Here is a 57,671-nt window from a genome sequence, read left to right as displayed (position 1 = left end):
GTAAACGCCTATGGATTTGCCCAAGCTGGCGTGAAGTTCCCGATCCAAGCGCAGTGAACGTGATCTTAGATCCGGGCCTTGCCTTCGGCACAGGCACTCACCCAACGACAGCACTGTGTTTAGAGTGGTTAGATAGCTTAGATCTCAGCAACGAAGAAGTGATCGACTTTGGCTGCGGCTCAGGCATTCTCGCCGTGGCGGCGCTGAAACTGGGCGCAAAAAAGGTCACAGGTATCGATATCGACTATCAAGCCATCGAAGCCTCTAAAGCCAATGCCGAGCGTAATGATGTTGCCGACCAATTAGCACTTTATCTGCCAGAAGATCAACCCGCCGATCTTAAGGCCGATGTGTTAGTTGCCAATATTCTCGCAGGCCCACTGCGTGAACTTGCCCCCCTTATCGCCGAGCGCGTCAAATCTGGCGGTAAATTAGCCCTCTCAGGACTGCTTAAAGAGCAAGCGCAAGAAATCTCTGACTTCTATAGCCAATGGTTCGACATGGACGAAGCGGCTCACAAAGAAGATTGGAGCCGCTTGACAGGTAAGCGCAAATAACGCTAAAGGGTGGCGCAACATGCGCCACCACTGGCTTAGGCTTATTTTGTCGATGACTTCTCAAGGCTAAAAAGTCAAGAAAAAAAATTGCTCCTAGGTCATTTATTGACCTTTTCACGGCCAATAAAAAGGGCTACTATAGCGCCCCTTTGAAGAGCTAAGGTGAAACAGTAAATGCAGATTGGACCCTATCAACTGAAGAATCAGCTGATCGTGGCACCAATGGCAGGTGTCACCGATCAAGCTTTCCGTAATCTCTGTCTTCGTTATGGTGCAGCCTTAGCGGTGTCGGAGATGCTTTCATCGAATCCTGAAGTTTGGGACACAGATAAGAGCCGCCAGCGTATGACGCATTCCGGCGAGGAAGGTATTCGCTCAGTGCAAATTGCAGGTGCAGATCCAGAGTTAATGGCGCAGGCCGCCCAGTTCAACGTCGAACAAGGTGCCCACATCATTGATATCAACATGGGATGCCCGGCAAAAAAAGTGAATAAAAAGCTGGCAGGTTCTGCCCTAATGCAAAATCCACCCTTAGTGAAAGAAATTTTACAAGCCGTGGTCGCTGCAGTAGAGGTGCCTGTCACGTTAAAGATTCGCACAGGTTGGGAGCCTGAACACAGGAACGGTGTTCAAATCGCCCAGATTGCTGAGGATTGTGGTATCGCCTCGCTCGCCGTTCACGGCCGCACGAGACAATGCATGTACAGAGGCGACGCCGAGTACGACACCATCAAAGCAATTAAACAGAATGTCTCGATTCCTGTTGTCGCGAATGGGGATATCGACAGTCCGGAGAAAGCCCGCTTCGTGCTGGACTATACCGGTGTCGATGCTCTGATGATAGGACGGGGTGCTCAAGGACGGCCTTGGATTTTCAGAGAAATCCAGCACTACTTGGATACGGGTAATAAGCTAGCGCCCATTGAGGTGGCTGAACAGCGTCAAGTGATGCTGGAACACCTCACCAAACTTTATGATTTGTATGGTGAATATAAGGGTATCCGCTTCGCCAGAAAGCATATTGGATGGTACCTAGACCAAGAGGATCAGCGCCAGTTCCGGGCTGACTTTAATCAGCTGGAAACCGCTGCAGAACAGTATTCCCTGGTGGAATATTATTTTGATGAATTAGTACAGAATTAATAAAGAGCAGAATAGAATGTTTGATCAGACAACTAACACAGAAGTTCACCAGCTTACCGTTGGCAAAATCGAAACCGCAAACGGCACTATCAAGCCCCAGTTATTACGTGACGCTGTTAAGCGTGCCGTAACTAACTTCTTCGCACAGTTGGACGGTCAGGAAGCACAAGAAGTGTATGAAATGGTGCTAAGTGAAGTTGAAGCACCTCTGCTTGACATCATCATGCAACACACTCGCGGCAACCAAACCCGCGCAGCAAACATGCTAGGTATCAACCGTGGTACTCTGCGTAAAAAATTAAAGAAATACGGCATGAACTAATCCGCAAGGATTAAGCTGTTGTATTAAAAAGGCGAGTCAGCAATGACTCGCCTTTTTGCTTTCTTAGCGACAATTCCCCGCCACAGCAAAGTAATAGAACCGCGCTGACCTTTAAGGCAACTTTGCCTACTCACTTAGAGATATTTCACAACATAAAATGTGATATGCCCGACTAATTTAGTCAGGATTTATTGCGCGAATATAAAGCTGCAAATATTATGCATGTAAAATTATTCTCGCTTTGGAGTGTTGCTATGTTATCTGCCCATCTCTCATCCGAAAACCCAGTTGAAGCACAGTCAGCCTCAATCACCCCATGGCTTGAACGCAAAGTGGGGGAATTGGTCGCAGAGGATTTTCGCCGCGCCCACGTGTTTAGCCAATTTGGTATCGATTTCTGCTGCGGGGGTGGTCGAGCACTCGTTAATGCCTGCGAGCGAGCAGAGGCCAATCCTGAGCAAGTCGTCGCCGCACTGGAGGCCGTTTCCCACTCGGGAGCCAAAGAAGATGAACTCAATCAATTGCCACTCGACCAGTTGATCGATTACATCGAGCGCACCCATCATCAATATGTTCGCGCTAAGGCGCCGTTATTGCTCGAATATTCAGAGAAAATGGTACGCGCCCATGGTGAGCATTATGCGGAGATCATTCCCTTCGCTGGCTGGGTGCGCGCCTTAATTGAAGACTTAATGCCGCATTTGATGAAGGAAGAAAATATCCTCTTCCCCGCGATCCGCGCCATGAGCCGAGGTGAGCAAGTGCAAGGTTGTTTTGGGCACATAGGCAACCCCATCAATGCGATGCAATACGAGCACGAAGAAGCTGGGCAAATTTTGCAAAAGCTACACGAGTTAACCAATGATTTTACGCCGCCGGAATACGCCTGCACCACATGGCGCGTTTGTTACGCGACTCTGGTCGAATTTGAGGCAGACTTGCACCGACACATCCATTTAGAGAACAACATTCTCTTCCCTAAGGCGCTACAACTCGCCTAGTACAGACTGCTGATTCACAACAAAGGCCAGCACAACTGCTGGCCTTTGTTATTTTGGCGTGTTACAAAAAGTGGTGTGCTACGCAAGGAGCCGCCGCCATGACATACCCAACATTCGCACTCGATGATATTGGTTCACTGCATGAGTCCGCCCAAGTGGAGTTCAAACTCGCGCGGGGCCGCGATGGTCAAGGTCAGCTCCCCGAAGATATTTGGGCGACCTATAGCTCCTTCGCTAACACCTTAGGTGGCGAGATTATCCTCGGGGTACGTGAAGAACATGGTCATTTCACCATTGAAGGCATTCCTAATCCCCTGCCCGTGTTGCAGGAGTTTTGGGAAATCCTCGATGATCCAAGCCGCACCAGCCATAATATTCTGGCGATTTCCGATGTGCAGCTGATTGAAATCATGAATAAAAAGCTGATAAGAATTCGTGTACCACTCGCGCCAGAGCATCTTAAGCCCGTGTTTATCGGCACCGATGCTTATACGGGGACTTATTTTCGCGTGGGGGATGCCGACATGCACGCCAGCCGAAGACAGGTCACGCAAATGCTGCGCCGCGCCCATCATTGCACTAAGCAACTCAAGGCGCGTTAAGCCATTAAAAGCCAGCGAGTAAATATCCGCCCATAGCCGCAATCGCCACGCCCGATACCCGCATTAAGCGGCGCTGGCCCGTCAGGCGCTGCATGCCTAATCCTAACATGACCCCACCAAGATGAATGACCGCAGTGCCAAACAAGAAACCGAAGGCATAGAGTATGGGACTGGCGAGTTCGGGCATTTCCATCCCATGGGCATGGCCGTGGAAAATCGCAAACACGCCCACAAAGGCCATGGCAAACAACAGCGGAAGTTGGCGGTCAAAAGCTATCGCTAGCCCAAGCAATAAGACAGATAGCGCAATGCCAATTTCGACAAAGGGCACCGGAATCGCATACAGGCCTAAAATGCCACCGACCAACATAAAACACACAAAGGCTAAAGGCACAGTCCAAATGGCGCGGCCGCCCAATTGCGTACTGAGCATGCCCACACTCAACATGGCAAGGAGATGGTCAAAGCCTAAAACGGGATGGTTAAAGCCCGCCATAAAACCACCACCGGAGTGGATTTCGTGCGCCGAGGCAGGGGCAATAAAAGATAGACTCAAGAGCAGCAACAAACTTAAACGCACCATACAAATTCCTTGTTAGTGATGGCGTAACAACCGAGTGAAATGATTGTGAACACTCTACGGCAAAGCCGTGAAGCAATCTTTGATCCTTATCACCTTAAGCTATCGCTTAATTCAGCGGATAACTTAGCTCAACTTTCCTTAAACCAAATTATGGCAGTAACATCTCCAGCAGAGCATCGAGGGTCGCAATTTCCATATGGGGTAATAGGGCTGCTATCGGCAGCGACGCCACGCGGCCAAAACTCGGGTTGAGCCAGACCGACTGGCAGCCCGCTAAGCGCGCACCGCGAACATCGGCATTCATACTATCACCCACGTGCAGCAGTTCGTCTAAGCCGATATCCAGCCTTTCACAAGCCTGTGAAAACATATCTTTAGCGGGTTTCATCCGTACACCACTACCAGGATGCAGCACAAATTCGAACACCTCACTCAAGCCAATGCGCTGTGCGTCCACATTGCCATTGGTGATACCAATCAACCGAAAATGGGCCGATAAGCGCGCGAGCAGCGCCAAGACTTCGTCTGAAACCTGAAAATGGCTGCGATGGAAATAGAAACAATCCAACCCTTCCTGCGCACCCCGTTTTGCCTCCGACTCGCTATAACCGAGCAGCGAAAGACCTTTATGCAGAGTCGCAATTCGCGCCGCCGAGGTATCATGGGCTAAGGCAGGATTTTGCTGTAGCAACTGTAACTTGAGCAGTCGCCATTGCTGCGGTTGCCAAGCTTGAGTCAGCGGAAAAGCCTGATGCAAAAACTGCGTTAGCTCGGCTTCGGCATTCAGAATATGAGGCTCGTTATCGTATAAGGTATCGTCAAGATCGAAGCTGATCGCACGAATATTCTGGGGTCTAAGATAACAACGCATTATTTATCCTGTTGTTTTTTCGCTCTAGGATGGGCGTTATCATACACCTTAGCTAAGTGTTGGAAATCTAAACTGGTATAAATTTGCGTGGTCGACAGGTTTTCGTGACCTAATAATTCCTGCACCGCCCGCAAATCGGCACTGGATTCCAGCATGTGCGTCGCAAAGGAATGGCGTAACTTATGGGGATGCACCCGCATAGAAAGCGCCTGCTCCTGACCCCATTTGCTCATGCGCGCCTGAATACTGCGATGGGACAAACGCTTGCCCTTCTCCGTGACAAACAATGCATTATCTTCACAGGAAATTTGTTTGCGGCACTTAAGCCAAGCACTGATGGCCTCTATGGCGTAACGCCCAACGGGGACTATGCGCTCTTTGTTGCCTTTGCCCAAAACGCGCACTTCATGCTGATCGTATTGCACACTGGATAAGTCCAGCGCCGCCAGTTCAGCCAAGCGCAATCCGCTGGAGTAGAACAGCTCCATAATGGCTTTATCACGCAGGGTCAGCGGATCATTACCCTCAATCGCGAGCAGATGCGAGATAGAATCGACGTCGATATTCTTAGGTAACGGTTTGGCTTGTTTGGGCGCGCTCAGCCCCTTGGCAGGATTAAGTTCAATCACGCCTGAGCGCAATAAAAACTCTCCCCACTGTTTGATGGCCGACAACCACAATGATAGCGAGCGTGGGCTCAAGCCCTTGCGATGCAGCTTAGCAAGCACTTGTTGCCAATGCTCACGGCCCACATTGAGCAAATCAACACCCTCGGGCAATAACTCGCTTCCCCGCTGCAACTCGTACATATAATTGCGAACCGTATGCGCCGATAACTGGCGCTCTGACTGCATATAGGTTTCAAACTGCTGCAAATAGGACTGACACTGCGGGGTCATCTCCAGCTCCTCATCATTAGGCAATTGAGGCAAGGCGAACCATCTACCTTAAAGCTTGGCCAGCATATGTGCGAGTAATCGGCGTAATTGTTCGAGCAACATATTATCCATATCGGGATGGAAATGCGCCGCATCTTGGCTGGCGACGGCAAAAATCATCGGGATTTCATCGGCTAACTTCACTAACGCGACTGAGCCCACTTCGCTACCAAACAGGCGTTTCGCTTCCTGCTGAGTTAAGCGGCCAAAGTAGTAATCCTTACGCAGACGCTGAGCCCAAATCGCTTGCATCTCCACATCGGCATCTAACACGCTGATCAGACGCACATGGGTAAAATTAAACTGCGTCTTTAAACTATCGGCCAGCACTTCTTTAAGCGCTTCTAAATTAACGCAATTAAGTAATTTAAAAGACAGCTCGGTATTAAACAGGAATATCTTTTCATTGCGCGCCGCCATCGCCAGCAGACTGGTAATTTCTTCTTCGAGTTGCCCAACCCGTTGGCGCAGTAACTCTTGACGACGCTCGACCAAGGAAATCGCGCCGCGCTCCGAATGGGGCAAACGCATCGCCAATAACAGCTCGGGATAACGATTAAAAAAGTCCGGGTTATCGAGTAGGTACTCGCGAATAATCAACTCATCAAAAGGAAGATCGGTCTGCGGCATCAAAGGCTCGGTCATAACTGAATTTGTCCATCGTAAACGTGCTGCGCAGGTCCCGTCATCCACAGGGGTTTGCCTTCGCCTTCCCAATTGATGGTTAAGGTGCCCCCCGGTAAGTCGACACGTACCTGTTGGTCAAGTTTGCCTTGGATCTGCCCTACCACCACGGCGGCACAAGCGCCAGTACCACAGGCTAAGGTCTCGGCCGCACCACGTTCATAAACTCTAAGCTTGATATGGCCCGAGTTAACTACCTGCATAAAGCCGACGTTTACTCCGCGCGGGAAGCGCTCATGCTTAGTGAGCAGCGCGCCAATTTCGGCGACATTGGCGTTGGCAACATCTTCCACATCGAGCACGCAATGGGGATTGCCCATAGAGGCCGCGCCACATAAAAAGGTTTGTTGCGGCGTCTGCAACAGATAGGTTTTTTCGGCCTTTTTGGCTTTGAAAGGAATTTGGCTTGGGTCGAGCACGGGCACGCCCATGTTCACAGTGACAGTACCGTCACGTTCGAGGCGAAGAGTCATCTTACCCGCAGAGGTGCTCACGCGAATTTTATTCTTATTCGTCAGCCCTTTATTACGAACAAAGCGCGCAAAACAACGGGCGCCATTGCCGCAGTTTTCGACCTCACCACCGTCGGCATTAAAGATACGATAGTGAAAATCCAAATCGGGATCATAGGGCGGCTCAACCAGTAAAAGTTGGTCGAAACCTATGCCAAAGTTACGGTCGGCTAAACGGCGGATCTGCTCAGGCGAAAAGAACACGTTCTGCGTGACACCATCGACCACCATAAAATCGTTGCCCAGTCCGTGCATCTTAGTGAATTGGATCAAGATACTTATCCTTTAAGCCTAGGCGCCGCCATCAACTAGCCAAGCGCCTGAATCAATATAATTTTCTAGTTTACGGCAGGAGTTGCTCACCTTGCCAGAGCTGCGCTAATTTTTCTCGCTCACGCACCAGATAAGCCTTGTCACCATCGACCATCACCTCGGCCGCACGCGGACGAGTGTTATAGTTAGAAGCCATGGCAAAACCGTAGGCACCGCTCGAGCGCACAACCAGTAAATCCCCCGCCGCAATCGCGAGTGCTCTGTCTTTACCTAAAAAGTCACCGGTTTCGCACACTGGCCCTACGATATCAAATACTTGCGCTTGTTCATCCCTTGGATTTACCGGAATGATATTTTGCCAAGCGCTATAGAGTGCAGGACGAATTAAGTCGTTCATCGCGCCGTCGACAATCGCAAAACGTTTATCGCTGTTTTCTTTAAGGTACAGCACCTGAGTGACGAAAATCCCCGCGTTAGCGGCGATGGCACGACCCGGCTCGAAAATTAACTTGAGCTTGCGATCACCTAAACGCGCGAGCAGTGCAGCAGCGTAAACATCGGGATGCGGCGGGGTTTCATCATCATAGGTCACCCCTAAACCGCCACCCACATCGAAGTGTTCAATCACAATGCCTTGATCGGCCAGACGGTCGATAAGGGCTAACATTCTGTCCATCGCATCGAGGAAAGGCTGGATCTCGGTCAGCTGTGAACCAATATGGCAATCTACCCCTTTTACCTGTAAATGTGGCAGCGCATGGGCACGGGCGAATACGACTTCGGCCTCATCCATGGCGATACCAAATTTGTTCTCTTTAAGGCCCGTCGAGATATAAGGATGCGTACCGGCATCGACATCGGGATTCACCCGCAGTGACACTGGGGCAACTTTACCTAAGCGGCCTGCAACGTCATTAAGTTGTTCAAGCTCGGCGCTCGATTCGACGTTAAAGCAATAAATACCGAGGTTAAGTGCCTGTTCCATTTCGGCAACGGTTTTACCCACGCCCGAAAACACCACTTTGGCAGGATCGCCACCGGCTTCAATCACCCGTGCTAACTCACCGCCCGAGACAATATCAAAACCACTGCCTAAACGAGCCAAGACGTTCAGTACGGCTAAGTTTGAGTTGGCTTTCACCGCGTAACACACTAAATGTGGATGGTCGGCCACCGCATTGTTAAACGCATGCCAGTGACGTTCGAGCGTCGCACGGGAATAGATATACAGTGGCGTGCCATACTGCTGGGCTAAATCATTGACCCGACAGCCTTCGGCGTACAGGGTATTGTCTTGGTAGAGAAAGTGATCCAATGTCCGATTCCTTACTGCGCTTTGTTGTAATTATGCTGATTATTATTGTGTTTTTTCAGTTTCAGCTTGAGGCGCCGCCGTGTCGGCAGGGGTTGCCTCACTCTTCGGCGCCTTGATTTTTGTAGGCTGACTCACCTCTGCGGGAGAGGATTTATACAGGGGGCCTTTTTGACCGCATGCTGTAATGAATAGGCTACCAAGCAATAACAATAAAAACAGTCTCATTTTTCTCAACATCTGTGCATCTGGTGACTAATAGCCTTATAATCGCACCCATCTTGACGAAAGCAAAGGACAGAAATGCATGGCCATGACAGATACAGAATTTCACCAGCTCGCCGATGACATGTTCCAAGCGATAGAGACCGCTATCGAAACCGCAATTGATGAACAAGACGCCGATGTCGATATTGATGCCAGCGGTAACGTGTTACAGCTGGAATTTGTAGATGGTTCGAAAATTGTCATCAACAAACAAGAGCCTTTGCATGAGATTTGGGTTGCGACCCGTTTCGGTGGCTATCACTTTGGTTTTGTTGATGGTAAATGGATTGATGGTCGTAATGGCGGCGAGTTTATGCCCTTTGTACAGGACTCCATCCTTCGCCAAAGCGGTATCGCACTGAGCTTCTAATAAGCGCGTGCAGCATTGCTAAGCGGGAGCAACTCCCGCTTAAAACTCCACGTTAGCGTTATTGATATCGACCCCAAAGGGCATCACCGTTAGCTCGCCCGCCACCCGCACCAGATGGAAAAACTGCGGAATATTAAATCTCGCCTTAGCAGCATAATGCTCATCAAACACATAGTGATGACTCACTTTGTTGACCAACTCCACCATATTCGAGCCCGGCTGCACATAATGGCTAAGCTGATTATCTTCATCGAGAATAAACACGTCCAAGCTTTCGGGCCGCTGCCGTAAGAAATATTGAATCGCTCCCTTAGCCGCAAAGTTCTGAATAATTTTCGGCATACTCGAAAAGGGATCGTCGCCCAACTCGGGCCGAGGCAATTGCACCAGATGACTGCGTGACAACTGCTGATAGAAGGATTTAGCATCGCTCAAGTCCTGATACGCCATCCCCAAGGGGTTAAAGAAGATCCCATAACGGGTATGACTGATTTGCAGCGGCTGCACTAAAGTGCTCGATTGTTGCACTTGCTGACATAGGCGCACAGTTTGTTTCAGCAGGTTTTTCACCGCTAACTTAAGCTGAGGCCTGAGTTTTTGCGAGCAGCTAATCACATCCATATCCACCGGATGAGTCGCTCGCCTTAATCCCGGCGTGACAAACGATAGCGCCTGCAATACCGCGGTTTCGCCCTCAAAACGGTGGCATTGCCACTCTCCCCAACTATTGAGGCAGATGGCATCGAGGGCGCCGAGCATATTTTCCTTCTTACGGCCTAATGAAAACACGTTGGCATTCATCACATCGACCATCATCTCTTGCCCATGCCAGTGGACGGTAGGGTCGCAGTCGAGATTAAGAACAAAAATCAGCTTTCTAAAATGCCAGGGCTGGCATAGGTCGAGTTTCGATACCCGCCAATCGTGGTCGATAAAGTTCAGTAACCGCCGCGCCGCCTCGGTTAGGCGCCGAGACTTAACCTTACTCTGGCCAAACTCATACCATTTGGTTTCTGGCGTCGACACGCCGTTCAAGCAGGCCCAGATCATCAATGCTGAGGGAGTTTTCCCCTTACATATCGCCGATTCACCCAACAGATTTTGCGGTTTTGGCCCCTGGCGATAAAGGTAATATTGGTTTTCCTTAGTGCTAGACACCATGGTCACTTCAGATTCGGCGACCGAGCGACTCCAAAGCAGATTTAACTTAGCGATTTGATCTTCATCTTGGCTGAAGTAAGTGTGCAGCTTGCGGGTGAGCATCCCCAACTCTTCAATCCTGAGCCCCTCATTCAACTCATGGGTCGAGGCGAAGCGCAACAGCGTTTGGTAACTCGCCAACAGCAACTCGTTGAGCTGTTCATTGAACCAGTTCAATTGTCCGCTGTGCCAATGCTCACAGTCATCTAAGGTCGAAATTAAGCTGTCGGGCCACTGCCATTCTTGCACGAGCTTTTGCATTTTGGCGTAGCGCCAGTCTTTGCCTTGGTCCGCGACGCTCAAATACACACCACATTTGAGATAAAAACAGCGGCGCACAATCTCGAGTCGACGATTATCATTCTGCTTTAATAGATAAGCTTCGATGACCTCATAAATCGCGTAATAAGCATCGTTAGAGGTGGAAAAATCCCCCGCTAAGGTCTTTTGCCACAATCTGTCGCACAACAGTTGCGAATGGGGATATTCACTCGCGTAAGCTTCTAGTAGCAGTACTTTTATCAACGCCTTATGGGGTTTATTGAGGCCTTTATAGAGCTGCCACAGCGACGCCCCAAAGTACTCACTCGCCGGTAGCTCATGCACATTACCTAGGTACAACAGCTCAGGATTAAGCTTGGCATCGGGCCACCATGCAATGGTTTTACCCGCTAACCGAATTTGGCTGCGATAAAACTCCTCAAGTAATAACCAATGTTGCGTACTGCCGCTGTGCTCATGGGCCATCGACGATTGGCAACCGGAACGCTGCGATTTATCGCCAGAAAATTGCAGCGGGTGAACTAAGTAAAAATTCACCTCAAACTGATATTCGGCAAACCAAGCGGTTAAACGCTCGGCTTTTAATTTGATTAAGGCTAAATCCTCATCACACAGCTGTGCATGGTGCACTAGCCATACATCCACGTCACTCTTGGCATTCTGGCCAAAACTGGCCGTGCTACCCATAGCGTAAACGCCTTCAAAGGCCGGATTTTCAACCTCGCTGGCAATAAAGGGGAGCTTAAATACATCACAGGCCTGCGCCTCAAGTGAATCAGGACGATAACCTTGGATCCCACACGGTGTGTCGGCATCGACAAAGCCGGGATACTGGACGCTATTCTGCTGAATAAGGAAGGGGATCAAACGGAACAAATGCTTTTGAAGCGGCGACAACAAGGCTAAAGCTCGTGCGATACGAACTTGATTAAGTCTTTCTGCAATATCAGGAAATTGACCTTGCTGATCCATCCAAGAACACGACACTTAAGCACGAGTAAGAAGTGTGCTCATGTTAACACTTTTGCAAAGTTGAGCAACCAAATGAGAAGTTCGTCACACTTTAAGCCAATTTAGAACGCCGCCGACTTCAAAGAATCGATACGCCTTCCTTACATTCACGAATAGCCAATGTTAGCATTGGCGCAACTAAGATCTCGGATGGAAACTAGGCATGTCTGAAAACCGCATACGTATCGCTACCCGCAAGAGTCCGCTGGCCATGTGGCAAGCAGAATTTGTTAAAGCAGAATTAGAACGCGTTCACCCAGGTATCGTGGTGGAGCTATTGCCAATGAGCACTAAGGGCGATGTTATCTTAGACACCCCATTAGCTAAGGTTGGTGGTAAGGGCCTATTCGTAAAAGAACTCGAAGTCGCCATGCTGGAAGACCAAGCCGATATCGCGGTGCACTCGATGAAAGACGTGCCAGTGGATTTCCCCGAAGGCTTAGGACTGGAAGTGATTTGTGAGCGCGAAGATCCGCGCGACGCCTTTGTGTCTAACCTTTATAAGTCAATCAGTGAGTTGCCACTTGGCGCCACAGTCGGCACCTCAAGCCTACGTCGTCAGTGCCAGCTGCGCGCCTCACGCCCAGACCTGATTATCAAAGATCTGCGTGGCAACGTCGGTACTCGCCTCGCGAAACTCGATAACGGCGAATACGATGCGATTATCCTGGCTGCTGCAGGTTTAATCCGCCTGAAATTGTCTGAGCGTATCGCCAGCTTTATCTCTGCGGAAGAATCCTTACCCGCCAACGGACAAGGCGCTGTCGGTATCGAGTGCCGCACTAACGATGAACGCGTAAAAGCACTCCTAGCACCTTTAGAACACTTAGAGACTCGCTACCGCGTGATCGCCGAGCGCGCCATGAATACTCGCCTCGAAGGCGGCTGCCAAGTACCTATTGGTGCCTTTGCCGAAATCCACGGTGATGAGATGACACTGCGCGGCCTCGTAGGTAACCCAGATGGTAGCGAAATCATCGAAGGCGTGATTACAGGTCCAAAGACCGAAGCAACGAAACTCGGTGTGGCCCTGGCTGAAGAACTACTCAGCAAAGGCGCCAAAAGCATCCTCGACGCTGTTTACGCAAAAGCCTAAGACGATGAAAGTCTTACTGACGCGCCCCGAGGGGCGCAATCAGTCCATGGTCGATGCCTTAACTGAAAAGGGTATCGACCACTGCGTTACTCCGCTCCTCTGTGTTGAGGCAACGCCTCCGCTGCCACCTGACACTTCACATCCCCTAGCCGATGTCGATATGGTTATCTGTATCAGCGCCAATGCGGTGAGCTTTGCTGATGCTGCGTTTAACGTCGATACTGCCCAAGTTAAAGACTGGCCAAGCGTGCCTTATTTCGCCGTGGGTCATGCGACTTGCGAAGCGCTGCAAGAAAAGGGAATTGAGGCTCTCGAAGCACCGGACGATTGCCAGCAAACGGAAGGCTTGCTGACCCTGCCAGCACTGCAACATATCCAAGGTAAACATATCACTATCATTCGTGGCGTCGGTGGCCGTGAAGCCCTCGCCGAGCAACTGAATGCTAGAGGCGCGAAGGTGCGCTATTGGGAAGTCTATCAACGCGCTTGCCCGCCGCTCGATGGTGCCGCTGTTAGTCAACAATGGCGAGACTTTGGGATAGATACTATCGTCATAACGAGTGGTGAAGTACTGGATAATCTGATTAATCTAGTGCCAAAAGAGTTATTTGCATGGCTGCGCTCATGTCATATCATAGTCCCCAGTAACCGAGTAGAAGCTCAAGCTCATGCCTTTGGTATAACCCAAGTCACCAATGCCAATGCCGCCAACAGCAAAGCCGTGCTAAACGCCCTTAAACTCTAAGCGCTATTTAGCCCGATTTTACTCGAATTTCGGCAGTAGCATGATTTTAAGGACTGTTAAATGGATAACAACAAGCACGACGCCCAAAGCCCAGAGTCACAGGCTACCCCAGTTCTCGCTCCATCGGTCAATACCGATGACGCTGCGCCACAGACCCAAGCTTCTGAACCGCAGGTCAATCAGCTCGAAGATAAAGCCGTCAAACCTGCCGATACTCAGCCGCAAGCCAGCAAATCCGAATCGACCCAAGCGACTCGCCAAGTGGTGCAAGTGAATCGCAGCTCATGGGCCATTCGTTTTGGTGTGCTATTAGCATTAGGTTTAACTGCATGTACCCTCGGTGGTGGCTACTTGCTGTATCAACAAATGCAGCAACAGCTTCAAGCGCAAATCCAAGTGCAAACCAACAAAAATCAGGCCTTGCAGGATCAATTACAACAAGCCTTACTCGCCCCGAATCAGCGCATTGCGCAGCTTGAGCAACAACAACTGTCAAATACCAAAACCTTCCAAGAGCTCGCCAAACTCGCCTCGGACCAAAGTCAGTTGCAGGACAGGTTAAATAAGCTGGCCCAACGCAGCCCAACCCACTGGATGGCCTCGGAAGCCGAATACTTAGTAAATATGGCGGGACGTAAGCTTTGGCTCGAAAAAGATCCACGCACGGCAACCGACTTACTAAAGTCAGCCGACGAAACCATTGCCGCAATGAATAACCCTGCTTTACTGCCAATCCGTAAGGCGCTGGCCAAGGATATTGCCGCGACCACCAATATTAAAAGTGCGGATATTGAAGGCAGCGTATTAGCTCTCGATACCTTAATCGACCAACTCGACAAGTTGCCCCTCAGCCGCGCGGATGCTGATGCAAGCGCCCCTGAAGATACTACCATTTCTGGCGATCTGAATGATTGGCAAAGTAACCTAAGTAAAACTTGGAAAGCGTTAACCCAAGATTTTGTTACCATTCGCCACAGAACCGCCGATGCGCCTGCCCTGCTCGCACCGGAGCAACAATGGTATTTGGTCGAGAATATTCGCCATAAGCTGCTGCAATCTCAACTGGCGCTCTATCGCTATGATAGAGCGGCTTATCATCAATCACTGATGATGGCGCGCCAGTGGATCCAAACCTATTTTGATGTTCAAGCCCACCCAACCAGTGAAGCCATTGCCGAGATAGACAAACTGGCGACATTAGAGCTTGACCCTATTACGCTGAAATCCTTTGCCGCTAAACCACTGTTATTACAGTTAACCAGCTATGGTGAACTCACCTCTTCAGAGGAACCACAGCTATGATTAAGGCATTGATATTTCTTGGGATCATATTAATAGGCCTGTGTATCAGCCCTTGGATTGTCGGCAATACTGGCTATGTGTATATTGCCGCTGGCGATTATCAGCTTGAGACCAGTTTAGTCTTTGGGATCATCATGTTAATCGTGTTCTATGCTCTGTTCCAAGTGCTGGAATGGCTAGTGATCACTGTGATTAATTTGCTGCTTCGAAGCCGTTTTATCCCTCAGCATTGGCGTCGCCGCTCCGCAAAGAAACACACCCTAATCGGCGCACTCGCCATTGCCGAAGAGGATTGGCCAGCGGCTGAACGCGCCATGATTAAAGGGGCTGACAATGGTGAACTGCCAGCATTAAATTTGTTAGCCGCCGCACGTGCTGCGCAACATCAAAATAAAATCGCCGAGCGAGATCAATATCTTGCCCGCGCCGAAGCCCAACCTATGACGGCCAATGCGGTAGCGACTACTCGTACACGTTACTTGCTCAAGCAAGGGGAACTCGCCTTAGCCAGAGCGGAACTTGATAAGTTAGCCCCAACCAGCAAGAGTAAAGCACCTGTGCTGAAACTCGCCCTAGAATTGTACCGGGCGCAAGAAGATTGGGAGGCGCTTAAGCTGTTGCTCCCAATACTGAAGAAACGGCAGATCTTAGAGGATGCCAAGCTAAATGCACTCAGCGTTGAAACCCATTGCGCCCTGTTAAAAGCAGCGAGTCTTAAAGGGGAAGATGCCCTAGAGCAATGCTGGCAATGGCTTTCACGTGATGAACGTAACCAGTCTGAGTTTTTAGCGATTTACGCCATGGGCTTATGCCGCTTTAATCGTAAAGACCAGGCGCTTAAATTACTCTCGAAAAAGCTACGTAGCTCGCCTGAGTCGGCACTGTTAGAAGTAATACCACAAATAGTCACTGCCCATGACGAAGAGATCCGCAAGCAATTACTCAAACATGAAATCACCCATGAGAATAATGCTGATTACCAAAAGTGCTTAGCGCTGTTGTATCAACAAACCCGCGATATGAAAGAAGCTAAAACCTGCTGGCAGAATGTTTGTCGTCTCGCCCCAAGCCAAGCGTCTTGGTTATCGCTTGCCCGTATTCAAGAACAACTCGGCGAACAAGGTAACGCAAATCAAAGCTATCGCCAGGCGGTTAACCTGTAATTTGCTATAGCCGCAGCTCCTCTATCGGAGTTGCGGCCCCTCAAAACTAACCAATCACTTCCTTTTTAGCTCGCCTAAACGCCGTTTTAGCAGAATTCATAAAATTTTAATCTCTATACACAGACCAATTTGTTATAAATATGTTTCTATATATAAAACAAAGGTACTAGATGCAGCGTCTATTCTGCTTTAAGATACCACATCTAGTTAAGGCAGATTTAAACGCCAATTTTTCGCACCATTCTCCGTAAAACCCAGTCATAGCAAGTTATCGCGTCGCGTCAAAAAATTGACTTCCCATTAGTACCAAGCTAAAATTTCATCACTTGTATCACTATCCAACACATTTGTTGGATTTGTGCATCTTTGGATTAACACAATCAGGTGTTGGGAGCTTATTATGGGATCGATCATTACAACAAAGAAAGGTTTGCTCAAACTGGTCAAAGGGCAGATCGAAGTCGAGGTTAATGGTTCAAATCAACCCGCTAAGGATGGCGAGCAACTCCCCAAAGGTGCTGTGCTTCATATCGGTGAAAATGCGACCTACGAAATCACCTTTGATGATGGTACTAAGTTATCCAATGAGGTTGAGCCTAGCATTGCTGCCACCCCCAACGCCGGCGGCCAAGCAACCCAAGACGAAATCCAAGCATTACAAGATCTGATTGCATCGGGTGAGGACCCAACCCAAAACTTACCAGAAACCGCCGCTGGTAATGCGCCAGCTGGCCGTGACGGTAACTCAGGCTATGTCACCTTAGCCCGTGATGGCACAGAAGCCTTAGCGACATCTGGTTATTCAACCTCTGGACAAACGCTCACCGCAGCCACAACAGCCGCACCAGAGCAAACCGTAGCAACCGACTCTCCTTCGGTATTAGTTAACGACAGTATTACGGTCGATGAGGATACTGTTGCTTCTGGCAATGTGCTCGATAACGACAGCGATGCCGACAATGTGTTAAGTGTGGTTGGATTTAATATCAACGGAACCGACTTTGCGGCGGGCACAGTTGTTACGCTCGAAGGTGGCAGCTTTATACTCAATGCCGATGGTTCTTACAGCTTTACCCCGAATGAAAACTGGAACGGTCAAGTTCCTGTGATTACCTACACCACCAATACCGGTTCGACTGCAACCTTAACCATTAATGTCACCCCAGTTGATGACCCATCGGTATTAGCCAACGACACCAATACTGTCGATGAAGATACGATTGCTACAGGCAATGTGCTCGACAACGACACCGATGTTGATTCCAGCTTAAGTGTGGTGAGCTTTACAGTATCGGGCAGCACCTTTGCTGCAGGCACAACCGTCGCTCTCGAAGGCGGCAGCTTACTACTCAATGCCGATGGCTCATACAGCTTTACCCCGAATGAAAACTGGAACGGCCAAGTTCCAGTGATTACCTACACCACTAATACTGGCTCGACTGCAACTTTAACCATTAATGTCACCCCAGTTGATGACCCATCGGTATTAGCAAACGACACCAATACTGTTGCTGAAGATACCGTCGCCACTGGCAATGTGCTCGACAACGACACCGATGTCGATTCCAGCTTAAGTGTGGTGAGCTTTACAGTATCGGGCAGCACCTTTGCTGCAGGCACAACCGTCGCTCTCGAAGGTGGCAGCTTAGTACTCAATGCCGATGGCTCGTACAGCTTTACCCCGAATGAAAACTGGAACGGCCAAGTTCCAGTAATTACCTACACCACCAATACCGGTTCGACTGCAACTTTAACCATTAATGTCACCCCAGTTGATGATCCATCGGTATTAGCAAACGACACCAATACTGTTGCTGAAGATACCGTCGCCACAGGCAATGTGCTCGACAACGACACCGATGTCGATTCCAGCTTAAGTGTGGTGAGCTTTACAGTATCGGGCAGCACCTTTGCTGCAGGCACAACCGTCACTCTCGAAGGCGGCAGCTTAGTACTCAATGCCGATGGCTCGTACAGCTTTACCCCGAATGAAAACTGGAATGGCCAAGTTCCAGTGATTACCTACACCACCAATACCGGTTCAACTGCAACCTTAACCATTAATATCACTCCTGTGGCCGATGGTGCACCAAGCGTTACCATTACCACTGATACAAACGATGATGGTTTTATCAGTAATGCAGAGCTCGGTGGGGCAACAGAAGTCAGTGTGACCATCGGCTTAGGCGGCACAGGCGCGAATGCAGGTGATACTCTGACAGTGAATGGTGTTGACTATGTGTTGACACAAGAAGATATCAATAATGGTTATGTAAACTTAACACTTCCTGCGCCAGCTGAAGGTGAAACTATCACTGTAGTTGCAACCATTACCGATCCAGCGGGTAATACTTCGCCTGAAGGCAGTGATTCCGCGCTACTCGACACGACGGCCCCCACTATTACCGTCAGCGCGCCTGATGATACCCGAGATACCACGCCAACCATCACAGGTACAACAGATGCCGCCCCTGGTAGCGTCATCACTATTGTTGTTACTGACAGCAATGGTGTGCAGCAAACTCTTACCACCACGGTGAATCCTGACGGTACATATGCTGTTGATGTCATTAATCCAATTCCTCATGGTGGTTATACTGCAACCGCAACAGTGACAGATCCAGCTGGCAATACGGGCAATGCCACTGATAATGGTAATGTCGATATCAAGATCGATGAGGACGGCGACGGCAACACCGTGGCTATCACCAGCATCACTCAAGACACCGGTAGCTCCAGCAGCGACTTTATCACCAACGACAACACCTTAGTGTTCCACGGCACCGTCGATTTGGATGACAACAGCACCTTAGCCGTCACCATCAACGGAGTGACTTACACCACCGCTAACGGCTTAGTGATTGATGCGCAAGGTAACTGGAGTGTGGACCTGACGGGCACCGTGCTGCCTGACGGCACCTACCCCGTGGTCGCCACCGTCACCGACGTGGCCGGCAACAGCAAAACCGTCACCCAAGATGTGGTGATTGATACCAAGATTGATGAAGATGGCGACGGCAACACCGTGGCTATCACCAGCATCACCCAAGACACCGGTAGCTCCAGCAGCGACTTTATCACCAACGACAACACCTTAGTGTTCCACGGCACCGTCGATTTGGATGACAACAGCACCTTAGCCGTCACCATCAACGGGGTGACTTACACCACCGCTAACGGCTTAGTGATTGATGCGCAAGGTAACTGGAGTGTGGACCTGACGGGCACCGTGCTGCCTGACGGCACCTACCCCGTGGTCGCCACCGTCACCGACATAGCTGGTAACACCACTAGTGCAACGCAAGATGTGATTGTCGATACACAGATAGGACTGGGACGAGATAACGCTGTAACTATTACAAGTATCACCGAAGATACAGGTAGTTCCAATACAGATTTTATCACTAACGACAACACCTTAGTGTTCCAAGGTACCGTAGAATTAGATGGCAACAGTAACTTGGTTGTCACGATCAATGGCGTGGAATACACCATAGGTAATGGTCTAGTGATCGATGCAAATGGCCATTGGAGCGTCGACTTAACCGGTACCGTGCTGCCTGACGGCACCTACCCTGTGGTCGCCACCGTTACCGACGTGGCTGGCAACAGCAAAACTGTCACTCAAGATGTGGTGATTGATACCAAGATTGATGAAGACGGCGACGGTAACACCGTGGCCATCACCAGCATCACCCAAGACACCGGTAGCTCCAGCAGCGACTTTATCACCAACGACAACACCTTAGTGTTCCACGGCACCGTCGATTTGGATGACAACAGCACCTTAGCCGTCACCATCAACGGGGTGACTTACACCACCGCCAACGGCTTAGTGATTGATGCGCAAGGTAACTGGAGTGTGGACTTAACCGGTACCGTGCTGCCTGACGGCACCTACCCTGTGGTCGCCACCGTCACCGACGTGGCTGGCAACAGCAAAACCGTCACCCAAGATGTAGTGATTGATACCAAGATTGATGAAGATGGCGACGGCAACACCGTGGCCATCACCAGCATCACCCAAGACACCGGTAGCTCCAGCAGCGACTTTATCACCAACGACAACACCTTAGTGTTCCACGGCACCGTCGATTTGGATGACAACAGCACCTTAGCCGTCACCATCAACGGGGTGACTTACACCACCGCCAACGGCTTAGTGATTGATGCGCAAGGTAACTGGAGTGTGGACTTAACCGGTACCGTGCTGCCTGACGGCACCTACCCTGTGGTCGCCACCGTTACCGACGTGGCCGGCAACAGCAAAACCGTCACCCAAGATGTAGTGATTGATACCAAGATTGATGAAGATGGCGACGGCAACACCGTGGCCATCACCAGCATCACCCAAGACACCGGTAGCTCCAGCAGCGACTTTATCACCAACGACAACACCTTAGTGTTCCACGGCACCGTCGATTTGGATGACAACAGCACCTTAGCCGTCACCATCAACGGGGTGACTTACACCACCGCCAACGGCTTAGTGATTGATGCGCAAGGTAACTGGAGTGTGGACTTAACCGGTACCGTGCTGCCTGACGGCACCTACCCTGTGGTCGCCACCGTTACCGACGTGGCCGGCAACAGCAAAACCGTCACCCAAGATGTAGTGATTGATACCAAGATTGATGAAGATGGCGACGGCAACACCGTGGCCATCACCAGCATCACCCAAGACACCGGTAGCTCCAGCAGCGACTTTATCACCAACGACAACACCTTAGTGTTCCACGGCACCGTCGATTTGGATGACAGCAGCACCTTAGCCGTCACCATCAACGGGGTGACTTACACCACCGCTAACGGCTTAGTGATTGATGCGCAAGGTAACTGGAGTGTGGACTTAACCGGTACCGTGCTGCCTGACGGCACCTACCCTGTGGTCGCCACCGTTACCGACGTGGCCGGCAACAGCAAAACCGTCACCCAAGATGTAGTGATTGATACCAAGATTGATGAAGATGGCGACGGCAACACCGTGGCCATCACCAGCATCACCCAAGACACCGGTAGCTCCAGCAGCGACTTTATCACCAACGACAACACCTTAGTGTTCCACGGCACCGTCGATTTGGATGACAACAGCACCTTAGCCGTCACCATCAACGGGGTGACTTACACCACCGCCAACGGCTTAGTGATTGATGCGCAAGGTAACTGGAGTGTGGACTTAACCGGTACCGTGCTGCCTGACGGCACCTACCCCGTGGTCGCCACCGTCACCGACGTGGCCGGCAACAGCAAAACCGTCACCCAAGATGTGGTGATTGATACCGCAGCACCCAGCGCCACCATTAGCGTGGACAACATTACCGCTGACGATATCCTGAATGCCCAGGAGGCGGCGGGTAACGTCCTGGTCACCGGCACCGTCGGCGGCGATGCTGCCGTGGGTGACACGGTAACCATGGTGATCAACGGCACGACTTACAGCACCCAAGTGATTGCACTGGTGGGCGGCGGTTTAGGCTTTAGCGTCAACGTGGCGGGCAGTGATCTGGCCGTAGACACCGAGTTCACCGCCACCGTCACCGGCAGTGATGATGCGGGTAACCCCTTTAGCGCCAGCACCACCTCGACCCACACGGTTGACACCAGTGCCAGCGCCACCATTAGCGTGGACAACATTACCGCTGACGATATCCTGAATGCCCAGGAGGCGGCGGGTAACGTCCTGGTCACCGGCACCGTCGGCGGCGATGCTGCCGTGGGTGACACGGTAACCATGGTGATCAACGGCACGACTTACAGCACCCAAGTGATTGCACTGGTGGGCGGCGGTTTAGGCTTTAGCGTCAACGTGGCGGGCAGTGATCTGGCCGTAGACACCGAGTTCACCGCCACCGTCACCGGCAGTGATGATGCGGGTAACCCCTTTAGCGCCAGCACCACCTCGACCCACACGGTTGACACCAGTGCCAGCGCCACCATTAGCGTGGACAACATTACCGCTGACGATATCCTGAATGCCCAGGAGGCGGCGGGTAACGTCCTGGTCACCGGCACCGTCGGCGGCGATGCTGCCGTGGGTGACACGGTAACCATGGTGATCAACGGCACGACTTACAGCACCCAAGTGATTGCACTGGTGGGCGGCGGTTTAGGCTTTAGCGTCAACGTGGCGGGCAGTGATCTGGCCGTAGACACCGAGTTCACCGCCACCGTCACCGGCAGTGATGATGCGGGTAACCCCTTTAGCGCCAGCACCACCTCGACCCACACGGTTGACACCAGTGCCAGCGCCACCATTAGCGTGGACAACATTACCGCTGACGATATCCTGAATGCCCAGGAGGCGGCGGGTAACGTCCTGGTCACCGGCACCGTCGGCGGCGATGCTGCCGTGGGTGACACGGTAACCATGGTGATCAACGGCACGACTTACAGCACCCAAGTGATTGCACTGGTGGGCGGCGGTTTAGGCTTTAGCGTCAACGTGGCGGGCAGTGATCTGGCCGTAGACACCGAGTTCACCGCCACCGTCACCGGCAGTGATGATGCGGGTAACCCCTTTAGCGCCAGCACCACCTCGACCCACACGGTTGACACCAGTGCCAGCGCCACCATTAGCGTGGACAACATTACCGCTGACGATATCCTGAATGCCCAGGAGGCGGCGGGTAACGTCCTGGTCACCGGCACCGTCGGCGGCGATGCTGCCGTGGGTGACACGGTAACCATGGTGATCAACGGCACGACTTACAGCACCCAAGTGATTGCACTGGTGGGCGGCGGTTTAGGCTTTAGCGTCAGCGTGGCGGGCAGTGATCTGGCCGTAGACACCGAGTTCACCGCCACCGTCACCGGCAGTGATGATGCGGGTAACCCCTTTAGCGCCAGCACCACCTCGACCCACACGGTTGACACCAGTGCCAGCGCCACCATTAGCGTGGACAACATTACCGCTGACGATATCCTGAATGCCCAGGAGGCGGCGGGTAACGTCCTGGTCACCGGCACCGTCGGCGGCGATGCTGCCGTGGGTGACACGGTAACCATGGTGATCAACGGCACGACTTACAGCACCCAAGTGATTGCACTGGTGGGCGGCGGTTTAGGCTTTAGCGTCAACGTGGCGGGCAGTGATCTGGCCGTAGACACCGAGTTCACCGCCACCGTCACCGGCAGTGATGATGCGGGTAACCCCTTTAGCGCCAGCACCACCTCGACCCACACGGTTGACACCAGTGCCAGCGCCACCATTAGCGTGGACAACATTACCGCTGACGATATCCTGAATGCCCAGGAGGCGGCGGGTAACGTCCTGGTCACCGGCACCGTCGGCGGCGATGCTGCCGTGGGTGACACGGTAACCATGGTGATCAACGGCACGACTTACAGCACCCAAGTGATTGCACTGGTGGGCGGCGGTTTAGGCTTTAGCGTCAACGTGGCGGGCAGTGATCTGGCCGTAGACACCGAGTTCACCGCCACCGTCACCGGCAGTGATGATGCGGGTAACCCCTTTAGCGCCAGCACCACCTCGACCCACACGGTTGACACCAGTGCCAGCGCCACCATTAGCGTGGACAACATTACCGCTGACGATATCCTGAATGCCCAGGAGGCGGCGGGTAACGTCCTGGTCACCGGCACCGTCGGCGGCGATGCTGCCGTGGGTGACACGGTAACCATGGTGATCAACGGCACGACTTACAGCACCCAAGTGATTGCACTGGTGGGCGGCGGTTTAGGCTTTAGCGTCAGCGTGGCGGGCAGTGATCTGGCCGTAGACACCGAGTTCACCGCCACCGTCACCGGCAGTGATGATGCGGGTAACCCCTTTAGCGCCAGCACCACCTCGACCCACACGGTTGACACCAGTGCCAGCGCCACCATTAGCGTGGACAACATTACCGCTGACGATATCCTGAATGCCCAGGAGGCGGCGGGTAACGTCCTGGTCACCGGCACCGTCGGCGGCGATGCTGCCGTGGGTGACACGGTAACCATGGTGATCAACGGCACGACTTACAGCACCCAAGTGATTGCACTGGTGGGCGGCGGTTTAGGCTTTAGCGTCAGCGTGGCGGGCAGTGATCTGGCCGTAGACACCGAGTTCACCGCCACCGTCACCGGCAGTGATGATGCGGGTAACCCCTTTAGCGCCAGCACCACCTCGACCCACACGGTTGACACCAGTGCCAGCGCCACCATTAGCGTGGACAACATTACCGCTGACGATATCCTGAATGCCCAGGAGGCGGCGGGTAACGTCCTGGTCACCGGCACCGTCGGCGGCGATGCTGCCGTGGGTGACACGGTAACCATGGTGATCAACGGCACGACTTACAGCACCCAAGTGATTGCACTGGTGGGCGGCGGTTTAGGCTTTAGCGTCAACGTGGCGGGCAGTGATCTGGCCGTAGACACCGAGTTCACCGCCACCGTCACCGGCAGTGATGATGCGGGTAACCCCTTTAGCGCCAGCACCACCTCGACCCACACGGTTGACACCAGTGCCAGCGCCACCATTAGCGTGGACAACATTACCGCTGACGATATCCTGAATGCCCAGGAGGCGGCGGGTAACGTCCTGGTCACCGGCACCGTCGGCGGCGATGCTGCCGTGGGTGACACGGTAACCATGGTGATCAACGGCACGACTTACAGCACCCAAGTGATTGCACTGGTGGGCGGTGGTTTAGGCTTTAGCGTCAACGTGGCGGGCAGTGATCTGACCGTAGACACCGAGTTCACCGCCACCGTCACCGGCAGTGATGATGCGGGTAACCCCTTTAGCGCCAGCACCACCTCGACCCACACGGTTGACACCAGTGCCAGCGCCACCATTAGCGTGGACAACATTACCGCTGACGATATCCTGAATGCCCAGGAGGCGGCGGGTAACGTCCTGGTCACCGGCACCGTCGGCGGCGATGCTGCCGTGGGTGACACGGTAACCATGGTGATCAACGGCACGACTTACAGCACCCAAGTGATTGCACTGGTGGGCGGCGGTTTAGGCTTTAGCGTCAACGTGGCGGGCAGTGATCTGGCCGTAGACACCGAGTTCACCGCCACCGTCACCGGCAGTGATGATGCGGGTAACCCCTTTAGCGCCAGCACCACCTCGACCCACACGGTTGACACCAGTGCCAGCGCCACCATTAGCGTGGACAACATTACCGCTGACGATATCCTGAATGCCCAGGAGGCGGCGGGTAACGTCCTGGTCACCGGCACCGTCGGCGGCGATGCTGCCGTGGGTGACACGGTAACCATGGTGATCAACGGCACGACTTACAGCACCCAAGTGATTGCACTGGTGGGCGGCGGTTTAGGCTTTAGCGTCAGCGTGGCGGGCAGTGATCTGGCCGTAGACACCGAGTTCACCGCCACCGTCACCGGCAGTGATGATGCGGGTAACCCCTTTAGCGCCAGCACCACCTCGACCCACACGGTTGACACCAGTGCCAGCGCCACCATTAGCGTGGACAACATTACCGCTGACGATATCCTGAATGCCCAGGAGGCGGCGGGTAACGTCCTGGTCACCGGCACCGTCGGCGGCGATGCTGCCGTGGGTGACACGGTAACCATGGTGATCAACGGAACGACTTACAGCACCCAAGTGATTGCACTGGTGGGCGGCGGTTTAGGCTTTAGCGTCAACGTGGCGGGCAGTGATCTGGCCGTAGACACCGAGTTCACCGCCACCGTCACCGGCAGTGATGATGCGGGTAACCCCTTTAGCGCCAGCACCACCTCGACCCACACGGTTGACACCAGTGCCAGCGCCACCATTAGCGTGGACAACATTACCGCTGACGATATCCTGAATGCCCAGGAGGCGGCGGGTAACGTCCTGGTCACCGGCACCGTCGGCGGCGATGCTGCCGTGGGTGACACGGTAACCATGGTGATCAACGGCACGACTTACAGCACCCAAGTGATTGCACTGGTGGGCGGCGGTTTAGGCTTTAGCGTCAGCGTGGCGGGCAGTGATCTGGCCGTAGACACCGAGTTCACCGCCACCGTCACCGGCAGTGATGATGCGGGTAACCCCTTTAGCGCCAGCACCACCTCGACCCACACGGTTGACACCAGTGCCAGCGCCACCATTAGCGTGGACAACATTACCGCTGACGATATCCTGAATGCCCAGGAGGCGGCGGGTAACGTCCTGGTCACCGGCACCGTCGGCGGCGATGCTGCCGTGGGTGACACGGTAACCATGGTGATCAACGGCACGACTTACAGCACCCAAGTGATTGCACTGGTGGGCGGCGGTTTAGGCTTTAGCGTCAGCGTGGCGGGCAGTGATCTGGCCGTAGACACCGAGTTCACCGCCACCGTCACCGGCAGTGATGATGCGGGTAACCCCTTTAGCGCCAGCACCACCTCGACCCACACGGTTGACACCAGCGCCAGCGCCACCATCACGGTGGACAACATCACCAGCGATGACATCCTCAATGCCCAGGAGGCGGCAGGCGATGTCACTGTCACCGGTACCGTGGGTGGCGATGCCGCCATCGGTGATACCGTGACCATGGTGATCAACGGCACGACATACACCACCCAGGTCATTGCCCTGGTGGGTGGCGGTTTGGGCTTTAGCGTCAGCGTGGCGGGCAGCGACCTGGCTGTGGACACCGAGTTCACCGCCACCGTCACCGGCAGTGATGATGCGGGTAACCCCTTTAGCGCCAGCACCACCTCGACCCACACGGTTGACACCAGCGCCAGCGCCACCATCACGGTGGACAACATCACCAGCGATGACATCCTCAATGCCCAGGAGGCGGCAGGCGATGTCACTGTCACCGGTACCGTGGGTGGCGATGCCGCCATCGGTGATACCGTGACCATGGTGATCAACGGCACGACATACACCACCCAGGTCATTGCCCTGGTGGGTGGCGGTTTGGGCTTTAGCGTCAGCGTGGCGGGCAGCGACCTGGCTGTGGACACCGAGTTCACCGCCACCGTCACCGGCAGTGATGATGCGGGTAACCCCTTTAGCGCCAGCACCACCTCGACCCACACGGTTGACACCAGCGCCAGCGCCACCATCACGGTGGACAACATCACCAGCGATGACATCCTCAATGCCCAGGAGGCGGCAGGCGATGTCACTGTCACCGGTACCGTGGGTGGCGATGCCGCCATCGGTGATACCGTGACCATGGTGATCAACGGCACGACATACACCACCCAGGTCATTGCCCTGGTGGGTGGCGGTTTGGGCTTTAGCGTCAACGTGGCGGGCAGCGACCTGGCTGTGGACACCGAGTTCACCGCCACCGTCACCGGCAGTGATGATGCGGGTAACCCCTTTAGCGCCAGCACCACCTCGACCCACACGGTTGACACCAGCGCCAGCGCCACCATCACGGTGGACAACATCACCAGCGATGACATTCTCAATGCCCAGGAGGCGGCAGGCGATGTCACTGTCACCGGTACCGTGGGTGGCGATGCCGCCATCGGTGATACCGTGACCATGGTGATCAACGGCACGACATACACCACCCAGGTCATTGCCCTGGTGGGTGGCGGTTTGGGCTTTAGCGTCAGCGTGGCGGGCAGCGACCTGGCTGTGGACACCGAGTTCACCGCCACCGTCACCGGCAGTGATGATGCGGGTAACCCCTTTAGCGCCAGCACCACCTCGACCCACACGGTTGACACCAGCGCCAGCGCCACCATCACGGTGGACAACATCACCAGCGATGACATCCTCAATGCCCAGGAGGCGGCAGGCGATGTCACTGTCACCGGTACCGTGGGTGGCGATGCCGCCATCGGTGATACCGTGACCATGGTGATCAACGGCACGACATACACCACCCAGGTCATTGCCCTGGTGGGTGGCGGTTTGGGCTTTAGCGTCAGCGTGGCGGGCAGCGACCTGGCTGTGGACACCGAGTTCACCGCCACCGTCACCGGCAGTGATGATGCGGGTAACCCCTTTAGCGCCAGCACCACCTCGACCCACACGGTTGACACCAGCGCCAGCGCCACCATCACGGTGGACAACATCACCAGCGATGACATCCTCAATGCCCAGGAGGCGGCAGGCGATGTCACTGTCACCGGTACCGTGGGTGGCGATGCCGCCATCGGTGATACCGTGACCATGGTGATCAACGGCACGACATACACCACCCAGGTCATTGCCCTGGTGGGTGGCGGTTTGGGCTTTAGCGTCAACGTGGCGGGCAGCGACCTGGCTGTGGACACCGAGTTCACCGCCACCGTCACCGGCAGTGATGATGCGGGTAACCCCTTTAGCGCCAGCACCACCTCGACCCACACGGTTGACACCAGCGCCAGCGCCACCATCACGGTGGACAACATCACCAGCGATGACATCCTCAATGCCCAGGAGGCGGCAGGCGATGTCACTGTCACCGGTACCGTGGGTGGCGATGCCGCCATCGGTGATACCGTGACCATGGTGATCAACGGCACGACATACACCACCCAGGTCATTGCCCTGGTGGGTGGCGGTTTGGGCTTTAGCGTCAACGTGGCGGGCAGCGACCTGGCTGTGGACACCGAGTTCACCGCCACCGTCACCGGCAGTGATGATGCGGGTAACCCCTTTAGCGCCAGCACCACCTCGACCCACACGGTTGACACCAGCGCCAGCGCCACCATCACGGTGGACAACATCACCAGCGATGACATTCTCAATGCCCAGGAGGCGGCAGGCGATGTCACTGTCACCGGTACCGTGGGTGGCGATGCCGCCATCGGTGATACCGTGACCATGGTGATCAACGGCACGACATACACCACCCAGGTCATTGCCCTGGTGGGTGGCGGTTTGGGCTTTAGCGTCAGCGTGGCGGGCAGCGACCTGGCTGTGGACACCGAGTTCACCGCCACCGTCACCGGCAGTGATGATGCGGGTAACCCCTTTAGCGCCAGCACCACCTCGACCCACACGGTTGACACCAGCGCCAGCGCCACCATCACGGTGGACAACATCACCAGCGATGACATTCTCAATGCCCAGGAGGCGGCAGGCGATGTCACTGTCACCGGTACCGTGGGTGGCGATGCCGCCATCGGTGATACCGTGACCATGGTGATCAACGGCACGACATACACCACCCAGGTCATTGCCCTGGTGGGTGGCGGTTTGGGCTTTAGCGTCAGCGTGGCGGGCAGCGACCTGGCTGTGGACACCGAGTTCACCGCCACCGTCACCGGCAGTGATGATGCGGGTAACCCCTTTAGCGCCAGCACCACCTCGACCCACACGGTTGACACCAGTGCCAGCGCCACCATCACGGTGGACAACATCACCAGCGATGACATTCTCAATGCCCAGGAGGCGGCAGGCGATGTCACTGTCACCGGTACCGTGGGTGGCGATGCCGCCATCGGTGATACCGTGACCATGGTGATCAACGGCACGACATACACCACCCAGGTCATTGCCCTGGTGGGTGGCGGTTTGGGCTTTAGCGTCAGCGTGGCGGGCAGCGACCTGGCTGTGGACACCGAGTTCACCGCCACCGTCACCGGCAGTGATGATGCGGGTAACCCCTTTAGCGCCAGCACCACCTCGACCCACACGGTTGACACCAGTGCCAGCGCCACCATCACGGTGGACAACATCACCAGCGATGACATTCTCAATGCCCAGGAGGCGGCAGGCGATGTCACTGTCACCGGTACCGTGGGTGGCGATGCCGCCATCGGTGATACCGTGACCATGGTGATCAACGGCACGACATACACCACCCAGGTCATTGCCCTGGTGGGTGGCGGTTTGGGCTTTAGCGTCAGCGTGGCGGGCAGCGACCTGGCTGTGGACACCGAGTTCACCGCCACCGTCACCGGCAGTGATGATGCGGGTAACCCCTTTAGCGCCAGCACCACCTCGACCCACACGGTTGACACCAGCGCCAGCGCCACCATCACGGTGGACAACATCACCAGCGATGACATTCTCAATGCCCAGGAGGCGGCAGGCGATGTCACTGTCACCGGTACCGTGGGTGGCGATGCCGCCATCGGTGATACCGTGACCATGGTGATCAACGGCACGACATACAGCACCCAGGTCATTGCCCTGGTGGGTGGCGGTTTGGGCTTTAGCGTCAACGTGGCGGGCAGCGACCTGGCTGTGGACACCGAGTTCACCGCCACCGTCACCGGCAGTGATGATGCGGGTAACCCCTTTAGCGCCAGCACCACCTCGACCCACACGGTTGACACCAGCGCCAGCGCCACCATCACGGTGGACAACATCACCAGCGATGACATTCTCAATGCCCAGGAGGCGGCAGGCGATGTCACTGTCACCGGTACCGTGGGTGGCGATGCCGCCATCGGTGATACCGTGACCATGGTGATCAACGGCACGACATACAGCACCCAGGTCATTGCCCTGGTGGGTGGCGGTTTGGGCTTTAGCGTCAACGTGGCGGGCAGCGACCTGGCTGTGGACACCGAGTTCACCGCCACCGTCACCGGCAGTGATGATGCGGGTAACCCCTTTAGCGCCAGCACCACCTCGACTCACTCCGTCGATAACAGCGCACCCAATGCACCGACCGTATTAATTGTCGATGACGGTAATCCAGGAGATGGCCTGCTGACGCAAGGCGAAATCAACAGCAATGGCGCAGGTGTGCAGTTAACCGTCGACATCAATGCCACCGATTTCAGTGCCGGCGGCCATGTCAGCCTAACTATCGTTAATGCTGGCGTGACCACCGATGTTGAACTGACCTTGGTCAATGGCGTGCTCTACGCTAATGGCTCACCCACAACCAGCTTCAGCTACAACAACGGGGTTATCAGCTGGACCGAAACGCGTCCGGCGGACGGTGCACTGCTGAAGGTGGAAGCGACCCAAACCGACAAGGCAGGTAACACCTCAGACAAGGGCAGCGACCAAGCGACTGTTATTTATGCGAATGACGATAGCTTTACCAAGCAAGAAGATCAGTTAGTAACAGGTCAACTTTTGACTAACGACCATTCAAGTAATACAAGTATCGTCAGCTTTACCTTCATGTATAACGGCACACTAACAAGCTTCAACGCAGGTCAAACTGTGGCCCTTTCCATAGGTAGCTTGCTAATACAAGCTAATGGAGAGTTCAAATTTATACCTAATCAACACTGGTCAGGCGATGTGCCCACTGTTACGTACACGACTAATACGGGAGATACGGCAACACTCAATATTACAGTACAACCAGTTGCCGATAAGCCATTGGTTGACGTGATACTGACCGCTAATGGCACACCACTTTACAGTGGTTTCATCAGCTCAGGAATTACAACTGAACAGTTCCGCAATGGCGATTTTACTCACCAACCATTCAATACTGGAGCTAAACAAACAGATGCTTCCAGTGGCCAAGATACAGTATATGGTTCGAATGGAAACGATCACATAGTTAGCACGAATGGCGGTGGAGATCACTTGCTTGGTTATGCTGGCAATGATGTGCTAGTCGGCGGAGATGCTATTCAAGGTGATACAATTAATGGCGGTACTGGCAATGATATCCTAGTCGCAGGACTTGGCCAAGATAGCTTATATGGTGGCGAAGGGAATGATATTGCCGTCCTTATGGGCAATCGCGCTGATTATATCATCACAAAAGACTATAGATATTCACAGTGGGACAACTGGTTCAACTTCACAACAATTGAGCACGGACAAACAATAACAAAAGCACTGCACGATATCGAATATATCCAATTTGATGACGGCATTTATGAATTGGACAAGAACACTGGTGAGCTCGTCATGGTTCAGCCAACCTATGTTGACTACCCAGTTGAAATCCATGCATCTCTAACTGATCGTGACGGCAGCGAATTGCTCGACTCCATTGAATTGAGTGGTTTGCCTGCTGGCACACAAGTGTTCTACAACGGACAACTACTCGGTGTAGCTGACAATGATGGCAAGCTACTGCTAGATTACGACGGCCCTGATGGCTGGACTGGTGGCAATCTCTGGGCTGAAAATGCACTGGACGCTACGTTGACTGGAGTCACAATTCGCGTTCCAGGAACAAGTGCAGGTCAGGTTGACTTGGTAGTTGAAGCGGTTGCCAGAGAGAAAGGGACCGATCTCACTAATTCTGCAACGGGTGAAGATACCATCCGTCTTGATTACTTCAAGGGCACAGAAGGTGAGCCAGGAGACCAAAATGTCAATTTTGGCAGCGAACACAATATTGTTGTGGGAGACCTTGACGGTAGCATTGTTCTGCCAGGTCAAAACTACAATATTGCCTTTATGGTCGATAGCTCAGGCAGTATTAACGCTGATACGCTAGAGACGATGAAATTGCAGTTGGCTCAGGTATTGGAAACCCTCAAAGACAGTGCAAGCGGCCAACAAAGTGGTACGGTGAAAATTTTCTTGGTTGATTTTGATACTCACGCCAAGGGCAGCATCAGTGTAGATCTTAGTGACCCCAATGCATTAGATATTCTTCAAGATGCCTTAGATGATATGAGCAGCGGCGGCGGCACCAACTATGAGGATGTATTCACAACTACGGCCAACTGGTTCGCCAATGGTGATGCCCAAAATAATAGTGGGGCGACTAATCTTGCCTTCTTTATTACCGACGGCAAACCAACCTACTACAATGCTGTTCCTGGTGGTAACCCACTGGTATACGACACTTGGGGGAGCAATAATGATCGTAGCTTGTCACAACTCATCGGCAGTGGCTACGTATTCGGCCAAGTCTATACAGTTAACGGACATGTGGTGATTGACGAAAATGGTAATGTTTTCAGCGTAGACGTCTTCAACAGCGTGAGCCGGAGCCCTGTTGGAGCAATGCGACCCGATGCCCAAGGTAACTATCAGTACTATGCTTTAGCTGGTAATGGTAGAGACTCCAGCGCGGATACTATATCAAATTCCCAAGCAGGCTTTGCATTGCTCTCAAGCCTAGGCGTCACGGTTCAAGCCATCGGCATGGGTTCGAACATCGATGAGGATGACCTATTACCTTATGACTCTGATGATAATGTTCAAACGAATGTTGATGCTGATGATCTAGCCGATGCAATTCTTGGCGACCAAGTTAACGCCATACCAGGCGCAGATCGTTTTGATGGTGGTGCTGGAGATGATGTCATCTTTGGTGATGCGATACACTTTACTGGCATTAGTGGCCAAGGCTTCGCCGCTATTAAAGCCTACGTTGCCGATAAGCTAGGTATAGCTGATGCTAGTGATGCCCAAGTTCACAGATACATCAGTGAACATAGTGACGAGTTTGACCAATCTGGTGCAAACGACAAAGCAGACATCATTTTGGGTGGTGCTGGTAATGACATTCTATTCGGTCAGGGCGGCAATGATTATTTGGATGGAGGTGCTGGTAAAGATACTCTCTATGGTGGCAATGGTAACGATACTTTGATTGGCGGTGCAGGTAACGATACTCTGATTGGCGGTGCAGGTAACGACACTCTGATCGGTGGCCTTGGTGATGATGTCCTACGTGGTGATAGTGGTAATGATACCTTCGTATGGCGCTATGCGGATGCTGACAAAGGCACAGACCACATCATGGACTTCAATGTGAGTGAAGATAAGCTCGATCTGAGTGATTTACTCCAAGGAGAAACGGCTGGCACGTTAGAAAGCTATCTGAACTTTAGCTTAGATAGCAATGGTTCTACCGTTATCGATATCGATGCTAACAAGGATGGTGTATTTGATCAGCATATCGTGCTCGATGGGGTTAATCTCTATAGCCAATATGGTGCGACAGATAATGCAGGGATTATCAATGGATTACTTGGTACTAATGGTAATGGCCCACTCATTATCGATGCAGCGCCCGTGACACCAGATGCACCACAAGGAGTGACGCCACTGATAGACCCTCATAATAATGGCACTATGATTCCTTAATAAAATCAGTTCGGATGGCCTATAGAAATATAGGCCATCATGACCGATACTTCTGATAATCAAATAAAAATCAAAGGATAGATAAGAGGTGCCTGTTACAGCTTCTGAAAAAGTTGAACAGTGGACTATTTCCGCTTCACAGCGAGTAATAGTAGACCCACTGTTAGATTGTTTAGTGCTCCTTACTGAACATTTTGGGAATCCATGCTCAAGTGATTCACTTGCGGCAGGCTTGCCTTTGTCTGGAGCGGTACTAACACCCGATCTGCTCCCTCAAGCAGCATCACGCGCAGGATTAGCGGCAAAATTATCTCGTAAAGGTTTAAATGAGATATCGCCAATACTGCTACCCTGCATCTTATTATTAAAGGATAAAAAAGCCTGTGTTTTGCGGGAGTTTGACATCGAATCCGATCGAGCTGTCATTCAAATGCCCGAGACAGGGGGCGAGGAAATACTCACAATAGAATCGCTTGAAACTCTGTATGTTGGCTATCTATTTCTCGTTAAACAAGAATATCGTGGGGACATGGGGTTCGATGTCTATTTACACGACAACAAAACCCACTGGTTAGTCCAAACTCTCAAGGACTCAGCCCCCATTTACCGTGATGCCTTAATTGCCTCGATTCTCGTGAATATTTTCGCGTTGGTTTCTCCGCTGTTTATCATGAATGTGTACGATAAAGTCGTACCTAACCTTGCATTTGATTCACTTTGGGTATTAGCAATTGGTGCATCCATTGCGTATTTATTTGACCTTGTTATGCGTCAACTAAGAAGCTATTTAATTGATGTGGCAGGTAAAAAGGTAGATATCATTGTTTCATCTCGTCTATTTGCGAAGGCAATTGGGATTCCATTAGAAAAACGCTCTCCGAGTGTTGGAGGCATGGCAAAACAACTTGGGGAGTTTGATAGTATTCGGGAAATATTAACCTCTGCGACTATTACAACCTTAGTTGATCTTCCTTTTGCATTATTTTTCTTGATTGTCATTTATATCGTTTCAGGGGATTTAGCCGTTATTCCAGTTGTTGGAGGCTTGATCATTCTTGGTTTTACGCTGTATACACAGCCCAAGTTAAAAGCGGCTATCGAAGAAGGTAATAAATTCTCCAGCTTAAAACATGGACATTTGATTGAAAGTCTCTCTGCACTTGAATCGATTAAGGCTAACGGAGCAGAAGGAATTGTGCAAAAAAGCTGGCAACAGATGATTGGCCATAGTGCTAACTGGCAATTGCGCTCGAAAAAGCTCTCAAATTCAGTCTCGAATTTCGCTAACTTTATCGTGCAATTTACCGTGGTCTGCGTGGTAATTTTAGGTGTTTACCGTGTGTCGGATAATGCAATTTCCATGGGCGGCATTATTGCGGCTGTGATGTTATCAAGTAGGGCGATAGCTCCAATGGCGCAACTCGCGGGATTGTTAACACGCGCCAATCACACCGCCAGTGCTCTACGACAGCTCAACGAACTTATGACCCAAGAAGATGAATTTGAAAATAAAGGTCATCTGGTGAGTAAGTTGCGGTTAATCGGGAAAATTAACGCTGATCATGTTGGCTTCAGTTATCCTGGCTCTGAAAAACCGGTACTTCATCCGCTCACATTAACGATTAATCCTGGTGAGCGAGTTGCAATTATTGGCCGCAATGGTTCAGGTAAAAGTACTTTAGCTAAACTTCTGGTTGGACTCTTCCAACCCACAACAGGCAGCCTGCGGTACGACGGTGTCGACTCTGCCCAAATCCATCCCAGTGATTTGCGCCGTAACTTTGGCTACTTACCTCAAGATGTCACCCTATTCCATGGAACAATCAGGGACAACATTCTATTTGGTACTCGCCAAGTGACTGAGCATCAACTGATCCGTGCGGTACAACTTTCAGGAGTGAGTCAGTTCACTCACATGGAAGCAGAAGGGCTAGATCAGCAGGTTGGTGAAGGAGGTATGTCTCTTAGTCGCGGCCAACGACAAACCGTAGCCCTTGCCCGTGCGACACTGAACGACCCGCCAGTGCTGTTAATGGATGAACCTACAGCCAGTTTGGATGCCCGAGCGGAACAACAATTTATCCGCTCAATGCAAAATGTTAGCAAGGATAGAACCTTGCTACTAATCACTCATAAAATGCATTTATTACAATTGGTTGACCGAATTATTGTGCTGGAACGCGGCCATGTGGTTGCCGACGGTCCTAAAGCCGAAGTGTTAGAAAAACTCAATTTTGGCCTAGTTAATGGAGGCGCCAGAAAATGAGCAAACACCTCACGGCAAATGATTTAGATATGGTCGATGATGTTTATGGCGCAATTATGACTGATGCTCCTAGTGGGCACAGATTAATTATTTGGGCTTTAGCTGCCATGGTCGCCTGTTTTTTGTTATGGGCAGGTTTTGCCAAACTCGATAAGGTGACAACGGGTTCTGGGAAAGTTATCCCTTCTTCTCAAGTTCAAGTCATTCAAAGTCTCGACGGCGGTATCATGCAAGAACTCTTTGTGAGAGAAGGGGATATTGTCACTAAAGGGCAACCCCTTGTTAGGATTGATGATACACGTTTTCGTTCTGACTTTGCTCAACAGGAGCAAGAGGTTTTAGGTTTAAAAACGAATGCAATTCGCATGCGCGCAGAATTAGATAGCATTCTAATCTCTGATATGACTTCTGACTGGCGTGAGCAAGTAAAAATAACCAAAAAAGCTTTGGTATTCCCCGATAGCATTACAGAAGCAGAGCCTGCATTAGTTAGGAGGCAGCAAGAAGAATATAATGGGCGCTTAGACAATCTGAGCAACCAACTGGAGATTCTGGTTCGTCAGATACAACAAAGACAACAAGAAATCGATGACCTTGCCTCAAAAACTACGACCTTAACAACCAGTATGCAGTTGATTTCTAGGGAGTTAGAGCTTACGAGGCCTCTGGCTAAAAAAGGGATTGTGCCCGAAGTTGAATTACTTAAACTCGAACGCGCAGTGAACGATGCCCAAGGGGAATTAAACTCATTGAGACTGCTTAGACCAAAACTGAAAGCAGCATTAGATGAAGCCATATTAAAACGCCGTGAGGCGGTGTTTGTTTATGCCGCAGACCTTCGTGCACAGCTAAACGAAACACAAACTCGATTATCAAGAATGAACGAAGCCCAAGTTGGTGCCCAGGATAAGGTAAGCAAAGCGGTGATTACATCGCCGGTAAATGGCACGATCAAAACTGTGCATATCAATACGTTAGGAGGAGTTGTCCAACCGGGTGTTGATATTATTGAAATTGTCCCATCCGAAGATCAACTATTGATAGAAACCAAAATCCTTCCTAAGGATATTGCGTTTTTACACACAGGTTTACCTGCAGTCGTTAAGGTAACGGCATATGATTTTACTCGTTACGGGGGTCTTAAAGGTACAGTCGAACATATTAGTGCCGATACATCACAGGACGATGAGGGAAATAGCTTCTACCTTATAAAGGTGAGAACCGAAGAATCAAGTTTAATCAAAGACGATGGCACGCAGATGCCAATTATACCGGGGATGTTAACGACCGTTGATGTCATAACCGGACAAAGATCCATTCTTGAGTACATTTTAAATCCAATTTTAAGGGCTAAGGACACAGCGCTCAGAGAGCGTTAAGCCTGTTATAAACCGGGAGGTTTGCAATGAAGACTTTAGTAAGACGACAATTTCAATGTTCAAAAATAGCTGTGTTGTTATCAGCTATCTTGCTTCCACTATCAGCTCAAAGCCAAACGTTAGAGCAAGCGGTTGCGCATACACTCGATACCAACCCAGATCTACGTGTGGCTTTTAATCGCTTTAAAGCTAGAGAAGAGCAAGTGAATCAAGCTATTGCTGGTTATATGCCTACAGTAGATATCACTGGTGGTTATGGCTATGAGCAAACCGATAGTGTCTCAACCCGCAGACGCAAAAATGTCGGCGATGTTGATAGCAATGGTGTTGCTGAGCTAAACCGTGGTGAATTTGGTATTAGCCTTAAACAAATGCTATTCGATGGTTTTTATACCAGCAGTGAAGTTGACCGTTATAGCTTTGAAGCCAGTGCAGACCAGTGGGCGCTTCTTGCCGCAGCAGAAGACATGGCACTTGATGTCAGTAAGGTCTACCTCAACTATCTGCGCACCGATGAGGTGCTCAAATTGGCTGAGAAAAACCTCAACAGCCACAAAGATATTTATGAGCAAATCAAACAACGTACCGATTCAGGTTTAGGCTCGACTGCGGATCTCTCACAAATTACCGGTCGTCTCGCCCGTGCCAATGCGAACGTCATTTCTGCACGTAATAATCTACTCGATGCCAAAGCACAATTTATTCGTGTGATCGCGGCTGATCCTGTTGATTTGATCCAACCCGTACCGGATGCAGATTTACTGCCGAAAGATCTTAACTCGGGCCTTACCGACGCGCAGGAAAACCACCCGATTTTAAAATCCGCAGCCAATGATATTCGCGCCGCCGAGAACGAACGTTCGTCGGTGCAAGCAAGTTATTATCCACAAGTCTCGTTAGAGTTAAATGGTAACTGGAACAACGATGTGGGCGGTGAAGACGGCGTTAGCGCGTTAGCCAGCCAAAACGTTGGCGGTTACAACAACGATCTGGTTGCTATGGTGAGAGTGAGATACAACCTGTTCGCTGGCGGTAAAGATCTCGCCCGCGAAAAAGAAACAGCCTACAAGTTAGGTGAGGCCAAAGAAATCCGTCAACGCGCGCAGCGTGAAGTGGTTGAAGGCGTGAACTTAGCGTGGAACGCCTATGAAATGCTGGCCCCACAGAAACAATATATCCGCGACCATGTGATGGCTGCAAAAGATACCCAATCTGCCTACGCCCAACAGTTTAACTTGGGTCAACGCAGTTTACTCGACTTACTCGATACCGAAAACGAGCTGTTTGAGGCACGTAAAGATTACTTACAAGCCGAATACGATGAAATCATTGCTAAATATCGCGTACTCAACTCTACTGGACGTTTGCTTGACTCCTTAAAAGTCACTCGCCCAGAAGCATGGCGTGGTGAACGCAACTACGAGGGAGGAGCTAACCAATGAAAACCGTAATCCTATTTATGAGCGTGGCACTTTTAGCTGGTTGTTCCATGCGGGATACCGTTAATATTGAAGAAATGACCACGACTCAGGCCTATGATCTGTCCGACAAGGATGGTGATGGCGTGATTGAAGCGCGTGAGCGTTGCAACGACACCGCCAAAGGCGCTGGTACGGATAATTATGGCTGCGGTCAAATAAAAGCAATTAATGAGCGTAAGGAAATCAATGTATTATTTCCAAACGACTCAGCTTATATTGCACCAGAGTACTATCCACAGATTGAAGAAATTGCGATGTTTTTACGTCAATATCCCACGACTAAAGTGACTATCGAAGGTCACACTAGCCGCACTGGGACAGATGAAAGAAACGCCGTACTTTCTCAAGAACGTGCTGATGCCGTCACCGCGGTGCTAGCAGACCGTTTCAGCATCGACAGATCTAGACTCACAGCCATTGGCTACGGCTCTAGCCGTCCATTGGTACTCGAGCATACGCCTGATGCTGAAACCCGTAACCGCCGCGTAGTCGCGGAAGTGACCGGTGATGATACGACGACAGATATGAAATGGACGATTTACTCTGTCGATGAACCCACTAAATAAAGGCTAACAGACTAGGCTATGAACGGCAGGCTAAGGGATTACAATTCGTTTTTGCGGGCCTGTCGCTTAAGCCTAATCGCGTCTGCGCTTGCGGTCGGCTGTTTATATGCCAGCCCGACCCAAAAGCTGGATGAAGCCAAAATTACCTCAACGCTGGAGAAGCGTTATGGTGAGCGCGCGGGTATGCGTGCAAGAGCTTGGTTTAAAGTGGTGGCAGAGGCCAGCACGCTCGACGAAAAAGATAAACTTTTAAAAGTGAACAACTTTTTTAACTTATTCCGCTTCGTCGATGACATCAAGTTATGGGGAGAATCAAACTACTGGGCGACTCCAATGGAGTTTATTGGCGTAAATGGTGGCGACTGTGAGGACTTTTCCATTGCCAAATATTTCACGCTACTCCAATTAGGTGTGCCCGAAGATAAGATGCGGATCACTATGGTTAAGGCCACGAGCGTGAATCAGTATCATATGGTGTTGGCTTACTATGACACCCCTTCGTCAGTCCCTTTAGTTCTCGATAACCTAGACCATGTCATTAAACCTGCGACTCAGCGTAAAGATCTCATCCCTGTTTACAGCTTTAACGGTAAACAGTTATGGCTAAATAAAGAACAGGGACGAGGTGTGTTAGCAGGCTCGTCGACACGACTCGAAAAATGGAATGACCTTAACCATAGGTTAGGGGTTGACCGACTCAGGCAGCCCAAATTAAAACTGGAGTAGCACCAAAGATGACACTGTTTAGACAGATATATTCGCTGCTTTTTAGCCTGTTCTTGCTGGTTGTTGCAAGCCTTGGCTATGTGCAATTTACTGAGACACAAAGCTTTTTGACCAAGCAAATGGAATCGGATCTAAACAATACCAGTACCTCGCTTGGACTCATGCTTACTCCAGCACTGCAAGCAGGCGATACCGCCGCAGCCGAAACCTTAGTTAATGTGATATTTGAGGGCGGCTATTACAAAAACATTAAGCTGACCTGGATGGTTGATGGCAAACAACAAGAATGGAACAACCCACTCAAAATTGAAGACGTGCCTCAATGGTTCATCAATCTCAATCTATTTAAAACCATCAAAAAAGAAAGCACTATCACCTCAGGATGGTTACAGCTCGCTCAGCTAGAAATTACCGCGCACCCAGGTTTTGGTTACCATGAATTGTGGCGAATTATGTCTAATACCATTATCGCCTTCTCATTACTCTTTTTAGTCGCCATTTTTACCGCGAGATTAGGCTTAACCTGGATCTTAAAACCACTGCATGCCTTATCTGATCATGCCAAAAAGATTGCCGCCCGCCAGTTTGGCCCCGATATGCCGCTGCCTAAAACCACTGAACTCAAGGACTTGGTTACCGCATTCAACAGCATGTCAGCCCAGCTCAAGCAATTGTTCCAATCACTCGATGAAGAAGTCGGCTCTTTACGCAAAAAGAACCTCACCGATCCCGCCTCTGGGCTGCCTAATCGCCAATATGTGGTCAGTCGCCTCAATGGTTGGCTAAGCGAACCGAGCAGTGGTGCCCTATTCTTAGCTAAGCTCGACTGGCTCGAAGAAGTACACAGCAAATATGGCTATCAAGTTCGGGATGAAACCATTCGCCTATTAGCCGAAAAACTGGTTCAGCAACTCAATGAGATCACCCCATCCGTGATAGCGCGTATTGCCGCGTTTGAATTTGCTTTCCTCGTTACCGATGTCGAACACGACCAAATCAGTAAGTACCTGCAAACCCTGATCCGCACCATCAACCAAGAAATATCTAAAGCAGGCTGTAAGCCCAATGAGAACTTTGCCATCGGTGTCGCTGAACGCATTGGTCAGATGAAGGTGTCAGACATTCTGGCGCAGGCGGATAACGCGCTGCAAAAAGCCCTGAAGGAACATAAATCCTTCCATTGGTTCGAAACAACAGAGCAACAGCTGTTTACCCGTGAACAGTGGCGCGACAACTTAAGCCATGCCATCAGCAATAAGAAGTTTAAGTTCCGTTGGCAGCCTATCCAGTTTTGTAATGGTGATGGTGTCGCCCAGCGAGAGCTTTACTGTCAACTTGAGTTGGGTGATAAGGTGGCCCACGCTGGCCAGTTTATGCCCTATATTGAACTGCTATCACTCGGCTCTCTGCTCGATAAGTGCCTGATTGAGACTGTGTATGAGCAAAAACTACTTGAGCGTAACTATGAGCCACTGGCAATCAACCTGACGCATCAGAGTATTAGTGATACCCTGTTCCATGACTGGCTCAATCACTTCCTGCGCAGCATGCCACAGGTCGAGCGTATCTGTTTTGAAATCCCCGAGGCAGGTGTCTACAGCGATTTAGAGTCCTGTGTGCTGTTATGCAATATTATTCGTGATAATGGCGCTAAATTTGGTATCGACCACTTTGGTCGCCAATTTGGCTCAATGTCGTACCTTCAAGAGCTCAGACCAAGTTACGTCAAGCTCGACCAATCCTTCTCCTACTATGACGAGGCCTCACATAATAGCGAGCTCTGCCGCGCCATTATCAATGTCGCCAAAGGATTGGATATTCAGGTGATAGTGACAGGTATCCAAGAAAAAGCGCAGTTAGAACGCTTTGATGAGCTTAAAACTGACGCCTATCAAGGCTTTATCGTTCCGCCAGAGAATATCGACTAAGTCGAATATCTTTGTATTAAGGCTCCTACGGGAGCCTTAATTATTTGAGCGGGGAGAATCGCTTGGGGCATCACAAACTATGAAGTGCAATAACGACTGCTCGCAAGGCTTAAACAGAGGTATACAGCAGAGAGACAGATACAAAAAAGCCCCAGTGATTCCTAAGGAATTCTGAGGCTTCAATGTAATTGGTCGGTGATAGAGGATTCGAACCTCTGACCCTCTGGTCCCAAACCAGATGCGCTACCGGACTGCGCTAATCACCGTAACTGTTAACTATTTGCCTGAAAAATCAAGCGCGCTAGTTATGCGAAGAATGTGGTCGGTGATAGAGGATTCGAACCTCTGACCCTCTGGTCCCAAACCAGATGCGCTACCGGACTGCGCTAATCACCGAGATGTAAATGAAATGGGGTGACTGATGGGGCTCGAACCCACGACAACCGGAATCACAATCCGGGACTCTACCAACTGAGCTACAATCACCACTGACTTTCACTTTACTGCTAACCTTCAAGCTCACAACTCATTCGGAGAAATGGTGCGCCCAAAAGGATTCGAACCTTCGGCCTCACCCTCCGGAGGGGTGCGCTCTATCCAGCTGAGCTATGGGCGCTCGCCTTGGTTAGCGCCGCATATAGTATGGACAAATAGCCTTTGAGTCTATAGCTGTTTTGCACTTTTTTTACTGACTGCTCAAGTTTTGATACATTCGCATGCTTTTTCAACGAAACACCATCGTAAATATGGCTTGGATGTTACGGTATTTCATGTTAATTATAACGTTTGGTAAACAATTAACGCAGAACTGATTAGTGAGTATCATGTTTAGGGATGAAGATGGAACTACCCCGCCTCGAGCTCATGAGGTTGAACGCTTAAAAAAGAGACTTAATCGCCTCAAATATTTGGCGCATAAGTATAAGCGTGCCGAAGTCGTTCAAAATGCGTTACTCGAATTATCCCATATTGCGACTCAGGTTCCTTCCCTCGAAGAATTCTATCTAGGTGTGCATCACCACCTAAAGCAACTGATCTCTGCCGATAATTTTTTTATTGCCACTCTAGATGTGAATAGCGGGGACATTTCGGTTCCCTTCTTCGCCGATGAAAAAGACGCCCACCCCGCCCAACTCTATCCCGAGCAATCGCTATCCATACTGCTACAACAGGGCTTAACGGGCTATGTCTTTCGCACCGGCGAAACCGTATTGTGCGATGAGGCTAAAGTTGACGAACTGGTTCAAGCGGGCGAGATAGTCAATCTCGGCTCACCATGTCACCTGTGGCTAGGCGTTCCCATTAAACATGAAGGCATAGTGACCGCGGTACTCGTAGTCCAAACCTATGATACCAATGTGAGTTACGGCGATATCGAGGTCGAGTTAATGACCTTTATTTGCCATCACATTGCCGGCGTGATGGAAAGGCTTAAACATCAAGAACAACTAGAACAAGCCATTCAGCAACGCACTAAGGAACTCAGCCAAGCCTACGATAAACTCAAGCAAGAAGTGTATGAGCGCCGCAGAGCCGAGCGGTTGCAAAAGTCGTTATTTGAGATTGCAGAGCTTGCAAGCTCAGGCTCGGATAACCCTGACTTCTATGCCCAGCTGCATAATGTGATTCGCCATCTTATCCCAGCCAATAACTGTTATATCGCTCTGCTGAATGAAGAAGGCACACACTTAACCTTCCCGTTTTACGTGTCGCAATTGGGTAACCAACATCCAGGTTCAAGGCCCTTGCAGGATGGATTGACCGAGTATGTGCTTAAACATAAGCGCCCATTATTACTCGACCAAAATGATATCAATGACTTAATCAGCTCTGGCGAACTTTACGCTAAAGCCCCCGCACTAAACCACACCCAAACAATGCATCAATGGATAGGTATTCCACTGTTTATCCATGATGAAGTGCGTGGCGCCTTGACCATTTACAGCTTCAGCATGACCCAAAACTACCAAACTAAAGATTTGGAATTGCTGACTTTTGTGTCCCAGCATATCGGTGCGGCCATCGAGAAAAAGCTAACAGCAGAATCTTTGCGCCGCAGCTATGAAGAATTAGAAGAAAAAGTCGCGGCCCGCACCACGGCTCTTGCCGAGTTGAATAAGGATCTTGAAAAAGAAATCCGCCAACGCCGCAATATGGAAGCCAAGCTAGTGCATGATGCCAAGCACGATGCGCTCACAGGGCTACCGAATCGCGCCATGTTTATGGAGCGACTCAACCAAGCCATAAAGCACGTACGGCGCCATAGCCTAGAGCAGTTTGCGCTGCTCTTTATCGACCTCGACCGCTTTAAGCAAATTAACGACACTATGGGGCATTTAGAGGGGGATAGGTTCTTAATTGAAACCGCTACCCGCCTACGCGCCTGTATTCGCAGTAACGATACCTTAGCCAGACTTGGTGGCGATGAGTTTGTTATCCTGCTCGATAGCATTAATGGTATTAACGATGCCCGTGATGTTGCCGAGCGAGTAATTCAAAAAATCTCACTCTCCTATACCTTAGGGGCAATCGAGTTTCATTCGGGCGCCAGTATAGGCATCACCATCAGTGGCAATAAGCTAGATACCAGTGAATCCATGCTACGTAATGCCGACACTGCCATGTACCAAGCCAAGGCGAATGGCAAAGGCTGTTATGTTATCTTCGACGATAGCGCCTCCCAGCAAAAGATGCAGGACATTGCCTTCGAAAATGATTTTAAGCAGGCATTGCAAACCGGTGAGTTACAACTGCAGTTTTGGCCGATTGTCGATTTACAGACACAGCAAACCCAAGCTTTAGAATGCCGTTTGACTTGGGAACATCCACAGTGGGGCACCATTCCACAGGAGATCCTCAGCCAGTTAGCCGAACAAGCGAACCTGATGGTCGAACTGGATAAGTATACGATTAGCTTGCTGGATAAGAGTTATCATCAACTACTTGCCAACCAAGGGGATAAAGTTGAATTACACCTTATGCTGTCGAGCCAACATCTAAAGCATAAGCACGCGCTACGTGGACTCAAAAACGCCCTAAAGCAGACTAAGCTTGCACTGCCACAGCTATGGCTGTTTTTTAATGAAAAGGCATTAGTGCTGGAAACAGAGAATCACATTAATGGCTTTGAGTTGTTGAAAAAGCTGGACGTGAACTTGGGGATCAGCCACTACGGCAGTGGCCACAGCTCATTAAATAGCTTGTTATTCTTACCCATTAAGGGCTTAAAGCTCGATGCCAACATCACCAAACAATTGCAGGATGAGCAACACATTAAGCTGATGTCGGCTTACCAGAAAGCGGCTTCGACCTTAGACTTACAAACCTTTGTCGACGGGCTACAATCCGCCGAGCAGATAAAAATCTTCCACGCATTAGGTTATCGCTTTGGCCAAGGCGGTGCCTTAGCCTCACCTTTTTTATTGTCAGACACCACACAACAGGTCTGTGCCTGAATGCAGTAATCACATGATGAATCTTGTGATTACTGCTTTTTAAACATATCCCTTAAATTTGAGATATGGCTGCGGCCAGTCTGCATGCGCTCCTGCTCGGTTTGCTGCGGTTTACGGTTCTCCCAAATAAGGTCATCCTGCGGTAACTCATGCAGAAAACGGCTCGGCTCGCAGCGCATGGTTTCACCAAACTGGCGACGCTCACGGCAGAGGGTAAACCACAGCTCGCGCTGGGCACGCGTAATCCCCACATACGCCAGACGACGCTCTTCGTCGACGTTATCTTCATCTATGCTGGTTTGATGCGGCAAAATGCGCTCCTCAACTCCCACCATAAACACATAGGGGAATTCCAGCCCTTTAGACGCATGCAGCGTCATTAGCTGCACCTGATCGCCGCCTTCATCTTCGCTGTTACGCTCCATCATATCTCTAAGCGTTAGGCGGTTAACCACTTCCGGCAAGGTCATAGGTTCATCTAATTCATCCCCAGAGAGCATTTCCGTCACCCAGCGATACAGCTCGGAGATATTTTTCATCCGCATCTCGGCGGCCTTAGCACTGGTACTGGTCTCGTATAAATAGTCTTCGTAATTAATCTTACGGATCAACTGTTTTACGGCTTCAACCGGTTCGCCTCGTTCGGCGTGCTCACCCGTATCGACAATAAAGCGACCAAATTGATACAAGGCCGACATGGCATTAGGCGGTAAATGATGATTCAGATCAGGATCAAAAATCGCCTCGAACATGGAGATATGTTTCTCGTTGGCAAAGTTACCCAAACGCTCCAAGGTGGATGGACCTATACCCCGTTTAGGTAAGTTAACCACCCGCAAAAAGGCGTTATCATCATCGGGATTTACCACCAATTTAAGGTAGCCCATGATGTCTTTAATCTCTGCACGGGCAAAAAACGAGGTGCCGCCGCTTAGCTTGTAAGGGATACGGTTAGTCATCAATGCCCGTTCGAGCAGGCGAGACTGGTGGTTACCCCGATACAGAATCGCGTAATCACCAAATTGGGTGCGACCGACAAACTTGTGGCGAATGATTTCGGCCACAACACGCTCTGCTTCTTGCTCCTCATTGGCGGCAAACAGCACCCGCATCGGCTCACCATAAGCCAGTTCGCTAAATAACGACTTATCATACACATGGGGATTGTTGGCGATAAGGATGTTAGCCGCCCGCAAAATTCGCTGGCTAGAACGATAATTCTGTTCGAGTTTAATGAGCTTAAGCTTGGGAAAATCTTTGCCCAACAGCACTAAGTTCTGCGGTTTAGCCCCGCGCCATGAATAGATGGATTGGTCGTCGTCCCCCACCACGGTAAAACGCGCGCGCTCGCCCACCAGTAACTTAACCATTTCATACTGGGAAGTGTTGGTATCCTGATATTCGTCCACCAGCAGGTATTGGATCTTGGTTTGCCAGCGTGTACGCACTTCTTCATGATGGCGCAGTAATAGGGTCGGCAGCAGAATTAAGTCATCAAAATCCAAAGCGTTGTAGGCTTTCATATGCTGGGCATAACGCTGATACAACATGGCAAACAACTGTTGCTGTTCATCCTTTGCCAGCTTGCGCGCCTGGTCGGGAATAATCAGCCCCCCCTTCCAGTTGGAAATCGCCCCCGCGAGGGCTTTGAGTAGGTCCTTATCTTCCTGTAATTCTTTTTGAGTCAGTTCTTTGAGGAGCGCAAGCGTGTCTTGATCATCGAATAACGAGAATCCTGGCTTTAATCCCAGCACTTTATGCTCACGTTTTACAATCTCAAGTCCGAGTGTGTGGAAGGTCGAAATCCACAACCCTCTAGCCTCTTTGCGCCCCATAGACTGTGCGACCCGCTCCTTCATCTCGCGCGCGGCTTTGTTGGTAAAGGTTACCGCCGCGATATTGCGCGCATTGTAGCCACACTTTTGCACTAGGTAGGCAATCTTGTTGATAATTACGCGTGTTTTGCCACTGCCCGCGCCCGCTAACACTAAGCAGGGACCCGAAACATAATGAACAGCATCATTTTGGGCAGGATTGAGTTTCATCTTCGCGCAATATCCAAACAAGTCTTCAGAAGGGGGATGGGATCATAGCAGAAGCTAAGGTTTTAAGGCCAATAAATCCCCAGATATCAATTGAGCAAACAATAGAAATGACTCGTCTCTTCAAATGAGTAAGCATTTGAATATGACATCCTAAAAACCAGTCAAATATGCTGCAATCAGTGTGCAGGCAAGCTTATTACAAAATAAATTTCTTAAATCACACTTTTACCATTTTTTGAGCTAACTTGTTGCTAAGGTCAATTTCAACGATTAAAATCACCATGAATGAACGTTCATTCATCCGTATAAATATTGGAAATTGAATGGATAGTAAACGCGACTTAATACTCCGCTCCGCCGAAAAAATTATTGCGACAGAGGGATTACATAATCTTTCAATGCAAAAGCTTGCCGCAGATGCAGGAGTCGCTGCAGGTACGATTTATCGCTACTTTAAAGACAAAGAAGATTTGATCATTGAACTGCGTAAAGACGTATTACAACAAATTGCCAGCAAGTTGCTTGAAAACATTAATGAAGGTAGCTTTGACCAAAAATTTCGCCGCCTATGGTTCAACATTGTGGCACTGGGGCGTAAGCAATCCCATGCAAATTTAAGCTTTGCACAGTATTCCCACCTTCCAGGTGTCGATGCGCCTGAGCATCAAGCCTTTGAAAGGGAGATTTTCCAGCAGTTACATCAACTATTTGAGCAGGCGAAAGATCAAGGCGTCATCCAACCATTGAATAATGCCTTGTTATTTTCTATCGCCTTTGAGCCGGCTGTTGCGATAGGTAAACGCCTTCGCCGCGGCCATTTGCAATGTACAGATACAGAGATCCAGCAGGCATGTGAGCTTTGCCTTCAGGCAATTTCTGTGACGAATTAACTTAACTTTAGGAATCTTTAGCACCATGAAAAAATGGACTCTAAGTATGCTAGCGATCGCTGTACTTGCCTTTGGCTCAGTGATCGGCTTTAACCTGATGGTAAAAAGTAAAATCGCCGAGGCAATCGCCAATATGCCAGAGGCTGAGTTTCCTGTAACAGCCATGACATTAGATATGCAAAAGTGGCAACCCACAATTGATGCGATTGGCTTTGTTGAGCCGCATCAAGGGGTAACCATCTCCAACGAATTAGCAGGACGCGTCACCAGCATTAATTTTGAAAACGGTAGCCGAGTGGAAAAAGGCCAACTACTGGCCGAACTCGATGCAAAAGTCGAAAGAGCCAACCTTAAAAGCAAAATGGTACAACTGCCCGCCGCTGAAGCCGACTTTAAACGCCTATCAAAACTCTATGCGCAAAAGTCAGTCTCTAAACAGGATTTAGACAATAGTGAATCTAAATATCTGGCCTTACAGGCGGATATTGAAAGCTTAAAAGCCACTATCGAGCGCCGTGAAATCAGTGCGCCTTTCAGTGGTTTAGTGGGTATTCGTAACATTAACTTAGGTGAATATCTTCAGCCTGGTACCGATATTGTGCGCCTTGAAGATATCAGCACAATGAAAATCCGCTTTACCATTCCGCAAACCCAATTACCTCGCATTGCTGTAGGCCAAAAAATCCATGTGTTTGTGGATTCTTATCCTGAGCAACCCTTCGAAGGTGAAATTGCCGCGATTGAACCCGCCGTGTTTTACCAAAGCGGTCTGATCCAAGTGCAAGCACGCATTCCGAACGATAACGCCAAACTGCGTAGCGGTATGTTTGCCCGAGTCTCCATCCTGTTACCTGAACTAGATAACCAGTTTGTACTGCCACAAACGGCCATCAACTTTACCCTTTATGGTAACTCTATTTACCTCATCAAAGAGGTCGAGGAAAACGGTAAAAAACTGGCTAGAGTCGAGCAAATCAACCTGACGGTATTAGAGCGTAACGGCAATAACGCACTAGTGAGTGGCGCGTTAAAAGCGGGAGATCGCATTGTCACCTCGGGGCAAATTCGCCTCAGTAACAACAGTAAAGTGACAGTTGTTGAAGACCAAGCCCTGACCCACTCCGACACTATGCCAAAGCTGTAATAGGAGCAAGATAATGCGCTTTACAGATATCTTTATTAGGCGACCCGTACTCGCCGCCTCAATCAGCTTTCTCTTGCTGCTGTTAGGCTTTAATGCACTCAATAGCATGCAAGTGCGTGAATATCCAAAGATGACGAATACCGTCGTCACGGTATCGACCAGTTATTACGGTGCGGATGCAAATCTAATCCAAGGTTTTATTACTCAACCGTTAGAGCAAGCGTTAGCGCAGGCCGATAACGTTGACTTTATGACCTCAGAGAGCTTCCTCGGCACCTCGAAAATCTCTGTGTATATGAAGCTCAATACCGATCCCAATGGCGCCTTGGCCGATATTCTCGCCAAGGTGAACTCGGTCAGATCGCAACTGCCCAAAGAGGCTGAAGATCCGAGTGTCGAAATGTCCACTGGCTCGCAAACCTCTGTGCTTTATATTTCATTTTTTAGTGACCAAATTAACTCAAGCCAGCTAACGGATTACCTTGAGCGCGTCGTCAAACCTCAGCTCTTTACCATTGATGGCGTTGCTAAGGTGAATTTGTACGGCGGTATCAAATACGCCATGCGTATTTGGCTCGATCCCGCCAGAATGGGGGCGTTTAAGCTCTCTTCCAGCGATGTAATGCAAGTATTGCAGGCGAACAACTACCAATCAGCTGTGGGTCAAACCAACGGTGTTTACACCCTTTTTAACGGCACCGCAGACACTCAAGTTGCCACCATCGAAGAGTTAAAACGCTTAGTGATCGGCAGTAAGGACGGTTTAGTCGTCCGTCTCGGTGATATTGCCGATGTTAGCCTCGAAAAGAGCCACGATATCTACCGCGCCTTAGCCAATGGCAAAGAAGCCGTGGTCATCGGCCTTGATGTCACGCCAACGGCGAACCCGCTAAACGTCGCAGCAGATACCCGCGCCCTGTTACCCGAAATCGAGCGTAACTTACCGCCATCCATTGGTTCGAGCATTCTCTACGACTCCTCACTCGCAATTGATGAATCGATTAAAGAAGTGGTTAAAACCATTGGTGAAGCCGCGATTATTGTTATCGTGGTGATCACCCTATTCTTAGGTTCGCTTCGCGCCGTGGTGATCCCCATTGTAACCATTCCGCTCTCGCTGATTGGGGTTGCCATCATCATGCAGATGTTTGGTTTTACGCTCAATCTCATGACCCTGCTTGCCATGGTGCTCGCGATTGGTTTGGTGGTTGACGATGCGATTGTGGTGGTCGAAAACGTCGACAGGCATATTAAGCTGGGTGAGTCGCCCTTTAGAGCCGCGATTATCGGTACCCGCGAAATCGCTGTGCCAGTGATCTCCATGACCATAACCCTCGCCGCAGTTTATGCGCCGATTGCCTTAATGGGTGGGATCACCGGCTCATTATTTAAGGAGTTTGCCCTTACACTCGCAGGTTCAGTGTTTATCTCAGGCATAGTAGCGCTGACACTGTCACCCATGATGTGTGCCAAAATTCTCAAACCCCATACCACGCCTAATCGGTTCGAAATGGGGGTAGAAAACTTCCTCACCGGTCTAACTCGCCGTTATAGCAACATGCTCGATGCGGTGATGTTACATCGCCCAGTGATCGTCGCCTTTGCGATTATCGTGTTCGCTTCACTGCCAGTGTTGTTTAAGTTTATCCCGTCGGAACTGGCGCCCAACGAAGATAAAGGCGTAGTAATGATGATGGGCACGGCGCCTTCAACTGCCAACTTGGACTACATTCAAGCCAATATGGGCTTAGTCACGGATATGATTAAGGCACAGCCTGAATCCGCCGCGTCACTCGCCTTCGTGGGCGTACCAAGTTCCAGCCAAGCCTTCGGGATCGCGCCATTAGTGCCTTGGAGTGAGCGGGAGAAGAGCCAAAAACAAATGCAGGAGTTTTTTGCTAAAGAAGTAAAACACATTCCTGGAATGGCGATTACCACCTTCCAAATGCCTGAGCTGCCAGGGGCGTCGAGTGGTTTACCGATTCAGTTTGTGATTACCACATCAAACTCCTTCGCTAGTCTCTTCCAAATCGGTACTGGCGTACTGGAAAAGGTGCAAAAGAGTCCCTTGTTTGTGTACTCAGAGATCAACCTGAAATTTGATTCAGGCACCATGAAACTGCATATCAAGCGTGATTTAGCAGGGACCTATGGTGTTACTATGCAAGACATTGGGATCACACTCGCCACTATGATGAGTGATGGCTATGTGAATCGCATTAACTTGGATGGTCGCTCCTACGAAGTGATCCCACAGGTAGAGCGTAAACTGCGGGCGAACCCAGAATCGCTAGCTAATTACTATGTTAAAGCCGCCGATGGTAAATCCATTCCACTATCCAGCTTAGTTGATATTGAAATGGTGGCAGAGCCTCGCTCACTGCCGCACTTTAACCAAATGAATGCCTTGACTGTGGGTGGTGTAGCCGCGCCAGGCGTAGCCATTGGTGATGCCATCAACTTTTTGCAAAATATTGGTGATAACGAGTTACCTAAGGGTTATAGCTACGACTTCCTCGGTGAAGCTCGCCAGTTTGTCACTGAAGGTTCGGCACTTTATGCCACCTTCTTGCTGGCGATTGCGATTATTTTCTTAGTACTCGCCAGCCAGTTTGAAAGCCTTAAAGATCCATTAGTCATCTTAGTATCTGTGCCTCTGGCAATTAGCGGCGCCTTGATTGTACTCGGGTGGACCCATGTGTTTGGCTTAGCCAAAATCAATATTTACACCCAGGTAGGATTAATTACCTTAGTGGGTCTTATCACTAAACACGGGATCTTAATGTGCGAAGTGGCCAAAGAGGAACAACTCCACCGCGGACTGTCTAAACTTGAGGCGATTAAACTGGCGGCAACCATCCGCTTACGCCCAATTTTGATGACAACGGCAGCGATGATTGCGGGTCTATTACCGCTATTGTTTGCTTCCGGTGCGGGCGCAGTAGCACGCTTTAATATTGGTATTGTAATTGTCGCAGGTTTATCGATTGGGACCATTTTCACCCTGTTTGTATTACCAGTAATTTATACCTATCTTGCTGAAAAACACGAACCTTTACCTGTGTTTGACGAAGATACTAACGGGCTAGCCCACAACAGCTAACCGCATCCAAGTGAAACCTACGTCCCTTAAGACGTAGGTTTTGCAAGGCGGTTTTCTTTTGAAAGCCAACGTACTAGGTTACAATCCACCCATTCAGTAAAGAGGCGGACAAGATTATGATTAACCCCAAGAAAATCGAAGAAATGGCGAAGCAACTGAGCGATAGCCTGCCCAGCGGCCTGAAGCAATTTGCCGGCGAATTTGAAGAGCGCAGCAAGCAAGTGCTGCAAAATCAATTGCTCAAGTTAGATCTAGTTTCCCGTGAAGAATTTGAAGTACAGCAGCATGTACTACTGAAAACCCGCGAAAAGTTAGAAGCCCTACAGGCGCAAGTTAACGAGCTTGAGAAAAAGCTGAACGCCGCGGACTAACTTATAATGCATGTTTGAAAGAGCACAGTTAGCGATAGCGCAGCTGTGCTTTTTTGTTTTTAACACTTCAAGCATTGAGTCACTTAGGGAAATCATGCAACAACTCGCCAGCTATATCCGCGCCATTCAAGGCTATCCAAGCCCGGTTTCTGTGATAAGCCATAGCCAAGAGCAGCACAGTTATCGGGACGATAATGCTGAAATTTGCGAATCATTGACCTTGTATCACTTCGACAATGGGGTTGTGGTCAGCCTATTAAGCGAGCAAGATACCCAGACAGATGAGTCAGACACGGTTTGTGCCGATTATTGGCTGAGTTATCGCGTCGTGACGGCCGATATGGCGATTTCGCCGCAGCAAAAATCCTTTAGCAATCTTTGTCAGCAGCGCTTTTGGCTTAAGATGCAGCAAGGGCTTACCGAGTGAGAATAGTTGTGGGCGCCAAGACTTAAGCGCTCGAATTCGAATCGTCAGGGAAGAAGACAATGGATACTACAAGCACCACTTTCTATCAGGACTACCTGCTTTGGGGATTATTGCTCCTTGGCGGCCTGCCACTGCTCAGTTATCCCTTTGTAGTCCTCGCCAGCCTGATGGGACTTGCCAGCCAAACCACGATTAAAGTGCATTGGTTTTATCGACTGATGAATAAAAGCTTCCTCTGGGGAACCCTTGCTTATCCCTTAGTGTACATTCCCTGCTACTGGCTCGCGCGCGGAGAGAAGAGCTCATTATCCTTAGGTTATGCCGCCCTGCCACTGATCTTTTTGGCATTGCTGTACCTGTGCTTTCGCTGGATGGATGTACCAACTAAAGACAAACGCCCAGATAACGGTAAAGATCCCGATTAGATCTTCTGCTGCCGTGCGTATTTTTGTTTAAATGCCTTATGGTTAGCCTTCACCAGTTTCCAGCGACTACAGCCATTAAAGCGCGCATACTCAGTGACTGCCGCCTCAAATGCCGCACAGAAGTCATCATCCATGCCATCGAATCCAGCTTCTAAGGTCAGCTGCTGTAACAGCAATAAACCGCTTTGCCGCTCGGCTTTCACATCAACACGGCCAACAAAGCGGTCACGCCACAGAATCGCGAGGGAGTAGTAGCCATATTGGCGTTTTTCGGCGGGAACATAGACTTCAATTTGATAATCAAAATCAAACCATTGCTTTAATCGTTGCCGCTGAATTAATAGATTATCGAAGGGATTGAGTAGCCAGACTCGGTTGGGTAGCGCAGCGGTTATTTGCAGCTCGGGACGATAAAAATACCATTGCCCTTCGGCCTTAAAGCTGGCCAACTCAGCTTGAGACTGCATAGCGGCTAATTGCTCAGACACGTGCGCTTTTATACCTTTGCGCAGATAAGCGATTTGTGCCGCTGAGCCAAAGGCATGGGCATCGAGATAACGCTCAATCAAGTGGCGGGCAAATTCGCTCTCGCTCGGTGCTTGGGTATTGATATGACTAGGCAACACACGTTCCGTCAAATCATAGCACTTTTGAAATTTCTCCCGCCTCACCACCATTAGCTCGCCGCGCATAAACAACTGCTCTAGCGCCTTTTTGGCGGGTTTCCAGTCCCACCAGGCGCCATTTTTACCTTCAGTATGCTCAAAGTCACTGGCTTTAAGTGGCCCATCGACGCGAATGCGGGCACGCACTTCCTGCATCACCTTATCGTCTGGCTCAAACCAATGTTTTCCGCCATTTTGTAGCAGCTGTTTACGCTGCAAACTAAAGCGATAGTCGGCAATCGGCAGATAGGCCGCCGCATGGGACCAATATTCAAAAATCTCCCCCTGCGCCAGCGCAGTATCTAGCATCTGCGGTTGATACTGCGGCATCCGGCTATGCAATACATGGTGATGTGCTCGTTCGACCACATTGATGGAGTCGATTTGCACATAACCAAGGCGGCTAATCAGCTCGCTAACTGAAGCCTGAGGCTGCAGTAAACCTTGCTGTTGCATATTTAGCTGTAACCACTCGCGGGGTGAAAAAGGGCTCGACATGCACTCTCCAAAGGCCAATAACCTTGAATAACCACCTCAAATTGATGCCATTATCGGCTTATTATCCAAGGGATGGTTGTCTCACTTTTGTCGGATATTTCGCAAACTTAACGCGAATTCGCCAGCTCACGGGCAACTTGAGTTAACATAAGCCATTTCCTCACTAAGGGCTATCGCTTTACCTTGAGACGAACAACGCGCTCATCCAAGGTTAGCCCGTCATTAAGGATTGATGAATGAATATCTATTACCGCGAAGCCAAACTCTGCGGCCGCAAAACTGGCAATGGCACTAAGCTGCCATTTTTGATGAATATGCTGTACTCACTCGCTGAAAAGAATGGCGATTTACAACCTTTTGCCATGGAGGATATTCAGGCCGTCCTGTTTAACCAGCATCATTCCATTGGCTGCTCCATCAAAGCGCCTTTGCCCATAGTCTCTTGGCGTAACGAAGCCATTTGGTACGAGCTATTCAAAGGTGAGCAGCCCGTATATCTACCCCAATGCATTACTTTTACCAATGGCGCCGTCGACTTTGCGATTGTCGTGATTGGCGATGAATATGAGCTACGTATTTGGCCTGACGCCAATAATCGTGAGCGTGAAAAACACCAATGGTTCTCACACCATGCCGCCGTCTACTCGGAAGAAACCGAAATCTTTAAGGAATGTCTTGAAACGCTACTTAAACATATCCGCAAGGAAGATGATTTTGAGGCCAAACACCCCAAATTTGGCAAAAAGCCCCGAGCAGCGACCTAAAATTTAGCTCGTATCAGGGCGATTGCCATAATTTTGCCACTATTGATCAGCAACTTGCCCGCAACTCCCGTGGGCAAATCTGCTTTAATACCCGCCGTAATATCGAGTTAGCCCAACAGTATGCAATGGCGACTCGCGCGTATTTCATAGGGAATGAAATCCATGTTTAACATTATTTTCTGGGTGCTCACGTTACTGAGTTTGGCGCTGTTTGGCGGCGCAATTTATTTAGTGGCGCGCGCACTTCTTAAAAAACTCAATCGTGATCAAGGAACCGATATGTCAACACAAGAGCCGTGGGCAGCAACCACTGCAAAGGGAACGGCAAAAAACACTACTCTATTAAAGGCCTTAACCATTGGCATACTGTCGATTGTGGCCTTGCTACCGCTCGGGATCATTATGGACATGACGTCCGATCGCGAAATGCTTTACAACAGTGTGGTCGATGAAATCGGTCGCTCATGGGGCGAGCAGCAAACCCTCTCAGGCCCAGCGTTAGTGATCCCCTACAGTTATTTTGTGATGCAGGAAGAAGTCAGTAACGACGGCAAAACCCGCCACGAAGTGAAGCGCACCTATCAAGATGAGCTGGTGATCCTGCCGAAAAAACTCAGCCTCGATTTAGACCTAAAACATGATTTCCGTACCCGCGGCATTTATCAATCTCTGGTGTATAACGCAGCACTTAATGGGCAGGCTGACTTTCGCTTAAACCGTTACGATATTCCTAACCTTATCGCCTTCGATAATCAAAATGCCCGTTTAGTCTTTGGGGTATCATCGAATCAAGCAATTGATAAGGTAGAAAAAATTGAGGTTACGGGCAATTCAGTCTTACTCTCTGGCTCACTGATGTCGGGCACAGGTTTGACGACTGGTGGCCTAGAGAAAGGCTTTAACCAAGGGATCCAAGTCGGTGAAGCGAGTGATTTTAGCGTGAACTTTGCGATGACGCTGCGCGGCTCTCAGTCGATTAGTGCCCTGCCATTAGGCGAACAAACCCTGCTGAATATCCATGCCGATTGGCCGCACCCGAGTTTTAAGGGCCTGCTCCCAGCCGAGCGTGAAATCACCACCAATGGATTTACTGCCAGCTGGAATATCAGTCACTTAACTCGCAACTACCCGCAAGAGTTTATTAAGAGTAACCAGTCAACGCTTACCGAAGTGGTGGCCAATGCCATGCTGTTTGAGCCTGTGACCCATTACGGCAAGATTGAGCGCTCAGTCAAATACGGTCTGCTATTTATCGTACTGACTTTTATCATGTTATTTATCTTCGAGCTGGGTCAAAAGACCAGCCTGAGCACAGTGCAATACATGTTGGTTGGCAGCGCCATGGCCCTGTTCTACCTGCTATTACTGTCACTCTCGGAGCACCTTGCCTTCCTGCAAGCGTATCTAATCGCCGCCTGTATTCCAG

36 protein-coding genes and 4 tRNA genes (2 of these 40 running past the window's edge) are annotated in these 57,671 nt (G+C 50.6%); 26 read left to right on the top strand and 14 right to left on the bottom strand.

The genetic code is table 11. The features are described from left to right. The 5 genes from prmA to SHEWANA3_RS02110 all read left to right on the top strand — a co-directional run. Positions 1–557: the 3' portion of a 50S ribosomal protein L11 methyltransferase gene (prmA, locus tag SHEWANA3_RS02130; protein ID WP_011621206.1), read on the top strand. Its footprint begins 325 nt before the window's first position; the window shows 557 of its 882 coding nt (coding positions 326–882); its start codon lies off the left edge, out of view; the stop codon is at positions 555–557. A gap of 174 nt (positions 558–731) precedes the next feature. Then, positions 732–1,700: a tRNA dihydrouridine synthase DusB gene (dusB, locus tag SHEWANA3_RS02125; protein WP_011621205.1), complete on the top strand. Its 969-nt coding sequence runs from the start codon at positions 732–734 to the stop codon at positions 1,698–1,700. Positions 1,701–1,716: 16 nt separating this feature from the next. Next, on the top strand, positions 1,717–2,022 hold the full coding sequence (gene fis, locus SHEWANA3_RS02120; RefSeq protein ID WP_006083371.1) for a DNA-binding transcriptional regulator Fis: 306 nt from the start codon (positions 1,717–1,719) through the stop codon (positions 2,020–2,022). A 254-nt stretch (positions 2,023–2,276) separates the two neighbouring features. Continuing rightward, on the top strand, positions 2,277–3,023 hold the full coding sequence (gene ric / locus SHEWANA3_RS02115; protein ID WP_011715619.1) for an iron-sulfur cluster repair di-iron protein: 747 nt from the start codon (positions 2,277–2,279) through the stop codon (positions 3,021–3,023). 98 nt (positions 3,024–3,121) lie between these two features. Beyond that, positions 3,122–3,625, top strand: a complete 504-nt coding sequence (locus tag SHEWANA3_RS02110; protein ID WP_011715618.1) for an ATP-binding protein — start codon at positions 3,122–3,124, stop codon at positions 3,623–3,625. A 4-nt stretch (positions 3,626–3,629) separates the two neighbouring features. On the opposite strand, the gene SHEWANA3_RS02105 is transcribed toward SHEWANA3_RS02110, so the two are convergent. From SHEWANA3_RS02105 to SHEWANA3_RS02075, 7 genes are all read right to left on the bottom strand, one after another. Further along, on the bottom strand, positions 3,630–4,208 hold the full coding sequence (locus tag SHEWANA3_RS02105; protein WP_011715617.1) for a HupE/UreJ family protein: 579 nt from the start codon (positions 4,206–4,208) through the stop codon (positions 3,630–3,632). A gap of 148 nt (positions 4,209–4,356) precedes the next feature. Beyond that, entirely contained in the window at positions 4,357–5,079 is a 723-nt protein-coding gene (locus SHEWANA3_RS02100; protein ID WP_011715616.1) for an HAD-IA family hydrolase, read from the bottom strand. Further along, positions 5,079–5,978, bottom strand: coding sequence for a tyrosine recombinase XerC (xerC, locus tag SHEWANA3_RS02095; protein WP_011621200.1), 900 nt, complete (start codon positions 5,976–5,978; stop codon positions 5,079–5,081). Before xerC ends, SHEWANA3_RS02100 begins: the two co-directional genes overlap by 1 nt. A 48-nt stretch (positions 5,979–6,026) precedes the next feature. Further along, positions 6,027–6,662, bottom strand: a complete 636-nt coding sequence (locus SHEWANA3_RS02090) for a DUF484 family protein (protein ID WP_011627404.1) — start codon at positions 6,660–6,662, stop codon at positions 6,027–6,029. Next, positions 6,659–7,486, bottom strand: coding sequence for a diaminopimelate epimerase (gene dapF, locus SHEWANA3_RS02085; RefSeq protein ID WP_011715615.1), 828 nt, complete (start codon positions 7,484–7,486; stop codon positions 6,659–6,661). Before dapF ends, SHEWANA3_RS02090 begins: the two co-directional genes overlap by 4 nt. Positions 7,487–7,556: 70 nt before the next feature. Further along, on the bottom strand, positions 7,557–8,801 hold the full coding sequence (lysA, locus tag SHEWANA3_RS02080) for a diaminopimelate decarboxylase (protein WP_011715614.1): 1,245 nt from the start codon (positions 8,799–8,801) through the stop codon (positions 7,557–7,559). Between the two features lie 42 nt (positions 8,802–8,843). Further along, a complete protein-coding gene (locus SHEWANA3_RS02075) occupies positions 8,844–9,038 on the bottom strand; it encodes a lipoprotein (RefSeq protein WP_011715613.1) in 195 nt (64 codons plus the stop codon). A gap of 67 nt (positions 9,039–9,105) precedes the next feature. Between SHEWANA3_RS02075 and cyaY the strand changes: the two genes are divergently transcribed. Continuing rightward, positions 9,106–9,435, top strand: coding sequence for an iron donor protein CyaY (cyaY, locus tag SHEWANA3_RS02070; protein WP_011621196.1), 330 nt, complete (start codon positions 9,106–9,108; stop codon positions 9,433–9,435). Positions 9,436–9,474: 39 nt separating this feature from the next. Here cyaY and SHEWANA3_RS02065 read toward each other — a convergent pair whose 3' ends face one another. Further along, the gene (locus tag SHEWANA3_RS02065; RefSeq protein WP_011715612.1) at positions 9,475–11,889 is read right to left on the bottom strand and encodes a class I adenylate cyclase; all 2,415 of its coding nucleotides are present in this window, start codon (positions 11,887–11,889) and stop codon (positions 9,475–9,477) included. A 202-nt stretch (positions 11,890–12,091) separates the two neighbouring features. Between SHEWANA3_RS02065 and hemC the strand changes: the two genes are divergently transcribed. The 11 genes from hemC (at position 12,092) to SHEWANA3_RS02010 (ending at position 42,458) form a co-directional block, all read left to right on the top strand. Beyond that, positions 12,092–13,024: a hydroxymethylbilane synthase gene (gene hemC / locus SHEWANA3_RS02060; protein ID WP_011621194.1), complete on the top strand. Its 933-nt coding sequence runs from the start codon at positions 12,092–12,094 to the stop codon at positions 13,022–13,024. A 4-nt stretch (positions 13,025–13,028) separates the two neighbouring features. Next, positions 13,029–13,769 carry a uroporphyrinogen-III synthase gene (locus tag SHEWANA3_RS02055; RefSeq protein ID WP_041412521.1) on the top strand — a complete coding sequence of 247 codons (741 nt, stop codon included), beginning with the start codon at positions 13,029–13,031 and terminating at the stop codon, positions 13,767–13,769. Positions 13,770–13,829: 60 nt separating this feature from the next. Further along, positions 13,830–15,071, top strand: a complete 1,242-nt coding sequence (locus SHEWANA3_RS02050; RefSeq protein WP_011715610.1) for a uroporphyrinogen-III C-methyltransferase — start codon at positions 13,830–13,832, stop codon at positions 15,069–15,071. After that, entirely contained in the window at positions 15,068–16,234 is a 1,167-nt protein-coding gene (locus SHEWANA3_RS02045; RefSeq protein WP_011621191.1) for a heme biosynthesis HemY N-terminal domain-containing protein, read from the top strand. The genes SHEWANA3_RS02050 and SHEWANA3_RS02045 overlap by 4 nt, the downstream gene beginning before the upstream one ends. 400 nt (positions 16,235–16,634) lie before the next feature. Then, on the top strand, positions 16,635–34,112 hold the full coding sequence (locus SHEWANA3_RS02040; RefSeq protein ID WP_041412520.1) for an Ig-like domain-containing protein: 17,478 nt from the start codon (positions 16,635–16,637) through the stop codon (positions 34,110–34,112). An 88-nt stretch (positions 34,113–34,200) separates the two neighbouring features. Next, complete coding sequence (locus SHEWANA3_RS02035) at positions 34,201–36,378, top strand: type I secretion system permease/ATPase (protein ID WP_011715608.1); 2,178 nt, start codon at positions 34,201–34,203, stop codon at positions 36,376–36,378. After that, on the top strand, positions 36,375–37,757 hold the full coding sequence (locus SHEWANA3_RS02030) for an HlyD family type I secretion periplasmic adaptor subunit (protein ID WP_011715607.1): 1,383 nt from the start codon (positions 36,375–36,377) through the stop codon (positions 37,755–37,757). Before SHEWANA3_RS02035 ends, SHEWANA3_RS02030 begins: the two co-directional genes overlap by 4 nt. Before the next feature lie 26 nt (positions 37,758–37,783). Then, entirely contained in the window at positions 37,784–39,199 is a 1,416-nt protein-coding gene (gene aggA / locus SHEWANA3_RS02025) for a type I protein secretion system protein AggA (RefSeq protein WP_011715606.1), read from the top strand. Next, complete coding sequence (locus tag SHEWANA3_RS02020) at positions 39,196–39,804, top strand: OmpA family protein (RefSeq protein WP_011715605.1); 609 nt, start codon at positions 39,196–39,198, stop codon at positions 39,802–39,804. Before aggA ends, SHEWANA3_RS02020 begins: the two co-directional genes overlap by 4 nt. A gap of 18 nt (positions 39,805–39,822) precedes the next feature. After that, positions 39,823–40,530 (top strand): transglutaminase-like cysteine peptidase, encoded by a 708-nt coding sequence (locus tag SHEWANA3_RS02015; protein ID WP_011621185.1) that lies wholly within the window; start codon positions 39,823–39,825, stop codon positions 40,528–40,530. Between the two features lie 8 nt (positions 40,531–40,538). Beyond that, positions 40,539–42,458 (top strand): EAL domain-containing protein, encoded by a 1,920-nt coding sequence (locus SHEWANA3_RS02010; RefSeq protein WP_011715604.1) that lies wholly within the window; start codon positions 40,539–40,541, stop codon positions 42,456–42,458. Positions 42,459–42,647: 189 nt separating this feature from the next. Here the strand turns inward: SHEWANA3_RS02010 and SHEWANA3_RS02005 are convergent. The 4 genes from SHEWANA3_RS02005 to SHEWANA3_RS01990 all read right to left on the bottom strand — a co-directional run bounded on the left by SHEWANA3_RS02005 (position 42,648) and on the right by SHEWANA3_RS01990 (position 43,074). Next, a tRNA-Pro gene (locus SHEWANA3_RS02005) sits at positions 42,648–42,724 on the bottom strand. A 53-nt stretch (positions 42,725–42,777) separates the two neighbouring features. Beyond that, positions 42,778–42,854: transfer RNA gene (locus tag SHEWANA3_RS02000), tRNA-Pro, on the bottom strand. A 14-nt stretch (positions 42,855–42,868) separates the two neighbouring features. Continuing rightward, positions 42,869–42,944, bottom strand: a tRNA-His gene (locus SHEWANA3_RS01995). A gap of 53 nt (positions 42,945–42,997) precedes the next feature. Then, a tRNA-Arg gene (locus tag SHEWANA3_RS01990) sits at positions 42,998–43,074 on the bottom strand. A gap of 208 nt (positions 43,075–43,282) precedes the next feature. Here SHEWANA3_RS01990 and SHEWANA3_RS01985 point away from each other — a divergent pair. Beyond that, positions 43,283–45,913 carry a diguanylate cyclase gene (locus SHEWANA3_RS01985; protein ID WP_011715603.1) on the top strand — a complete coding sequence of 877 codons (2,631 nt, stop codon included), beginning with the start codon at positions 43,283–43,285 and terminating at the stop codon, positions 45,911–45,913. Positions 45,914–45,942: 29 nt separating this feature from the next. Here SHEWANA3_RS01985 and rep read toward each other — a convergent pair whose 3' ends face one another. Beyond that, positions 45,943–47,958, bottom strand: coding sequence for a DNA helicase Rep (rep, locus tag SHEWANA3_RS01980; protein ID WP_011715602.1), 2,016 nt, complete (start codon positions 47,956–47,958; stop codon positions 45,943–45,945). Between the two features lie 323 nt (positions 47,959–48,281). Here rep and SHEWANA3_RS01975 point away from each other — a divergent pair, with 323 nt between their 5' ends. From SHEWANA3_RS01975 to SHEWANA3_RS01950, 6 genes are all read left to right on the top strand, one after another. Beyond that, entirely contained in the window at positions 48,282–48,848 is a 567-nt protein-coding gene (locus SHEWANA3_RS01975; protein WP_011715601.1) for a TetR/AcrR family transcriptional regulator, read from the top strand. Between the two features lie 25 nt (positions 48,849–48,873). Further along, positions 48,874–49,992 (top strand): efflux RND transporter periplasmic adaptor subunit, encoded by a 1,119-nt coding sequence (locus tag SHEWANA3_RS01970; protein WP_011715600.1) that lies wholly within the window; start codon positions 48,874–48,876, stop codon positions 49,990–49,992. Positions 49,993–50,005: 13 nt separating this feature from the next. After that, a complete protein-coding gene (locus tag SHEWANA3_RS01965) occupies positions 50,006–53,095 on the top strand; it encodes a multidrug efflux RND transporter permease subunit (protein WP_011715599.1) in 3,090 nt (1,029 codons plus the stop codon). Between the two features lie 116 nt (positions 53,096–53,211). After that, entirely contained in the window at positions 53,212–53,466 is a 255-nt protein-coding gene (locus SHEWANA3_RS01960) for an accessory factor UbiK family protein (protein WP_011621181.1), read from the top strand. A 94-nt stretch (positions 53,467–53,560) separates the two neighbouring features. After that, a complete protein-coding gene (locus SHEWANA3_RS01955) occupies positions 53,561–53,893 on the top strand; it encodes a hypothetical protein (protein ID WP_011715598.1) in 333 nt (110 codons plus the stop codon). Between the two features lie 59 nt (positions 53,894–53,952). Further along, positions 53,953–54,318 carry a hypothetical protein gene (locus SHEWANA3_RS01950; RefSeq protein ID WP_011715597.1) on the top strand — a complete coding sequence of 122 codons (366 nt, stop codon included), beginning with the start codon at positions 53,953–53,955 and terminating at the stop codon, positions 54,316–54,318. Here SHEWANA3_RS01950 and SHEWANA3_RS01945 read toward each other — a convergent pair. Then, positions 54,315–55,481, bottom strand: a complete 1,167-nt coding sequence (locus SHEWANA3_RS01945) for a crosslink repair DNA glycosylase YcaQ family protein (RefSeq protein ID WP_011715596.1) — start codon at positions 55,479–55,481, stop codon at positions 54,315–54,317. The two genes, SHEWANA3_RS01950 and SHEWANA3_RS01945, sit on opposite strands and share 4 nt — an antisense overlap. A gap of 236 nt (positions 55,482–55,717) precedes the next feature. Between SHEWANA3_RS01945 and SHEWANA3_RS01940 the strand changes: the two genes are divergently transcribed. Both SHEWANA3_RS01940 and creD read left to right on the top strand, forming a co-directional pair. After that, on the top strand, positions 55,718–56,245 hold the full coding sequence (locus SHEWANA3_RS01940; protein ID WP_011715595.1) for a hypothetical protein: 528 nt from the start codon (positions 55,718–55,720) through the stop codon (positions 56,243–56,245). 162 nt (positions 56,246–56,407) lie between these two features. After that, positions 56,408–57,671: the 5' portion of a cell envelope integrity protein CreD gene (creD, locus tag SHEWANA3_RS01935; RefSeq protein WP_011715594.1), read on the top strand. Its footprint extends 212 nt past the window's final position; 1,264 of the gene's 1,476 nt are visible here — the first part of the coding sequence; it begins with the start codon at positions 56,408–56,410; its stop codon lies beyond the right edge, outside the window.

It is taken from the genome of Shewanella sp. ANA-3, assembly GCF_000203935.1.
In the GTDB taxonomy this organism is placed as follows: domain Bacteria; phylum Pseudomonadota; class Gammaproteobacteria; order Enterobacterales; family Shewanellaceae; genus Shewanella.
Note: the sequence above shows the minus strand (reverse complement) of the source record. Positions and strands in the feature narration are given on the sequence as shown.

Excerpts from the sequence above, each read along its gene's own strand:
- SHEWANA3_RS02090 (WP_011627404.1), bottom strand. The coding sequence starts at position 6,662 with ATGACCGAGCCTTTGATGCCGCAGACCGATCTTCCTTTTGATGAGTTG.
- SHEWANA3_RS01975 (WP_011715601.1), top strand. The coding sequence starts at position 48,282 with ATGGATAGTAAACGCGACTTAATACTCCGCTCCGCCGAAAAAATTATT.
- cyaY (WP_011621196.1), top strand. The coding sequence starts at position 9,106 with ATGGCCATGACAGATACAGAATTTCACCAGCTCGCCGATGACATGTTC.
- fis (WP_006083371.1), top strand. The coding sequence starts at position 1,717 with ATGTTTGATCAGACAACTAACACAGAAGTTCACCAGCTTACCGTTGGC.
- SHEWANA3_RS02010 (WP_011715604.1), top strand. The coding sequence starts at position 40,539 with ATGACACTGTTTAGACAGATATATTCGCTGCTTTTTAGCCTGTTCTTG.
- SHEWANA3_RS02075 (WP_011715613.1), bottom strand. The coding sequence starts at position 9,038 with ATGTTGAGAAAAATGAGACTGTTTTTATTGTTATTGCTTGGTAGCCTA.
- SHEWANA3_RS01955 (WP_011715598.1), top strand. The coding sequence starts at position 53,561 with ATGCAACAACTCGCCAGCTATATCCGCGCCATTCAAGGCTATCCAAGC.
- SHEWANA3_RS02045 (WP_011621191.1), top strand. The coding sequence starts at position 15,068 with ATGATTAAGGCATTGATATTTCTTGGGATCATATTAATAGGCCTGTGT.
- SHEWANA3_RS02030 (WP_011715607.1), top strand. The coding sequence starts at position 36,375 with ATGAGCAAACACCTCACGGCAAATGATTTAGATATGGTCGATGATGTT.
- SHEWANA3_RS01965 (WP_011715599.1), top strand. The coding sequence starts at position 50,006 with ATGCGCTTTACAGATATCTTTATTAGGCGACCCGTACTCGCCGCCTCA.
- SHEWANA3_RS02020 (WP_011715605.1), top strand. The coding sequence starts at position 39,196 with ATGAAAACCGTAATCCTATTTATGAGCGTGGCACTTTTAGCTGGTTGT.
- SHEWANA3_RS01960 (WP_011621181.1), top strand. The coding sequence starts at position 53,212 with ATGATTAACCCCAAGAAAATCGAAGAAATGGCGAAGCAACTGAGCGAT.
- SHEWANA3_RS02065 (WP_011715612.1), bottom strand. The coding sequence starts at position 11,889 with ATGGATCAGCAAGGTCAATTTCCTGATATTGCAGAAAGACTTAATCAA.
- SHEWANA3_RS02015 (WP_011621185.1), top strand. The coding sequence starts at position 39,823 with ATGAACGGCAGGCTAAGGGATTACAATTCGTTTTTGCGGGCCTGTCGC.
- SHEWANA3_RS02040 (WP_041412520.1), top strand. The coding sequence starts at position 16,635 with ATGGGATCGATCATTACAACAAAGAAAGGTTTGCTCAAACTGGTCAAA.
- rep (WP_011715602.1), bottom strand. The coding sequence starts at position 47,958 with ATGAAACTCAATCCTGCCCAAAATGATGCTGTTCATTATGTTTCGGGT.
- aggA (WP_011715606.1), top strand. The coding sequence starts at position 37,784 with ATGAAGACTTTAGTAAGACGACAATTTCAATGTTCAAAAATAGCTGTG.
- dusB (WP_011621205.1), top strand. The coding sequence starts at position 732 with ATGCAGATTGGACCCTATCAACTGAAGAATCAGCTGATCGTGGCACCA.
- SHEWANA3_RS02050 (WP_011715610.1), top strand. The coding sequence starts at position 13,830 with ATGGATAACAACAAGCACGACGCCCAAAGCCCAGAGTCACAGGCTACC.
- SHEWANA3_RS01970 (WP_011715600.1), top strand. The coding sequence starts at position 48,874 with ATGAAAAAATGGACTCTAAGTATGCTAGCGATCGCTGTACTTGCCTTT.
- SHEWANA3_RS01985 (WP_011715603.1), top strand. The coding sequence starts at position 43,283 with ATGTTTAGGGATGAAGATGGAACTACCCCGCCTCGAGCTCATGAGGTT.
- SHEWANA3_RS02100 (WP_011715616.1), bottom strand. The coding sequence starts at position 5,079 with ATGCGTTGTTATCTTAGACCCCAGAATATTCGTGCGATCAGCTTCGAT.
- hemC (WP_011621194.1), top strand. The coding sequence starts at position 12,092 with ATGTCTGAAAACCGCATACGTATCGCTACCCGCAAGAGTCCGCTGGCC.
- SHEWANA3_RS02105 (WP_011715617.1), bottom strand. The coding sequence starts at position 4,208 with ATGGTGCGTTTAAGTTTGTTGCTGCTCTTGAGTCTATCTTTTATTGCC.
- SHEWANA3_RS02055 (WP_041412521.1), top strand. The coding sequence starts at position 13,029 with ATGAAAGTCTTACTGACGCGCCCCGAGGGGCGCAATCAGTCCATGGTC.
- xerC (WP_011621200.1), bottom strand. The coding sequence starts at position 5,978 with ATGACCCCGCAGTGTCAGTCCTATTTGCAGCAGTTTGAAACCTATATG.
- SHEWANA3_RS01940 (WP_011715595.1), top strand. The coding sequence starts at position 55,718 with ATGAATATCTATTACCGCGAAGCCAAACTCTGCGGCCGCAAAACTGGC.
- ric (WP_011715619.1), top strand. The coding sequence starts at position 2,277 with ATGTTATCTGCCCATCTCTCATCCGAAAACCCAGTTGAAGCACAGTCA.
- SHEWANA3_RS02110 (WP_011715618.1), top strand. The coding sequence starts at position 3,122 with ATGACATACCCAACATTCGCACTCGATGATATTGGTTCACTGCATGAG.
- SHEWANA3_RS01945 (WP_011715596.1), bottom strand. The coding sequence starts at position 55,481 with ATGTCGAGCCCTTTTTCACCCCGCGAGTGGTTACAGCTAAATATGCAA.
- SHEWANA3_RS01950 (WP_011715597.1), top strand. The coding sequence starts at position 53,953 with ATGGATACTACAAGCACCACTTTCTATCAGGACTACCTGCTTTGGGGA.